The sequence below is a fragment of the Flavobacterium sp. MDT1-60 genome (genome assembly GCF_014844035.1).
GTDB lineage: Bacteria > Bacteroidota > Bacteroidia > Flavobacteriales > Flavobacteriaceae > Flavobacterium.
This window is the reverse complement of record NZ_CP062159.1, coordinates 1,729,782-1,787,452: the sequence shown is the minus strand read 5'-3', so window position 1 is coordinate 1,787,452 and position 57,671 is coordinate 1,729,782. Positions and strand designations below refer to the sequence as shown.

48 protein-coding genes, 3 tRNA genes, 3 rRNA genes and 2 pseudogenes (1 of these 56 only partly in view) are annotated in these 57,671 nt (G+C 34.2%); 28 read left to right on the top strand and 28 right to left on the bottom strand.

Annotated features, from left to right (window positions below):
• Nucleotides 1-106: 106 nt before the first annotated feature.
• Nucleotides 107-628 (top strand): hypothetical protein, encoded by a 522-nt coding sequence (locus tag IHE43_RS07700; protein ID WP_192187386.1) that lies wholly within the window; start codon nt 107-109, stop codon nt 626-628.
• A 107-nt stretch (nt 629-735) separates the two neighbouring features.
• On the opposite strand, the gene IHE43_RS07695 is transcribed toward IHE43_RS07700, so the two are convergent.
• The 11 genes and pseudogenes from IHE43_RS07695 to hisS form a co-directional block, all read right to left on the bottom strand.
• Complete coding sequence (locus IHE43_RS07695) at nt 736-1,263, bottom strand: GNAT family N-acetyltransferase (protein WP_192187385.1); 528 nt, start codon at nt 1,261-1,263, stop codon at nt 736-738.
• Nucleotides 1,247-2,074 (bottom strand): Cof-type HAD-IIB family hydrolase, encoded by an 828-nt coding sequence (locus IHE43_RS07690; RefSeq protein WP_192187384.1) that lies wholly within the window; start codon nt 2,072-2,074, stop codon nt 1,247-1,249. The genes IHE43_RS07695 and IHE43_RS07690 overlap by 17 nt, the downstream gene beginning before the upstream one ends.
• 83 nt (nt 2,075-2,157) lie before the next feature.
• Nucleotides 2,158-2,376, bottom strand: a complete 219-nt coding sequence (locus IHE43_RS07685) for a putative signal transducing protein (protein ID WP_026727963.1) — start codon at nt 2,374-2,376, stop codon at nt 2,158-2,160.
• Nucleotides 2,377-2,451: 75 nt separating this feature from the next.
• Nucleotides 2,452-3,117, bottom strand: coding sequence for a DEAD/DEAH box helicase (locus tag IHE43_RS07680; protein ID WP_192187383.1), 666 nt, complete (start codon nt 3,115-3,117; stop codon nt 2,452-2,454).
• Nucleotides 3,118-3,218: 101 nt separating this feature from the next.
• Nucleotides 3,219-4,382 (bottom strand): sigma-54 dependent transcriptional regulator, encoded by a 1,164-nt coding sequence (locus tag IHE43_RS07675; protein ID WP_192187382.1) that lies wholly within the window; start codon nt 4,380-4,382, stop codon nt 3,219-3,221.
• An 82-nt stretch (nt 4,383-4,464) separates the two neighbouring features.
• The gene (locus IHE43_RS07670; RefSeq protein ID WP_192187381.1) at nt 4,465-5,781 is read right to left on the bottom strand and encodes an ABC transporter permease; all 1,317 of its coding nucleotides are present in this window, start codon (nt 5,779-5,781) and stop codon (nt 4,465-4,467) included.
• Nucleotides 5,782-5,860: 79 nt separating this feature from the next.
• A pseudogene (locus IHE43_RS07665) lies at nt 5,861-6,789 on the bottom strand (ABC transporter ATP-binding protein).
• A gap of 162 nt (nt 6,790-6,951) precedes the next feature.
• Complete coding sequence (gene dnaJ, locus IHE43_RS07660; protein WP_192187380.1) at nt 6,952-8,061, bottom strand: molecular chaperone DnaJ; 1,110 nt, start codon at nt 8,059-8,061, stop codon at nt 6,952-6,954.
• A gap of 76 nt (nt 8,062-8,137) precedes the next feature.
• Nucleotides 8,138-8,716: a nucleotide exchange factor GrpE gene (locus tag IHE43_RS07655; protein ID WP_192187379.1), complete on the bottom strand. Its 579-nt coding sequence runs from the start codon at nt 8,714-8,716 to the stop codon at nt 8,138-8,140.
• A 460-nt stretch (nt 8,717-9,176) separates the two neighbouring features.
• Nucleotides 9,177-9,247, bottom strand: a tRNA-Trp gene (locus tag IHE43_RS07650).
• 120 nt (nt 9,248-9,367) lie between these two features.
• Nucleotides 9,368-10,795, bottom strand: coding sequence for a histidine--tRNA ligase (gene hisS / locus IHE43_RS07645; RefSeq protein WP_192187378.1), 1,428 nt, complete (start codon nt 10,793-10,795; stop codon nt 9,368-9,370).
• 199 nt (nt 10,796-10,994) lie between these two features.
• On the opposite strand from hisS, the gene IHE43_RS07640 reads away from it, so the two are divergent.
• Nucleotides 10,995-12,239, top strand: coding sequence for an ABC transporter permease (locus IHE43_RS07640; protein ID WP_192187377.1), 1,245 nt, complete (start codon nt 10,995-10,997; stop codon nt 12,237-12,239).
• Nucleotides 12,240-12,453: 214 nt separating this feature from the next.
• Here the strand turns inward: IHE43_RS07640 and prmC are convergent, their stop codons facing one another.
• Nucleotides 12,454-13,320, bottom strand: coding sequence for a peptide chain release factor N(5)-glutamine methyltransferase (gene prmC, locus IHE43_RS07635; RefSeq protein ID WP_192187376.1), 867 nt, complete (start codon nt 13,318-13,320; stop codon nt 12,454-12,456).
• 85 nt (nt 13,321-13,405) lie between these two features.
• Entirely contained in the window at nt 13,406-13,891 is a 486-nt protein-coding gene (locus IHE43_RS07630; RefSeq protein ID WP_192187375.1) for a GNAT family N-acetyltransferase, read from the bottom strand.
• A gap of 109 nt (nt 13,892-14,000) precedes the next feature.
• Here IHE43_RS07630 and ribD point away from each other — a divergent pair, with 109 nt between their 5' ends.
• The 3 genes from ribD to IHE43_RS07615 all read left to right on the top strand — a co-directional run bounded on the left by ribD (nt 14,001) and on the right by IHE43_RS07615 (nt 16,499).
• Nucleotides 14,001-15,050: a bifunctional diaminohydroxyphosphoribosylaminopyrimidine deaminase/5-amino-6-(5-phosphoribosylamino)uracil reductase RibD gene (gene ribD / locus IHE43_RS07625; RefSeq protein ID WP_192187374.1), complete on the top strand. Its 1,050-nt coding sequence runs from the start codon at nt 14,001-14,003 to the stop codon at nt 15,048-15,050.
• On the top strand, nt 15,043-15,645 hold the full coding sequence (locus tag IHE43_RS07620) for an HAD family phosphatase (protein WP_192187373.1): 603 nt from the start codon (nt 15,043-15,045) through the stop codon (nt 15,643-15,645). Before ribD ends, IHE43_RS07620 begins: the two co-directional genes overlap by 8 nt.
• Before the next feature lie 221 nt (nt 15,646-15,866).
• A complete protein-coding gene (locus tag IHE43_RS07615; protein WP_192187372.1) occupies nt 15,867-16,499 on the top strand; it encodes a YigZ family protein in 633 nt (210 codons plus the stop codon).
• A 31-nt stretch (nt 16,500-16,530) separates the two neighbouring features.
• Here IHE43_RS07615 and IHE43_RS07610 read toward each other — a convergent pair whose 3' ends face one another.
• Nucleotides 16,531-16,935 (bottom strand): thioesterase family protein, encoded by a 405-nt coding sequence (locus IHE43_RS07610; protein WP_192187371.1) that lies wholly within the window; start codon nt 16,933-16,935, stop codon nt 16,531-16,533.
• A gap of 186 nt (nt 16,936-17,121) precedes the next feature.
• Here IHE43_RS07610 and dnaA point away from each other — a divergent pair, with 186 nt between their 5' ends.
• From dnaA to scpA, 10 genes are all read left to right on the top strand, one after another.
• The gene (gene dnaA / locus IHE43_RS07605; protein ID WP_192187370.1) at nt 17,122-18,549 is read left to right on the top strand and encodes a chromosomal replication initiator protein DnaA; all 1,428 of its coding nucleotides are present in this window, start codon (nt 17,122-17,124) and stop codon (nt 18,547-18,549) included.
• Between the two features lie 9 nt (nt 18,550-18,558).
• On the top strand, nt 18,559-19,026 hold the full coding sequence (locus tag IHE43_RS07600; RefSeq protein WP_192187369.1) for a low molecular weight protein-tyrosine-phosphatase: 468 nt from the start codon (nt 18,559-18,561) through the stop codon (nt 19,024-19,026).
• A 72-nt stretch (nt 19,027-19,098) separates the two neighbouring features.
• On the top strand, nt 19,099-19,812 hold the full coding sequence (locus IHE43_RS07595; protein ID WP_192187368.1) for an SAM-dependent methyltransferase: 714 nt from the start codon (nt 19,099-19,101) through the stop codon (nt 19,810-19,812).
• 22 nt (nt 19,813-19,834) lie between these two features.
• Complete coding sequence (locus IHE43_RS07590; RefSeq protein WP_192187367.1) at nt 19,835-20,278, top strand: energy transducer TonB; 444 nt, start codon at nt 19,835-19,837, stop codon at nt 20,276-20,278.
• Between the two features lie 64 nt (nt 20,279-20,342).
• On the top strand, nt 20,343-21,470 hold the full coding sequence (locus tag IHE43_RS07585) for a methionine aminotransferase (protein ID WP_192187366.1): 1,128 nt from the start codon (nt 20,343-20,345) through the stop codon (nt 21,468-21,470).
• A 77-nt stretch (nt 21,471-21,547) separates the two neighbouring features.
• Complete coding sequence (locus IHE43_RS07580; RefSeq protein ID WP_192187365.1) at nt 21,548-22,429, top strand: SDR family oxidoreductase; 882 nt, start codon at nt 21,548-21,550, stop codon at nt 22,427-22,429.
• A 254-nt stretch (nt 22,430-22,683) separates the two neighbouring features.
• Nucleotides 22,684-23,292: a uridine kinase gene (udk, locus tag IHE43_RS07575; protein ID WP_192187364.1), complete on the top strand. Its 609-nt coding sequence runs from the start codon at nt 22,684-22,686 to the stop codon at nt 23,290-23,292.
• A gap of 202 nt (nt 23,293-23,494) precedes the next feature.
• Nucleotides 23,495-23,821 carry a septum formation initiator family protein gene (locus IHE43_RS07570; protein WP_192187363.1) on the top strand — a complete coding sequence of 109 codons (327 nt, stop codon included), beginning with the start codon at nt 23,495-23,497 and terminating at the stop codon, nt 23,819-23,821.
• A gap of 16 nt (nt 23,822-23,837) precedes the next feature.
• The gene (locus IHE43_RS07565) at nt 23,838-25,202 is read left to right on the top strand and encodes a methylmalonyl-CoA mutase subunit beta (protein WP_192187362.1); all 1,365 of its coding nucleotides are present in this window, start codon (nt 23,838-23,840) and stop codon (nt 25,200-25,202) included.
• A 44-nt stretch (nt 25,203-25,246) separates the two neighbouring features.
• Nucleotides 25,247-27,388: a methylmalonyl-CoA mutase gene (scpA, locus tag IHE43_RS07560; protein ID WP_192187361.1), complete on the top strand. Its 2,142-nt coding sequence runs from the start codon at nt 25,247-25,249 to the stop codon at nt 27,386-27,388.
• Nucleotides 27,389-27,440: 52 nt separating this feature from the next.
• Here scpA and IHE43_RS07555 read toward each other — a convergent pair whose 3' ends face one another.
• The 4 genes from IHE43_RS07555 to dapF form a co-directional block, all read right to left on the bottom strand.
• Nucleotides 27,441-28,088 (bottom strand): peptidoglycan-binding protein LysM, encoded by a 648-nt coding sequence (locus IHE43_RS07555; protein ID WP_192187360.1) that lies wholly within the window; start codon nt 28,086-28,088, stop codon nt 27,441-27,443.
• A 452-nt stretch (nt 28,089-28,540) separates the two neighbouring features.
• Nucleotides 28,541-29,581, bottom strand: a complete 1,041-nt coding sequence (gene mltG / locus IHE43_RS07550; protein ID WP_192187359.1) for an endolytic transglycosylase MltG — start codon at nt 29,579-29,581, stop codon at nt 28,541-28,543.
• A gap of 10 nt (nt 29,582-29,591) precedes the next feature.
• The gene (locus tag IHE43_RS07545) at nt 29,592-30,125 is read right to left on the bottom strand and encodes a GNAT family N-acetyltransferase (RefSeq protein ID WP_192187358.1); all 534 of its coding nucleotides are present in this window, start codon (nt 30,123-30,125) and stop codon (nt 29,592-29,594) included.
• Between the two features lie 64 nt (nt 30,126-30,189).
• Nucleotides 30,190-30,972 carry a diaminopimelate epimerase gene (dapF, locus tag IHE43_RS07540; RefSeq protein WP_192187357.1) on the bottom strand — a complete coding sequence of 261 codons (783 nt, stop codon included), beginning with the start codon at nt 30,970-30,972 and terminating at the stop codon, nt 30,190-30,192.
• 137 nt (nt 30,973-31,109) lie between these two features.
• Here dapF and IHE43_RS07535 point away from each other — a divergent pair, with 137 nt between their 5' ends.
• Nucleotides 31,110-32,510 (top strand): S1C family serine protease, encoded by a 1,401-nt coding sequence (locus IHE43_RS07535; protein WP_192187356.1) that lies wholly within the window; start codon nt 31,110-31,112, stop codon nt 32,508-32,510.
• A 172-nt stretch (nt 32,511-32,682) separates the two neighbouring features.
• On the top strand, nt 32,683-34,131 hold the full coding sequence (locus IHE43_RS07530; RefSeq protein WP_192187355.1) for a glyceraldehyde-3-phosphate dehydrogenase: 1,449 nt from the start codon (nt 32,683-32,685) through the stop codon (nt 34,129-34,131).
• A gap of 60 nt (nt 34,132-34,191) precedes the next feature.
• On the opposite strand, the gene IHE43_RS07525 is transcribed toward IHE43_RS07530, so the two are convergent.
• The gene (locus IHE43_RS07525; RefSeq protein WP_041516998.1) at nt 34,192-34,650 is read right to left on the bottom strand and encodes an Lrp/AsnC family transcriptional regulator; all 459 of its coding nucleotides are present in this window, start codon (nt 34,648-34,650) and stop codon (nt 34,192-34,194) included.
• Between the two features lie 202 nt (nt 34,651-34,852).
• Between IHE43_RS07525 and ald the strand changes: the two are divergent.
• A pseudogene (gene ald, locus IHE43_RS07520) lies at nt 34,853-35,972 on the top strand (alanine dehydrogenase).
• Nucleotides 35,973-36,099: 127 nt separating this feature from the next.
• On the opposite strand, the gene pafA reads toward ald, so the two are convergent.
• The 6 genes from pafA to IHE43_RS07490 all read right to left on the bottom strand — a co-directional run bounded on the left by pafA (nt 36,100) and on the right by IHE43_RS07490 (nt 43,374).
• The gene (gene pafA, locus IHE43_RS07515) at nt 36,100-37,716 is read right to left on the bottom strand and encodes an alkaline phosphatase PafA (RefSeq protein ID WP_192187354.1); all 1,617 of its coding nucleotides are present in this window, start codon (nt 37,714-37,716) and stop codon (nt 36,100-36,102) included.
• A 414-nt stretch (nt 37,717-38,130) separates the two neighbouring features.
• Nucleotides 38,131-38,240, bottom strand: a 5S ribosomal RNA gene (gene rrf / locus IHE43_RS07510).
• 181 nt (nt 38,241-38,421) lie between these two features.
• Nucleotides 38,422-41,305, bottom strand: a 23S ribosomal RNA gene (locus tag IHE43_RS07505).
• 191 nt (nt 41,306-41,496) lie between these two features.
• Nucleotides 41,497-41,570: transfer RNA gene (locus IHE43_RS07500), tRNA-Ala, on the bottom strand.
• Between the two features lie 92 nt (nt 41,571-41,662).
• Nucleotides 41,663-41,736: transfer RNA gene (locus tag IHE43_RS07495), tRNA-Ile, on the bottom strand.
• Between the two features lie 123 nt (nt 41,737-41,859).
• Nucleotides 41,860-43,374, bottom strand: a 16S ribosomal RNA gene (locus IHE43_RS07490).
• The 16S, 23S and 5S rRNA genes sit together here with 2 tRNA genes alongside, the layout of an rRNA operon.
• Nucleotides 43,375-44,536: 1,162 nt before the next feature.
• On the opposite strand from IHE43_RS07490, the gene thrS reads away from it, so the two are divergent.
• The 10 genes from thrS (at nt 44,537) to IHE43_RS07440 (ending at nt 54,781) form a co-directional block, all read left to right on the top strand.
• On the top strand, nt 44,537-46,483 hold the full coding sequence (gene thrS / locus IHE43_RS07485) for a threonine--tRNA ligase (RefSeq protein ID WP_192187353.1): 1,947 nt from the start codon (nt 44,537-44,539) through the stop codon (nt 46,481-46,483).
• A 22-nt stretch (nt 46,484-46,505) separates the two neighbouring features.
• Nucleotides 46,506-47,057 (top strand): translation initiation factor IF-3, encoded by a 552-nt coding sequence (gene infC, locus IHE43_RS07480; RefSeq protein WP_072974136.1) that lies wholly within the window; start codon nt 46,506-46,508, stop codon nt 47,055-47,057.
• 134 nt (nt 47,058-47,191) lie between these two features.
• Nucleotides 47,192-47,389, top strand: a complete 198-nt coding sequence (rpmI, locus tag IHE43_RS07475) for a 50S ribosomal protein L35 (RefSeq protein ID WP_007810722.1) — start codon at nt 47,192-47,194, stop codon at nt 47,387-47,389.
• Nucleotides 47,390-47,490: 101 nt separating this feature from the next.
• Nucleotides 47,491-47,835, top strand: a complete 345-nt coding sequence (rplT, locus tag IHE43_RS07470; protein WP_007810721.1) for a 50S ribosomal protein L20 — start codon at nt 47,491-47,493, stop codon at nt 47,833-47,835.
• A gap of 147 nt (nt 47,836-47,982) precedes the next feature.
• The gene (locus IHE43_RS07465) at nt 47,983-48,555 is read left to right on the top strand and encodes a Crp/Fnr family transcriptional regulator (RefSeq protein WP_192187352.1); all 573 of its coding nucleotides are present in this window, start codon (nt 47,983-47,985) and stop codon (nt 48,553-48,555) included.
• A gap of 78 nt (nt 48,556-48,633) precedes the next feature.
• Nucleotides 48,634-49,068: a carboxymuconolactone decarboxylase family protein gene (locus tag IHE43_RS07460; RefSeq protein WP_192187351.1), complete on the top strand. Its 435-nt coding sequence runs from the start codon at nt 48,634-48,636 to the stop codon at nt 49,066-49,068.
• Between the two features lie 168 nt (nt 49,069-49,236).
• Nucleotides 49,237-50,961 (top strand): tetratricopeptide repeat-containing sensor histidine kinase, encoded by a 1,725-nt coding sequence (locus IHE43_RS07455; RefSeq protein WP_192187350.1) that lies wholly within the window; start codon nt 49,237-49,239, stop codon nt 50,959-50,961.
• Entirely contained in the window at nt 50,961-52,730 is a 1,770-nt protein-coding gene (locus IHE43_RS07450) for a tetratricopeptide repeat-containing sensor histidine kinase (RefSeq protein ID WP_192187349.1), read from the top strand. The genes IHE43_RS07455 and IHE43_RS07450 overlap by 1 nt, the downstream gene beginning before the upstream one ends.
• An 8-nt stretch (nt 52,731-52,738) precedes the next feature.
• On the top strand, nt 52,739-53,407 hold the full coding sequence (locus IHE43_RS07445) for a response regulator (protein ID WP_192187348.1): 669 nt from the start codon (nt 52,739-52,741) through the stop codon (nt 53,405-53,407).
• Between the two features lie 570 nt (nt 53,408-53,977).
• Nucleotides 53,978-54,781, top strand: a complete 804-nt coding sequence (locus tag IHE43_RS07440; RefSeq protein WP_192187347.1) for an endonuclease/exonuclease/phosphatase family protein — start codon at nt 53,978-53,980, stop codon at nt 54,779-54,781.
• Nucleotide 54,782: 1 nt separating this feature from the next.
• On the opposite strand, the gene IHE43_RS07435 is transcribed toward IHE43_RS07440, so the two are convergent.
• The 3 genes from IHE43_RS07435 to IHE43_RS07425 all read right to left on the bottom strand — a co-directional run.
• On the bottom strand, nt 54,783-56,042 hold the full coding sequence (locus IHE43_RS07435) for an asparagine synthetase B (RefSeq protein WP_192187346.1): 1,260 nt from the start codon (nt 56,040-56,042) through the stop codon (nt 54,783-54,785).
• A 341-nt stretch (nt 56,043-56,383) separates the two neighbouring features.
• Complete coding sequence (locus tag IHE43_RS07430) at nt 56,384-57,049, bottom strand: response regulator transcription factor (RefSeq protein ID WP_192187345.1); 666 nt, start codon at nt 57,047-57,049, stop codon at nt 56,384-56,386.
• A gap of 113 nt (nt 57,050-57,162) precedes the next feature.
• Nucleotides 57,163-57,671, bottom strand: partial view of a sensor histidine kinase gene (locus IHE43_RS07425; RefSeq protein WP_192187344.1) — the 3' portion only. 283 nt of this gene lie beyond the right edge of the window; the window shows 509 of its 792 coding nt (coding positions 284-792); the start codon falls outside the window, past its right edge; the stop codon is at nt 57,163-57,165.

Sequence of the window (57,671 nt, the reverse complement as noted above, 5' to 3'; positions counted from 1 at the left end):
TATAACAATTTTGTTTTTTACTCGTTATGTTGTTGTTTTGTTATAATAAAAAATGGGCAGGCCGAAAACCAGAAAGAGTAGGCGAAAATTATAAATTAAATTCTATATGAAAGCATTTTTACCCACGATCTGCTTGATGTTCTTAACCGTTTTTAGTTCGCAAGCGCAAACTAATACTCCGGCTGCTGCAAATCCATTTCCTTCTATTAGCACTTTAACAAATTGGGCGAGTTTAAATTCTCAATCACAATTTGATATTGCTATTCGTGCGGTTGGATTTAAATTTGAAGTAAAAGAGCCAGGTGAAGGTTCAACTGCTTATACTTATATTCGTAAAGTGACTGTAAATGAAGTAAATTATACTGATAGAATTGTTTATAGAATTACAAACAATAATTCAGCAAGTATTATTTCGCTAGTTACTGCTTCTACAGACTTAGTTAGCTTGTACACACCACAATTGGCAACTTTCAAAAACAATAACTGTAAAACTGAAATGTCTAAAGACAAAAACACGACTTGCAGCTGTTACGAAAGTGTGAATTTTGCAATCGATCTTTGCGATGAGCGTGTAAAATTAACTATGGGTGATGGAAATAAGTATTTTGTTTCTGTAGCTAAAAAATAATACCAAATCATTTAGAGAATTAAGACTTACGGGTTGTTTTCCAAATCTTTGCAAATCTTAAAAGAGATAAGTTTACAAAGATTTGGGATGCATTTCTCTGAATATTTTTATAGGTTTGGATTTTTCAATTCGTACCAAACTTCTAATTCTTCTTCGTATTCAAACGAATTAATGTATTTCAAACCGAGTTTTTCGAGAATTTTTCTTGAATTTTCATTTCCTGCATCTGCGTAAGCATAAAGGGCATCAGCTTTCAATTCGTTAAAAGCATAGTCCACAAAAGCTTTCCCTCCTTCGGTAGCGTATCCTTTTCCCCAGTATTTTTCTATAAAACGATATCCAATTTCATAAAAATTTTTATGATTATTGATTTCATTGGTAATGAATTTTATTCCAGACCAACCTAAAAATTCATTGGTCTCTTTAAGAATTACAGCCCAGCGGCCAATTCCAAAAGCTTCATATTGTTTTTGAATATTCTTAATTTGATCAATACTTTCATCAATATGTTTTACAGGTTTATTTCCAAGAAATAAATGCACATTCGGATTCGAATCCAATTCAAACATCCCTTCTGCATCAGAAAGTTCCAATTCTCTTAAAAGCAGACGATCCGTTTCAATTGATTTCTTCATAAACAAAATCATTTAAGATATATCGCTGAACAACCTCAGCAACACCGTCATCGTTATTTGATGCTACAATTACATTAGCCCTGTCACGCAATTCAGGCATTACATTATCAACCCAAACCCCTAAACCGGCATATTCGATCATAGTTAAATCGTTTCCTGCGTTTCCAACGGCTATAATTTCACTTTGATGAATATTGAGTTTCTCTGCTAAGATTTTTATACTTGCTGCTTTATCGATTCCGTTTTGTGCTGCTTCCAGGAAAAATGGTTTTGACATTGCTATACTTAAATGAGGCATTGCTAATTTCAAATCCTGTTCCAGTTCTTTTAAATAAGACGGTTCTGCCAATAAAATACATTTTACCGCAGGTTTAGAAACAGCATCTTTAAAACTACGAACTTTGATATGGGCTAGCCCTGTTATTTCTTTTTCGATTTCGATATACTCAGAATTCGTTTCACTGATAATTTCATTATCTAAATACGTTATAATATGTGTTTTCATTTTCACACTATAATCGTATAATTCATGAATTTGCTCTACAGTTAATTTCTGTTCAAATAAAACAAGATCGTCTTTAACAGTACTAATTACAGCGCCATTAAAGGAAATAATATAAGAATCATTCAAATCTAATTCCAGTTCTTTAGCATAAGGTGTCATGGCAGATGTTGGACGGCCCGAAGCCAAAACCACATAAACCCCTTTTGCCTGAGCTTCAATAAGAACTTTTTTATTTAATTCCGAAATTTTATGATCGTCTGTCAACAAGGTATCATCCATGTCGAGTACCAACATTTTATATTGCATATTTTTTTGGGTTTTCAGTCGCAGTCACAGTTTTCAGTGTTATAACTGCGAACTGTGACTGAATACTGAGACTGATTACTTATCTAAATGCTCATTCTAAAATCTTCAATAACCGGATTTGCTTTTGCAAAATCGGTTTCCTGAATGAAAACTTCGACAGCCAAATCTGTTCCGCCAAAGCCTCCCAAACGAGCTGATTGGATATTATCTTTTTTTACGGTTTCTACTCCCGCTTCTTCTAATCTTTCCTGTAAAGCAATTGCTAAAACTTCACTTCCTGAAAACACCTTCATTAATCCCATGACATTTTATTTTTTATAATTATTTTATTTTTAGATAACCGTTTTCAGTCCAATATTGTAAACTTTGACTACAACTTATTCCTCCTCTTCAATTCCATCCTCTTCTTCGTCCAGCTCCTCTTCTCCTTCTTCATCCATATCAAAGAAATAAGGTTCTAACAGGAATTTATCTGCCAGAATTTCGATGCGTTCTGTCAATATTTCAGCAAAAATAATACGTTGTGTTTTGGCAATACTGTTTGAAATACGCATGATTTTAGTTTCATTACGCAATCTCAAAATAGGATCTGCATCATCTAAAATCAACATTTTTAAACGGTTTACATTGTAACCTGCAGTGGTAAACATATCACTCAGTTTGTTTGGTGTGCCAATTAAAACATCAACTCCGGTTGAAATATAGTTTTTATCGTAGTCCATATCTCCTTTGTCGTGAACACCGTAAACTTCAAGATTGGTATATTTTCCGTATTTCTCAAAAAGAGCTTCCATAGCCAGCACTTTCTCCTTGTCTTCCACAATAATCAAAGCACGTGGCGATTCTTCTGTATGTCCAGCCAATTGCTGAATTACATTCAATACAATTGTTGTCGATTTTCCGGTTCCTTTTGGAGAGATAATCATACAATCTGCGCCACTTTTAATGGTTGAAAAAGTTTCCATCTGCAAGACATTTGCTTCTGTCAAACCGTTTTCAATTAAGGCATCTTGTAACTTCTCGTTTATTTTTTTTAATTTCATTTTTTTAATGCTTTAGGCTTTAAGCTTTACGCTGTAAGCAAAAATTATTTATATCATTTAAAGCCTAAAGCCTAAAGCTTATAGCCTATTGTGTGAAGCATCTACTTGCTTGCAAACATTTTCACATCAGTTTCAGAAATTTCTGTTCCTCCCAAAATAATCAATCTTTCGACTACATTTCGAAGTTCGCGGATATTTCCTGTCCAATCGTATTCCTGCAATAATTTTATGGCTTGCTGAGAAAATACTTTGACCACATTTCCTTGTTCAGAAGCAATTTTCTCCGCAAAGTGTCTTACTAAAGCCGGAATATCATCTCGTCGCTCATTCAATGGCGGAACTTTAATCAAAATTACAGCCAAGCGATGATATAAATCTTCACGGAAACGACCCTCGGCAATTTCTGTTTTTAAATCTTTATTAGTCGCCGCAACTACTCGAACATCAACTTTAATATCTTTCTCTGCTCCAACTCTTGTAATCATACTTTCCTGTAAAGCACGTAACACTTTGGCTTGCGCCGAAAGACTCATATCACCAATTTCATCTAAGAAAATAGTTCCTTTATCTGCAGCTTCAAATTTTCCGGCGCGATCTTTCACTGCTGATGTAAAGGCCCCTTTTACGTGACCAAACAATTCGCTTTCAATCAATTCACTAGGAATCGCAGCACAGTTTACTTCAATTAAAGGAAAATTAGCTCGCTCGCTTTTTTCATGTAATTGATGTGCTACTAATTCTTTTCCGGTTCCGTTTGGTCCGGTAATTAAAACTCTGGCTTCGGTTTGTGCCACTTTATCAATCATTAATTTAATATGACTGATAGCTTCACTCTCGCCTACCATTTCGTAATTTTTGCTAACTTTTTTCTTTAAGATTTTATTTTCAACAACAAGTTGTTTTTTATCTAAGGCATTACGAACCGTATTCAATAAACGGTTTAAATCCGGTGGTTTTGAAATATAATCAAAAGCGCCCAAACGCATGGTATGAATCGCTGTTTCCATGTCGCCATGACCCGAAATCATAACCATCGGAATTTCAGGTTTGATTTTTTTTACTTCTTCTAAGACCTCAACGCCGTCCATTTTTGGCATTTTGATATCACACAAAACCAAATCGTAATCGTTGTTTTTTATTTTGTCAAGTCCTACAGCACCATCTTCAGCTTCATCTACCTGATAGGTATCACTTTCTTCTGACAAAATCTTTACCAAAACGCGTCTGATCGCTGCTTCGTCTTCAATAATTAGTATCCTACTCATTCTTCGTAATTTTCAATTTTAAAAAATCCAAAACCCAACTATTGGAATTTGGGATTTATTCCCATTCTTTTTGAATTGGAATTTAATACTTTAGCCATCTATACAATTCTTTCCATGTTGGTTTTTTGCCGTACATTAAAATACCAACGCGGTAAATTTTTGCAGCGAACCAAACGACAAGGAAAAAGGTTGCAAACAATAATGATACCGAAATCGCAATTTGCCACCACGGCACTCCAAACGGAATACGCATTAACATGACAATTGGAGACGTTAACGGAATCATCGAAAATACTACCGCAACAGTTCCGTGTGGATCATTTACTACTGTAAAGAATCCTATGTAAACGCTTAGAATTAATGGCATAATTATCGGCAAAAGGAATTGTTGAGAATCCGTTTGATTGTCAACTGCTGCTCCAATTGCTGCATAAAAAGAACTGTACAAAAAGTAGCCTCCCACAAAATAAACTACAAAGCCAATTATGATGCTTGCAATTGGCAAATTCCATAATTCACTAATATACATTTGTGCCGTTCCAGACATTTCATGTTGTGCTGACTGCATTAATTCAGGTGAAATTCTGGCAGTTGGTCCAATATTTACCCCAAAAAATGCCGAAGCTGCAAACATCAATCCCAAACCAATTATCGCCCAAATCAAAAATTGCAATAATCCGGCAAGCGAAGTACCAACAATTTTACCAACCATTAATTGAAATGGTTTTACTGAAGAAATAATGATTTCGACAATACGATTTGTTTTTTCTTCGATTACACTTCGCATCACCATGTTTCCATAAATGATAATGAACATCATGATCAAATATCCGAAAGCACCACCAATACCGATTTTTATTTCATTTAATCCTTTCAAACTTTCTTCTCCGGACGCTTTTGCCAAATGAATATTAACTTCAGCCTGAGCTTTCTGAATCGCAAGCGTGTCTAATTTAGCTTTTTCCAGGTTTAATTTTGTGATTTTTCCGGCAATAACATCCTGTGTGTTTTCAATAAAAGAAATACTTGGGCTGTTATTCGAAATAAATTCTACTTTGCTTTCTAAATCTTTTAAATTGTCTGTTTTCGGAATCACAATCAGACCACTAAAATCTTCTTTGGCAATACTGTCTTTCAAAGATTTCGTATCGATTTCAGACAAATTCAGATACTTATATTCGGCATCTTTTTTATTCTGTTTTACAAAATCATCGGCAAATAAACCCGTTTCATCGTGAATTGCTATTCGTTTAGTATCTGCTTTCATTGAACTCAAATACCCAATAAAAACAGCAATTGCCACAAACAAAACCGGACTCAAAAAAGTCATGACAACAAAAGACTTATTGCGGACTTTTGCAATAAATTCTCTTTTTATAATCAATGAAATGATGCTCATAAATATTTTAATTTTCAAATTCCAAATTCCAATTTTACACGATCTAACATTGGAATTTTGAATTTATTTTTTTGGATTTCTAATTTTTATTTTCAGTAACCGTTTGAATAAAAATATCATTTACACTCGGAATTTTTTCTACAAAATGTGTCACTTGTCCGCGTTGCGTTAAAATATGTAATAACTCATTTGGACTTGAATTTCCAATTTGAATATTCAATTTTAAATCATCGTTTAGCGTTTTAAAATTTGCCGGCGAAACAGTAAACTTTTGTGTGATGTCATACATCAAACCTTCAACGTTACTAGTCAAAATTCCAACTTCAAAACTATTCGTTTTAAATTGGCGTTTTACATCACTTAGTTTTCCTTCAATTAATTTATTCGATTTGTGAATTAATGCAATATGATCGCAAAGCTCTTCTACACTTTCCATTCGGTGTGTCGAAAAATAATAGTTGCACCTTGTTCTTTCAATGCTAAAATTTCGTCTTTAATAACATTTGCATTTACGGGATCAAACCCAGAAAACGGTTCGTCAAAAATCAATAATTTCGGTTTATGCAAAACACAAACCACAAACTGAATTTTCTGCGCCATTCCTTTAGAAAGCTCCTGAATTTTTTTGTTCCACCAACCCTGAATTTCCAGGCGGTCAAACCAATATTCTAATTGCACTTTTGCCTCAGCTTTAGAAAGTCCTTTCATCTGTGCCAGATACAAACATTGTTCTCCCACTTTCATAGAAGTATACAAACCTCTTTCTTCCGGAAGATAGCCAATAGTCTGCACATGTTTAGGCTGCAATTTTTCTCCATCTAAAATTATTTCTCCGCTATCTGGCAAAGTAATTTGATTGATAATTCGGATAAGGGAAGTTTTTCCAGCTCCATTCGGACCTAGTAATCCGTAAATACTGCCTTTTGGCACATTTAATGAAACTTCGTTAAGCGCTACATAATCACCGTATTGTTTTACGACTTTATGTACTTCGAGTAAGTTGCTCATGCGATTTTTTAGATTTTCTGCGTCAATTTGACCATTGTGGCTTTGCGCCTGTAAAAGTAAATAATTCACAGCGAATCTGAGTACTAATACGCAAAAAACCCATTCTAAATTTATGTTAGAATGGGTTTTATATTTATTTAAACATTTCTAAAAAAGTTCAGCCTATGAAAACATATCTTTTACTTTTTCGAAAAATGATTTTTCTGATTTTTCAGGACTCGGAACAAAATGTTCGTCGTTTAAAGCATTTTCAAAAAATTGTTTTTGCTCTTTATTCAACGTTTTTGGTGTCCAGACATTTATGTGAACCAGTAAATCTCCACTTCCGTAACCGTTGATACTTGGAATACCTTTTCCTTTTAATCTTAGTATTTTTCCAGATTGAATTCCTTCTTCCAGTTTAATACGAACTTTTCCGTTGATTGCTTCGATATCTTTAGAAACACCTAAAACAGCTTCGGGAAAACTAATATATAAATCAAAATGAATGTTTTCACCTTCACGTTTCAAAAATTCATGCTCTAATTCTTCAATGGCAACAATTAAATCGCCTGGAACGCTGTTTCCTGGTGCATCGTTTCCTTTATTAGAAACTTTCAACTGCATTCCGTCAACTACTCCAGCTGGAATTTTGATAGAAACAGTTTCATCTTCCAAAACCATTCCCTGAGCATCAGCTTCAGAAGGTCTTTTATCTAAAATTTGTCCAGAACCACCACAAGTAGGACAAGTAGATGCAGATTGCATTCTTCCTAAAATTGTGTTTGTTACACGCATTACCTGTCCCTGACCGTTACAAGTAGAACACGTTTTATACGTTACACCTTTAGCCTGAACTTTACGCTTTACTTTTACTTTTTTCTCAACACCATTAGCAATTTCTTCTAAAGTTAATTTCACTTTAATTCGAAGATTGCTTCCTTTAGCGCGACGAGGACCGCCTCCGCCTCCGCCGAAACCGCCAAATCCACCACCAAAAATATCACCAAACTGGCTGAAAATGTCATCCATATTCATCCCACCGTGGCCACCGCCAAATCCGCCAGAACCATCAAATGCCTGATGTCCGTATTGATCGTATTTTGCTTTTTTGTTAGGATCGCTTAAAACTTCATAAGCTTCTGCCGCAAGTTTAAAGTTTTCTTCTGCCTCTTTGTCGCCTGGATTTTTATCCGGGTGATATTTTAGCGCACTTTTTCGGTAAGCTTTCTTAATTTCAGCAGCGTCAGCATTTTTTGAAATGCCTAGTATTTCGTAAAAATCTTTTTTCATAATAAGGTTAAATTACAAATCTGAAATTCCAAAATCCAATTTTTAAATTGTCATTTAAAATTTCTGTTTGCTTTTATTAGTTTCCAATAACCACTTTAGGGAAACGAATAATTTTGTCTCCTAATTTGTATCCTTTTTCAATAACATCAACAATTTTACCTTTCAATTTATCTGAAGGTGCAGGAATTTGAGTAATTGCTTCAGCAAAGTCAGCGTTAAAAGCATCACCTGCTCTTACTTCAACTTGCTCTAAACCTTTAGCTACCAAAGTGCTTTTTAGTTTTTCGTGAATTAACTCTACTCCTTTTTTCAAATTTTCATCGTCAGACTTGTTGATCTCTACAGTCGCTCTGTCAAAATCATCCAAAACAGGAAGCATTGCTAACAAAACTTCCTGATTTGCTGTTTTAAACAAATCAATACGTTCTTTTGAAGTTCTTTTTTTGTAATTTTCAAATTCGGCAAATAATCTCAAAAATTTATCTTTTTCTTTTGCCAAGTCTTGAGCCAATTGCTCTTCAACACTTAATTCTTCAACAATTAATTGCTCACCGTTGGCATTGTTTTCTAACGTTACATCATCTAATTCCTGATCGAACTCTGTATTTTCCGTAGTCATATTACTTTTATTTTTAAAAATATCTTTAAACTTCATTTTTTATTCTTTTTGTTGGATTGCAAAAGTACTGCCAAATCTTTTAAAATGTCAAATTGTCACTTTATTAAAAATGAGTCTTTTAAAACGACAAATTTAGGTTAAAAAATTTAGTATAATTTTAAGACTATTACGATATAGTTTATAGTATATTTGAAATCCATAATGAAAACTAAATTATTACCTATCAAAATTGAATTTAAGGGTTAGCCTCGGCTTTATAAATAATTATTAATTCAAGTTTACCTTATATTAAAAAAAGCTTCGTCTGCAATTTAGACGAAGCTTTTTTTTTATGTTTTTGAGAAAAAAAATTACCGCAAAGAACACTAAGTTATTTTTAGCTTTTATAAAAAAGGCAAAAGTTCGCAAAGCTTTGTATCGATTTAGCTTTGCGAACTTTACCTTTTTAAAGTATCTTAAATAAAAATCTTTGCGTTCTTTGCGGTAAAAAATATTGCACGGGCGGAGGGATTCGAACCCCCATCAACGGTTTTGGAGACCGCTATTCTACCCTTGAACTACGCCCGTAACTTAAGGTCGGCAAATTAAAAGTTTTTTTTCTTCTCCAGCAACTATTTCAAGAAGATATTTAAGAAGAAATCCCTTTAAATCTGGGCTATCTGCGACAAAAACCTACACTTCAAACAGTTAACCCAACAAAGTATTTTTCAACCCTTCAAAATCAACAGAAACCTGTTCACCTGTCACTAAATTTTTAAGCGAATAAGAATTTGAAGCAATCTCCTGTTCCCCTGCAATGACTGCAAACGGAATCAATCTTTTATCTGCATATTGAAACTGTTTCCCAACTTTTACATTGTCCGGATACAATTCCACTTTTATATTTTCTTTTCTCAATTTCTGAATTGCCTGCGAAGCATATAACGCTTCTGCATCTCCATAATTAATAAATAACGCTTTTGATGTTGCTGCAACGGTTTCCGGGAACAATTGCAATTCTTCCAAAACCAGATAAATTCTGTCTAAACCAAAAGAAATTCCAACCCCACTCATATTTTTCAAACCGAAAATACCAGTCAAATCGTCGTATCTTCCACCGCCACCAATAGAACCCATTGAAACGGTTTTTGGCGCCGCTACTTCAAAAATAGCTCCTGTATAATAATTCAATCCGCGAGCAAGTGTTACATCCAAATCTAATGTCGCAGTCGACAAACCTAAAGTAGTCACATTGTCACAAATAAATTTCAATTCCTGCACTCCTTTCATCCCTTCTTCTGACGACGCTAACAGATTCGAAAGCTGTTTTATTTTATCTGAAAAAGTTCCTGTAAAACTAAAAAGTGGCTGCACTTTAACCAAAGCCTCTTCAGCAATCCCTTTTTCGATCATCTCTTTTTTTACTCCGTCTTCACCAATTTTATCTAGTTTATCAAGAGCAACCGTAAAGTCAATCAATTTATCTGAAGCACCAATAACTTCGGCAATTCCGGATAATATTTTTCTATTATTGATTTTGATAGTAACACCTTCTAAACCTAAAGAGGTGAAAACCGTATCATACAACTGAACCAATTCTACTTCCTGCCACAATGATTTTGACCCAACAACATCGGCATCACATTGATAAAATTCTCTGTAACGCCCTCTTTGTGGACGATCAGCTCTCCAAACGGGTTGAATCTGATATCTTTTAAAAGGAAATTCAATTTCGTTTTGGTGTTGTACAACGTACCTTGCAAACGGAACTGTTAAATCGTAACGCAACGCTTTCTCTGAAATTTTTCCTGTAAACTTATTCAAATCAATTCTTTGATTCAAATCAATTGTTTCGGCCGAATTAACTTGCAACGATTCGATAGATTCCGGCAATTCAATTTTATTTTTATTGAAGAAAAAATTACCTGAATTCAATATTTTAAAAATCAAACGATCGCCTTCTTCTCCGTATTTCCCCATTAAGGTATCTGAATTTTCAAACGACGGAGTTTCAATCGGTTGAAAACCAAATTTCTCAAAATTGTTTTTTATCGTCTGAATAATATATTGACGTTTTGACACCTCTGCAGGCGAAAAATCTCTTGTTCCTTGTGGTATACTTGGTTTTGAAGCCATCTTTGTTATTTTAGATTGTAGATTTTAGATTTTAGATTCTTTGGAAACTTAAAATTCAAAACCTTTTTAGATTAATGGATTTTAGAAATCAAAATATTGAATTCTTAAATCGTCTGCAAATATCTTATTTTTTAAAATAAATATTGGCAGTTCGAAAACAAACTTGTAACAAAAAACGTATTTTCGTGACAAATTGGTCATGATGCTAAAATTATTTAAAGAAAATATCCGAATTGCTTTTGGTTCCATCAAAACACAATTGCTGCGAACGATTCTGACCGTATTAATCATTGCGATTGGTATTACAGCACTTGTTGGAATCCTGACAGTTGTAACGGCTCTCGAAAATACCGTTTCTACCAATTTTGCTTCTATGGGAGCTAACACTTTCAACATCAATCAATACGAAAACAACGTAAAAAATCGTGGCGGGAATAAACGCGAAATCGTAAATCCAATTATTTCATATCCGGAAGCAGTTGCTTTCAAAAACAAATACAAATATCCTTTTACCGAAACTTCTCTTTCTTTTACCGCAACCTCTACAGCAGAAGTGAAATTTCTAGATCAAAAAACAGATCCTGAAATTAAAGTTCTTGGGGTTGATGAACATTTTATAAGCAACTCAGGCTTAGAAATAAGTTTAGGCCGTTCTTTCAATCAGTTTGATATTGAAAACAATACTTATTCTTGTGTTGTAGGTTCTGATTTTGAAAAAGGCTTACTAAAAGATGTCAACCCAATTGACAAAATAATTTCGATTCGAGGCGCCCGTTTTAAAGTCATTGGAGTCCTGAAAGAAAAAGGATCAACATTTGGAAATAGCCAGGATTTAAGAGTTTTAATTCCAATTCAGGTGGCGCGTTCCTTATTTACAGCTCCAAACATTAATTATACAATGAGCGTAATGGTTTCTAAAAAAGAACTTTTAGATGAAGCTGTTGATAATGCCACAAGCACCATGCGAAGAGTTCGTAAATTAAGTCCGGTTCGTGATAATAATTTTGGTATTGGCCGAAGCGACGATTTAATTAACCGAATTCTTGGAATCACTAAATATTTAGGGTGGGCTTCGTGGATTATTAGTATTATCACTATTCTTGGATCGTCAATTGCGTTGATGAATATTATGATTGTTTCGGTTACAGAGCGCACCCGCGAAATTGGTGTACGTAAAGCTTTAGGCGCAACAAAAGTCACCATCTCTGTTCAGTTTTTTATCGAAACTTTATTGATCGGGCAAATTGGAGGTATGGTGGGTATTGTATTAGGAATTTTAATCGGTTTTGCATTTGCAGCTGCAATGAGTTTTGCATTTGTTATTCCGTGGATGGCGATTTTTGCAGCTTTTGCGACCAGTTTTATGGTTGCCATCGTTTCCGGCTTATATCCCGCTATAAAAGCTTCTCAACTAGATCCTATTGAGGCTTTGCGTTATGAATAATTTTTTAATTTGAAGCAGAAGCAAGTCGTTTTATAAGATGTTTTGTCCCGCTATTCGTTTCAATCTTTTTTGCTGAACCCCAGCAAAAAAGGATTTCCACTACTATCGGGGCTAGATTAGAAGTTTTAAACTTTTAAGATGTTCTCCTGCAATCCCGAAGCTTCGGAACAAAACCTTGTAGGTGTTTATTTTATCAGCTTATAAAAATTCAAACCTACAAGGTTTTGGAAACCTTGCAGGAAATCATGCGGTCATTATCGTAAATATCTTTTTTCAATTCAATATTTTTATAATTCATTGTTTCCATCAAATCCATCATTTCTTTCCCTAAATACTGATTGATTTCAAAAAACAATTGACCATTTTCCAAAAGACTGTTTTTCGCCAAAACAGCTATTTTTCTGTAAAAGATCAAAGCGTCGTTATCCTCTACAAAAAGAGCCAAATGTGGCTCGTAATCCAAAACATTCTTTTTGATTTCTTCTTTTTCTAAATTCCGAACATAGGGTGGATTCGAAACAATTATATCAAAATTGGAGGTAATCAGATCGGTTTCTAAAATATCCAAAAGGACAAAAGTCACATCAACTTTATTATTTATAGCGTTTCTTTTGGCCGTTTCTATAGCTTTTTTCGAAACATCAAAACCATAAACTTCAGCATTTGGAAGGTTTTTAGCCAATGAAATAGCAATACAGCCACTTCCTGTTCCGATATCTAAAATTCTAAGTTTTTTAGTTTTATCCGTTTTTGAATTCTCATTTATAATCCATTCAACCAATTCTTCCGTTTCTGGTCTCGGAATCAAAACATTTTCATTTACTTCAAAATCCAAACCATAAAAACTTGTTTTCCCAAGTAAATACTGTATCGGAACTTCTTTTTTTAATTGACTCAACAATGTATTCCAAACCACGAAATCACTTTCAGAAAAATTCAAATCATGATTTAAGGCCAAATCAATTTGCCTTAATTTATGTTTGTCTTCTAAAATTAAATAGAAAAAACTTTCCGCTTCATACGCATCGTAAAAAGGTGATAATTCTTTTATAAACTGAGTCCGGTATTGTTTGATTTTCATTTCGGGTCTTTGAGTATTATCTTTTCGGCGAAAGCCAATTTTCTTTCAAAATAAGTATTGCAAAAACTAATTTGTTACAATTGTTTTACAAATCTTTCAACATCCAAATCGGACAAGAACTATGCCCGGTACATCCCATCGGCGCATCTAAATATTCAAAACCTGATTTTTTATATAATTTTTGAGCTGCATGCATAAAAGGCATCGTCTCTATGTAACATTTTTCAAAACCAAAAACTTTAGCCTGCTCCAAACATTTCTCCATCATTTTACTGCCAATTCCTAAACCTCGCGTTTCAGGCAAAAAATACATTTTTTGTAGTTCACAAATTGCAGGATCGCCATTTTCTAAAGGTGCAATTCCGCAACAGCCCACTATTTTACCTTCATTTTCAACCACAAAATAAACGGATCGCGGTTTATTATACTCCTCAAACATCAAATCTAAATAAGGATCCTCATAGGCTGTACCTACTTTCGGAATTTCCATTTCATCAAAAACGGATCTTATTAATTTTGCAACTGTCTGATTGTCTTCTTTTTTAATCTTTCTAATAAGCCAATTTTCCATATTTTGTTTATTCTTGTAATATCTACAAAAGTAAAAATAGTTTTTTGATAGTTTCTTATCATATATCAATTACTATCGCACTAAACTCAAAAATAATTACTTTTGTATCGTGAATACACATGAAAAATATATAAAACGCTGCATTGAACTTGCCAAAAATGGTTTTGGGACAACTTACCCAAATCCAATGGTAGGAAGCGTAATTGTTTATAACGACCAAATTATAGGTGAAGGCTGGCATAAAAAGGCTGGTGAACCACATGCAGAAGTTAATGCGGTTCGATCTGTAAAAGATAAATCGTTACTAAAAAAGGCCACTATTTATGTGAGTTTAGAACCTTGCAGTCATTTTGGAAAAACGCCGCCTTGTTGTGATTTAATTATTGCAAATGAAATTCCGAATGTCGTTGTTGGAACCGTAGATCCAAATGAAAAAGTAGCCGGAAACGGAATTAAAAAACTAATTGCAGCCGGAATAAATGTTACCGTAGGTGTTTTAGAAAAAGAATGCTACGAGCTTAATAAACGTTTTTTTACTTTTCATAATAAGAAGAGACCTTATATTATATTAAAATGGGCCGAAAGCCAGGACGGATTTCTAGCGCCTGAAAAACAAACTAATAAGGAACGAAAACCCGTTTGGATTACCAATCAATATTCAAGACAATTGGTTCATAAATGGCGAAGTGAAGAACAGGCTATTTTAGTTGGTACTCAAACTGTCGTTGATGATAATCCGAAATTAAATACCAGAGATTGGTCTGGAGATAATCCTGTAAGAATTGTTTTAGATCAAAATAATCGCATTTCAAAAGAGAGTTTTATTTTTGATGACAGTGTAAAAACTATCGTATTTACGAAATCTCAAATTAACTTTTCATCAGAAAACACTACCTTTGAAGTAATCGATTTTAATCAAAATATAATCCCGCAGATTTTAGCCGTTTTATATCAAACCCAAATTCAGTCTATTATTATTGAAGGCGGTTTACAGACTTTACAAGCTTTTATCGACCAGGACATTTGGGATGAAGCTCGTATTTTTATTGGAGAGAATACTTTTAATATAGGAACAAAGGCCCCGGTTCTTCAAAAGAAAACTACAACAAAAACTCATATTCAAAACGATGAATTAATATACGTTAGAAATCATGATTGATACTATAATTTTTGACTTTGGGGATATCTTTATCAATTTAGACAAACAGGCTACTATTTCAGGATTGCAGAAGTTAGGCATGACGGAATGGAATTCAGAATTGGATCGCTTGAATGTTTTGTTTGAAACCGGAGATATTTCGCATGATGATTTTCTGGCAGGTTTTCAAAAACAACTTCCAAATGCTTCGATTGAAGAAATTCTGGAAGCCTGGAATGCCGTTCTGGCTGATTTCCCTTTATACAGATTAGAGTTTCTGCAAATGCTTTCAAAAAAATACCGTTTATTTTTATTGAGCAATACAGATTCCATTCATATTGAAACTTTCGAAACCAAAAGTGGCATTTCATTTTACAGCGATTTCTATCAATGTTTTGAAAAAGTTTATTTCTCTTTTGAAATTGGAAAGCGAAAACCAAATGCTGATGTTTTTCAATATTTAATCAACAAACATGAATTATTGCCAAAGCGCACTTTGTTTGTTGACGATAAAAAAGAAAACACAGATTCGGCCGCTGCTTTAGGTTTCCACGTTTGGAATTTACAAGTGGGCCAGGAAGATGTCGTGGATTTATTTGATAAAAAAATATTATAGCAGCAAAAATTATTTTACCACATATTAAAGATTAAAGTAATTTTATAATTAGCGACATACTTTAACCGCAAAGTTCGCAAAGGGTTTACGCAAAATTCACCAAAACAGCTTTGCGAACTTAATAAAGCCAATTGTAAACACACCAAAAAATAAACTTTGCGTTCTTTGCGGTAAAATCAACTCTCTGGCAAAAAAAACAAACATAATTTAGAAATTTACTTTTGGAATATAACGATACCTACCAAACCATTGCTTTTAAATCTGAAGAAGTGCTTTTTAAGGAAAAAGGAAGTAAATTCTTTGGTTATGCTTTTCCCATTGAAAATGAAGACGAAGTAAAACCAATTATCGAAAACTTAAAAAAACAGCATCCTCATGCCGTTCATTATTGTTATGCATATCAATTGGGAACAGCTCCAAAAATATCCTATCGGGCTAATGACGACGGCGAACCGAGCAATACAGCCGGCGCTCCGATTTATGGTCAAATTCAGTCTTTTGGATTAACTAATCTTTTAGTAGTTGTAGTCCGAATTTTTGGTGGAGTTAAATTGGGTGTTGGCGGATTGATAGCAGCTTACAAAACAACCGCACAAATGACGCTTGAAGTTTGTGAAATCATCGAAAAAACAATTGACGTTCATTTTTTAATCTCTTTTGATTATAAAAATATGAACAAAGTAATGCGGGTCATCAAAGAAAAAAAACTGGAAATTACTTCTCAGGAAATGGAAATTGATGAAGAATCCGGACTTCCAATTGGTAAAATAATCACAAAAACACGAAAAAAAAATGCCGAATTAGTATTCGACATTTTTGATTTAATGTTTGAAATCGATATAAAAATTATATAATTTAATATAAAAATACACATCATTTTAACAATTACACCAGTGTTTTAAATAATTCTAAAATATAATCCGGAGGTGCTGTTGGACGACCTGATTTTAACGAAATAAATACTAAAATAAATACCGCAGTTGTTAATAACTCATTCGCTTCGTTAAAGATCGCACAGTCGAATTCAATCTTAACAGAAGATTGACTTTTGAAAGTAGTATGAATCGTAAGAAGCTCATCATAGCGCGCTGATTTTTTATAATTTATTTGCATTGAAACAATTGGCAGTCCAATTCCGCTTTCTTCCATACTTTTATACGAAATCCCTTTGTCTCTAAGCCATTCCACGCGTCCGATCTCAAAATATGGAATATAATTTCCGTGATAAACAACCCCCATTTGGTCTGTTTCAGAGTAACGAACACGCACTTGCGTTTGATGATTTTTCATTATTTATTGATTAAAAAAAATTAACTTCCAAAAGTTTACTTACAACATTTTTTTATAAAATTAGACTCCAAAATATTTTTTTTTACAGAAATTTGTTCACATATTTGTTATCCCGAAATACGGAATAAAATTGCTCCCTTTTTATTAGGAGAATCTTTATCAATAATTAAAAATTTATCTGAATCTATGACTAAAACTGCTCAATCGGTATGGGAAAACTGTTTGTCTTTTATAAAGGACAATATTCAAGATCAAGCCTATAAAACTTGGTTTGAACCAATCAAATCAGTTGAGCTAACCGACAACGCGTTATATATTCAAGTACCAAGTAAATTTTTCTACGAATGGTTAGAAGAACATTACGTTAAATTATTAAAAGTTGCGCTTACCAAAGAACTGGGAAAAAACGCAAAGTTACTCTATAAAATTAAAATGGAGAACACTTACGGAAATAAACAACCGTTTACTGAGCAGCTACCAAGTTCGAACAGAGTACCAATGAAACCTCAAGAGGTTGATGCTCCGTTTAAAAACTTAAATCCTGAACTTAAAAATCCGTTTGTAATTCCCGGAATTAGAAATTTAAAAATTGAGTCGCAATTAAATGCTAACTACAGTTTTGATAATTTCCTTGAAGGAGATTCTAACCGTTTGGCGCGTTCTGCAGGTATGGCTGTTGCCAATAAACCTGGAGGGACGTCATTTAATCCGTTATTAATTTTTGGAGGAGTTGGTTTAGGAAAAACACACTTAGCACACGCTATTGGTGTTGAAGTAAAAGACAAATATCCTGAAAAAACGGTTTTATATATTTCTGCCGAAATTTTCACACAACAATATATTGATTCGGTTAAAAAGAATAATCGTAATGATTTCATTCACTTTTACCAATTAATTGACGTTTTGATTATTGATGATGTTCAGTTTTTATCTGGAAAATCAGGAACTCAGGACGTATTTTTCCATATTTTTAATTACCTGCACCAAAATGGAAAACAGGTAATTTTAACTTCGGATAAAGCTCCTGTTGATATGCAGGATATTGAGCAACGTTTATTATCTCGTTTCAAATGGGGATTATCTGCTGAGTTACATCAGCCAGATTACGAAACTCGTATTTCAATCTTGAAAAATATTCTTTACCGCGATGGTGTCGAAATGCCGGAAGACATTATTGAATATGTTGCCCGTAACATCAAAAGCAATGTTCGTGAACTTGAAGGCGCCATTATTTCGTTAATTGCCCAATCTTCTTTCAACAAAAAAGAAGTTACTATCGAGTTGGCTAAAAGTGTTGTAGAGAAATTTGTTAAAAACGTGAAGAGAGAGATCTCTATCGATTATATTCAAAAAATTGTGTCTGATTATTTTCAGTTGGATATTGAAACACTTCAATCTAAAACCAGGAAAAGGCACGTTGTTCAGGCGAGACAATTAGCTATGTTTTTTGCAAAGAAATTTACTAAAGCTTCTTTGGCAAACATTGGCTCACAAATTGGAGATCGCGATCACGCTACCGTATTACACGCTTGTAAAACCGTTGACAATTTAGTTTCTACAGACAAACAATTCAAAAAATTTGTCGAAGACATCAACAAAAAATTAACGCTATAAACGCGAATCATGCCTGTAAAAATTTTAATGGTTTGTTTGGGAAATATTTGCAGATCGCCTTTAGCAGAAGGAATTTTGGCATCTAAACTTCCAAAAGACAAATTCACAGTTGATTCAGCTGGAACAGGATCCTGGCATGTGGGTCACGCACCTGACAAACGTTCTATTGCGATTGCCCAAAAAAACGGCTTATGCATTGACAATCAAAAAGGGAGACAATTTAAAATTGCTGACTTTGATGAATTCGATTATATCTATGTAATGGATAATTCGAATTATCGCGATGTCCTTCATCTTGCAAAAACTCCAGAACATAAAAATAAAGTTCATCTTATTTTAAACGAATTATTTCCCGGTGAAAATGTAGATGTTCCAGATCCTTATTTTGGAGCTGTAAATGGTTTTGACAATGTTTACCAAATGTTAGACGAAGTTGCTGACATCATTTCTAAAAAACTTATCGAAAAACATTCTTAACTTATCTGTTTTCAATTATTTAGCAACTTATAATTGAAAATATTTCATTTTATAATCTATAAAATAAATCACATGAAACTTCCAGGAAAGCTATATTTAATTCCAACAACAATGGGCGAAAGCGATCCGATGGATGTTTTGCCTCAAACCGTAAAAAGAAGCATCGATTTTATAGATCATTATATTGTTGAAAACGAAAAAACAGCACGAAAATCAATAAAAGCAGTTTCTCCTGAGAAAAAACAATCAGAACTTATACTTTTCACACTCAACAAACGCACTGAACCAAGCGAACATTTAGATTTCATAAAACCTTTATTAGAAGGAAAAAATGTAGGTTTAATGAGCGAAGCTGGCTGTCCAGGCGTTGCAGATCCAGGTGCGGTAATTGTAAAATTAGCGCACGAAAAAGGAATTCAGGTTGTACCGTTAGTTGGACCTTCTTCTATTTTATTAGCGATGATGGCTTCGGGAATGAACGGACAAAGTTTTACTTTCAACGGTTATTTACCAATTGATAAAGACGAGAAAAAATCGGCATTAAAACATTTTGAAAAATTATCTCAGGATAAAAATCAATCGCAAATTTTCATCGAAACACCTTATAGAAACAATAAATTAGTTGAAGATCTTTTACAGATCCTAAACCCTTCAACTCACCTTTGTATTGCAACTGATATAACATTACCAACCGAGTTTATTAAAACAATGCGTGTTGCTGATTGGAAAAAACTGAAAGTTGATTTACATAATCGACCTACGATTTTTATTATTCATAAAATGTAAAACTACATAAAAATCCAACTATATGAAAAAGTTTCTATTTCTGATTTTTATTTGTTTTGCACAAAATATATCTTCTCAAACTGAAGATGTAAAAATAACTCCCGAGAATGTAAACAATTACAAAGGAGTTGTTATAAATGAAGAAAACCAAGTCTACAATACGGCTGGACTAGAAGTAAAACCAGAATTTCCGGGAGGAAAAGAAGCATTTGATCGCTATATAAAAGACAATTATAAAAATCCAGAAAACCCACAAATAAAAGGAAGAGTTTATATGACTTTTATAATAGAAAAAGACGGTTCACTAAGTGATATTAAAGTCTTAAGAGATATTGGCCATGGAACTGGTGCTGAAGCGATCCGTGTTCTAAAGATGTCTCCTAAATGGATTCCTGGAAAACAAAACAATAATGTGGTTAGAACATTTTTTTCAATACCCATTTCTGTAAATAATTTCGTAAAGTAATTATTCAACAAAATAAAAATTACCTTATATTGTACTCACAAGTTTTCCCCAATCAAACTTTCTCATGAGTAAACTTCCAAACATAACCACAAGCATCTTTACGGTAATGTCTAAAATGGCAACCGAATACAATGCAATTAATCTGTCTCAGGGATTTCCTAATTTTCCTGTTGATGAAAGATTAACAGATATTCTGGCAAAATTATCTAAAGAAAACGTACATCAATATACACCAATGGCAGGTTATCCGCCTTTGATGAATCAGATTACTAAACTAATTCAGAGTTCTTATAACCGAATTATAAATCCTGATTTAGAACTTTTGGTTACGGCCGGGGCTACGCAGGGAATTTTTACTACTATTTTAGCACTAGTTAAAACTGGAGATGAAGTTGTTATTCTGGATCCGAGCTATGATTCTTATGAATCACCTGTTTTACTTTGTAATGCAAAACCGGTTCGGGTAGCTTTAAATAATGATTACACACCAAATTGGGAAACAATCGAAACGGCTTGTTCGGCAAAAACTAAGATGATAATCATCAACAATCCGCATAATCCGACGGGAAAAATTTTGACAGAAAATGATTTTTTAGAACTTGAAAAACTACTTTCGAAATATCCTGATATTCTTGTTTTATCTGACGAAGTTTACGAATACATCACTTTCGAAGAAAAACATATTTCGACTCATACTAAAGAATTTCTTTTGAATCGCTGTATTATGGTTTCTTCTTTCGGGAAATCATTTCATATTACAGGCTGGAAAATTGGCTATACGGTGGCACCGGAATATTTAATGAAAGAAATCAAAAAAGTACATCAGTTTTTGGTTTTTAGTGTCAATAGTATTTCCCAGGTTGCCATTAGTCAATATTTAGATGTTGTAGATGTAAATTTACTTGGAAAATTCTATCAGGAAAAACGTGATTATTTTCAAAAACTTCTTCAAAACAGTCGCTTCGAATTAAAACCTTGTGAAGGAACTTATTTTCAAGTCGCTTCTTACGCCAATATTTCAAACAATGATGATGTAACCTTTTGTAAAAAACTAATTACAGATCATGGTGTTGCTGCAATTCCAATTTCAACTTTTTATTCAGATCATAAAGATCAAAAATTAATACGTTTTTGTTTCGCTAAAGACAATTTCACTCTGGAGTCGGCAGCAAAAAAATTGTGCGATATATAAAATTTATCAAAATTTTATAACATTATTATGCATGCATCCTATTTATTTAATTAATATTGCAATAAAAAGAAAAAAGTATGAGCTATACAGATAAAATGTTGCGCGATGACGCCTTAAAAGGAAAAGTCATTGTAGTTACTGGAGGCGGAAGTGGTTTAGGAAAAGCAATGACTAAATATTTCTTAGAATTAGGCGCTCAGGTAGCGATTACTTCAAGAGATTTAGACAAACTAAAAGCAACTGCTACAGAACTTGAAACCGAAACTGGCGGAAAATGTTTACCACTTCAATGTGATGTTCGTCATTATGAAGAAGTAGAAAACATGCTTCAGGAAGTTTTAAAAGCTTTCGGGAAAGTAGATGTTCTTTTGAATAATGCTGCCGGAAATTTCATTTCTCCAACGGAACGTTTATCCGCTAATGCGTTTGACACTGTTATCGATATTGTATTGAAAGGTTCTAAAAACTGTACACTAGCCTTTGGAAAACATTGGATAGACAGTAAACAAACATCAGCAACAATTTTAAATATTGTTACGACTTATGCCTGGACCGGTTCTGCTTATGTGGTTCCAAGTGCTACTGCAAAAGCGGGAGTTTTAGCAATGACAAGAAGTCTTGCCGTAGAATGGGCTAAGTACGGAATCCGTTCTAATGCTATTGCTCCTGGACCATTCCCGACAAAAGGTGCCTGGGATAGATTATTACCCGGAGATCTCGCAGAAAAGTTTGATATGGCGAAAAAAGTGCCATTAAAACGTGTAGGTGATCATCAGGAGTTAGCCAATTTAGCAGCTTATTTAGTTTCTGATTTCTCAGCATACATAAATGGAGATGTAATTACAATTGACGGAGGAGAATGGTTAAAAGGCGCCGGACAATTCAATTTATTAGAAGCAATTCCGGAAGAACTTTGGGATCAGCTTGAAATGATGATAAAAGCAAAAAAGAATAAATAATTACAAGTGCTTACTAAATTCAGAATATTTTATTAAAACTATACTGATTGCACGAAATCCCGATGGCTTTGCTGTCGGGATTTTTTTTACTGTTTTTACCATATAAGTGATATAAGTTCAGTTAAATAATACTTTGTTTAAACATCTGTTTACTTAAATTTACTTACGTTACTTATATGGTTTAAATGAATAATATGCTTAGACAATTCACTTAAATTATTATTTTTGCCGAATAAATATATAATATCAAATTTATGCTCATTATAGGAATTGCAGGGGGAACAGGAAGTGGAAAAACAACAGTAGTACACCAAATCATGAACGAATTACCAGATACGGAAGTTGGGGTAATTTCTCAAGATTCGTACTATAAAGAAACCAGCAATTTGTCATTTGACGAAAGAGCATTAATTAATTTTGATCACCCAAGAGCGATCGATTTTGAATTATTGGTAAAACATCTTAAAGCTTTAAAAGCTGGCGAAACCATTGACCAGCCGGTATATTCTTTTATTCAGCATAACAGAACCGACGATACTGTATCAACACATCCGCGAAAAGTAATGATTATTGAAGGAATTTTAATTCTAACTAATCCTGAATTACGTGAATTATTTGATATTAAAATTTACGTTCATGCTGATTCTGACGAAAGATTAATTCGTCGTTTAAAAAGAGATATTTCAGAACGTGGACGCGATATTGACGAGGTTTTAAACCGTTACCAAACCACTTTAAAGCCTATGCATGAGCAATTTATCGAGCCATCAAAAGCTTTTGCTGATATCATTATTCCAAATGACAAATACAATACTGTAGCAATTGATGTGGTTCGTGCCGTAATTAATCAGCGAATTTTATAATTTTTATTGTAAATTTAGTCCATAAAAATTAGGAGCTATTCCCGCTATTCGTTTCAAACGAAGTTCACTGAACTCCGATTGAAATAAAAGTTAAGTGAAGTAATCTTTTGTGCCGAACACCGGCACAAAAGGATTTTTACTTCTATCGGGGCTAGAAAGACGAATCAAAACCCTAAGACACAATCGGTTAATTAAAAATAAAATGAAAAATCCATATAAAGACAAATCATGGTTCAAATTCCTGGGCAATAAATATGTTTGGGTGTTGCTGTTTTTTGTTATTTGGATGTTATTTTTAGACAATTACTCTTATTTTGATCATCGCTTTTTAGATGGGCAAATCAATGAATTACAAGACAATAAAAAATATTATCAGGAAGAAATAAAGAAAGATCAGGAACAGATCAAGCAACTTAAAAATCCTGAACAAATAGAAAAATATGCTCGCGAAAAGTACTTTATGAAAAAAGACAGCGAAGATATTTACATCATCCAATTTGAAGGAGATACTATTCAAGAAAAAGAATAATCAGAAAAAACACCCAATGACCAGTACCCTATTCGACGATTTTAATCCGATTTCATCCAAGCAATGGAAACAAAAAATTCAGTTTGAATTAGATGGAGCCGAATACAATCAAACTGTAATTTGGAATTCTCCCGAAGATATTCAGGTAAAGCCTTTTTATCACAGAGATGAATTTTCAAAAGCAGCAACTGTAAAAACTGAGGCTTCGAATTTTAAAATCTGTCAAAATATTTTTGTTTATGATATCGAGAAATCGATTCAAAGAGCTATTAATACTATTGAAAGAGGAGCAGAAAGTTTGCGTTTTACGATTGAAAACGAAAAAATAGATATTCAAAAATTATTAGAAAATCTTCCTTTAGAAAACCGAATCGTTTACTTTAATTTAAATTTTATTTCAATCGATTTCGTAAAAAAACTAGACACAATTTCGATTCAGAAAAAAGCTGTCTTTTACTGTAATATTGATCCAATTGGTCATTTTGCACGAGAAGGAAATTGGTTTCCAACATCAGATAAAAATAATTTTGAAACGATCGAAAATATTGCAAAAGCAACTACAAATCTTTCTTTAGTAAGTATCGATTTAGGTTTATATCAAAATGCCGGTGCGAATATTATACAGCAAATTGCATACAGTTTAGCACATGCAAATGAATACTTAAATCGGTTACTAAATATTACCAAGCCATTCGTTTTTCAGGTTTCTGTGGGAACAAACTATTTCTTTGAAATTGCAAAACTTCGTGCATTACGAATGCTTTTCAAATTAATTGCCGAAGAATATAATCCTGAAATTGAATGTCATTTATTGGTTACGCCAACAAAACGTAATAAAACGATTTACGATTACAATGTCAATATGCTTCGTACAACAACCGAATGTATGTCAGCTATTTTAGGAGGTGCTGATGCTGTCGCAAATTTACCTTACGATGCTTTATATCATAAAGACAATGAATTTGGAGACCGAATAGCCAGAAATCAATTGCTGGTTTTAAAACACGAAAGTTATTTCGACAAAGTAGATAATCCTGCCGATGGAAGTTATTATATTGAAAGTTTAACGATGCAACTGGCTGAAAAAAGTTTGGCTTTATTTAAAGATATTGAAGCAAATGGAGGTTTTCTGAAACTTTTGAACGATGGAACCATCAAAAAGAAAATTCAGGAAAGTGCGACAAAAGAACAGGAGTTGTTCGATTCAAAAAAAGAAGTTTTACTAGGGACGAATAAATATCCAAACAAAGAAGACAAAATGAAACATGATTTAGAGTTGTTTCCTTTTGTAAAAATAAAACCAAGAAAAACATTAATTACACCCATAATAGAAAAAAGATTAGCTGAAAAATTAGAGCAGGAACGATTAGAACTTGAATAATCTTTTTCAAAGTAATTAATAACCAAACAAAACGAAGTGTCTCCATGATAAGAAAAGACCTTAAACATATAACGTTAGATTTTAAAAGTGAGAAGTTAGACGAACTGACGCATAACTCAGAACCTACAACTCAAAACTTCGTCACAGCCGAAGGAATCGAACTTAAAAAAAACTATTCCGAAAAAGATATAGAAGATTTAGAGTTCTTGGATTTTGGAGCCGGTTTTGCGCCGAATTTAAGGGGACCATATGCCACAATGTACGTTCGTCGTCCGTGGACCATTAGACAATACGCAGGATTTTCGACTGCAGAAGAAAGTAATGCCTTTTACAGAAGAAATTTAGCTGCAGGACAAAAAGGATTATCAATTGCTTTTGATTTACCAACACATCGCGGTTATGATTCAGATCATGAAAGAGTTGTCGGAGATGTTGGAAAAGCTGGTGTTGCAATTGATTCTGTCGAAGACATGAAAGTACTTTTCGACCAGATTCCGTTAGATGAAATGTCAGTTTCAATGACTATGAATGGTGCTGTTTTGCCCATTATGGCATTTTATATAGTAGCGGCTGAAGAACAAGGTGTTGCCATCGGGAAATTATCCGGAACTATTCAGAATGATATTTTGAAAGAGTTTATGGTGCGAAACACCTATATCTATCCTCCTAGTCCTTCGATGAAAATTATTGCTGATATTTTTGAATTTACGAGTAAAAAAATGCCTAAATTCAATTCTATTTCCATTTCCGGATATCATATGCAGGAAGCTGGTGCGACTGCCGACATTGAATTGGCCTATACTTTAGCTGATGGTTTAGAATACATTAGAACCGGACTATCAACCGGGATGACTATTGATGACTTTGCCCCCCGCCTTTCTTTCTTTTGGGCTATCGGCATGAATCATTTTATGGAAATAGCCAAAATGAGAGCCGGAAGAATGATTTGGGCAAAATTAGTACAGCAGTTTAATCCAAAAAGTGATAAATCTTTGGCACTAAGAACACATTGCCAAACAAGTGGATGGAGTTTGACAGAGCAGGATCCTTTTAATAATGTAGCCCGAACTTGTATTGAAGCAACTGCTGCTGCCTTTGGGGGGACACAATCTTTACATACCAATGCACTTGATGAAGCGATTGCTTTGCCAACCGATTTCTCTGCAAGAATTGCACGTAATACACAAATCTTTTTACAAGAAGAAACGAAAATCACCAAAACAGTTGATCCCTGGGCCGGAAGTTATTATGTTGAAAGCCTGACGAATGAGATCTTAGAAAGTACATGGAAACTTATCGAAGAAGTTGAAGAATTAGGCGGAATGACAAAAGCTATCGAAGCCGGAATTCCAAAACTTAGGATTGAAGAAGCTGCAGCAAGAAAGCAAGCACGAATTGACAGCGGACAAGATATTATTGTTGGTGTAAATCAATTTAGATTAGAAAAAGAAGATCCGTTGCATATTTTGGATGTTGACAACCAAATGGTTCGTAAACAACAAATTGAACGTCTTGAAGAAATAAAAGCAAAAAGAGATACTGAAAAAGTAAATCAATCACTGGAAAAATTAATTCATTGTGCTAAAACCGGACAAGGAAACTTATTGGAAATCGCAACCGAAGCGGCTCGAGAAAGAGCAACATTAGGGGAAATTAGCGATGCTCTGGAAAGTGTTTTTGGCAGATACAAAGCACAAATTAAATCCTTTAGCGGTGTGTATAGTGCAGCAATAAAAAATGACGAAAATTTTGAAAAGGCAAAACAATTAGCAGATGCCTTTGCAAAACAAGAAGGAAGACGTCCCAGAATTATGATTGCCAAAATGGGACAAGACGGACACGATCGCGGTGCAAAAGTAGTTGCAACCGGTTATGCTGATGTAGGCTTTGATGTTGATATTGGCCCTCTTTTTCAAACTCCTGCTGAAGCCGCTAAACAAGCTGTTGAAAATGATGTCCATATATTAGGAGTTTCTTCTTTAGCTGCCGGACATAAAACGTTGGTTCCGCAAGTTATTGAAGAACTAAAAAAACACGGCCGAGAAGACATTATGGTAATTGTAGGCGGTGTTATACCGGCACAAGACTATCAATATCTCTTTGATGCAGGTGCAGTTGCCATTTTTGGACCAGGGACAAAGATTAGTGAAGCAGCAATTAAAATTTTAGAAATATTAATTGATTAAATATATTCCATAAAAAAATCCCGATTAACTCGGGATTTTTCAGTTTTACTTTTTAGTCGTTTATCGTAGCGTTACTATCTGCTTCAATATAAGAGAGATCGTAACCGCCAAAGGCTTTCATATAACTTCTTAATGAAGTTCCGTAAGCATCTCTAAAATACCTGTTTCCCTTATTTTTAAAGAAGTTTTTTACTGATCCTGCACCACCAAGGTGTGCTGCGGCTAAAATTCCGGATTCGGTAATTGCAACACCGTTAATGATTTTCCCTTCATACCTTTCAATTTCGTTACGCAAAATCCATTTATTTTTGGATAATAGCGCAACAAATGCTTTTTCTTGTAAGGCGGGATCTTTTAAAAAAGCTTTGCCACTACGAACACCAATCGATCTCAATGCCTGAGGACCAAACTGGTATTTCCCCATATAGCCAAGTGAATTTACCAAACGGTATTTTCCCTGAGACTCTTTAAAAGCAACTGCTTCTTTAAAACCGATTAGATGATTTCCCGTGTATGGGACGTTTAATTTGTTTGATTCAGGATAATCATCCTTATCTATCGATGGAAATAAGTACTCTGATCCATCTGTTTTTTCTATTAAAAACCAAGGTTTGGTTTCCAGATTAAAGGGTTTAAAACCCAAAGTTAAAAATGTAATAATAACGACTAAACTCGCATAAAAATACCATTTCTTTATCATAAATTGTTTTTCTTCAAAACGCTGTCACCCTCTTGAAATTTCTACGGTGCAAAGGTAAGCAAAAACAAACAATACTGATATTCAACTATTTACACATTTACAGAGATTACAAATATCCTTTCAATCCCTTTATTGGTGCAGTTTTCAAGTGTTAATAAGAGTCGCTTATTTTTCGTAAAAACGTCAAAAAAATAAATCTCTAAAATATCATTTTTAGCAAATTTTTAGGAAATGTGTTAAAATAATAATATTTACCTTACATAGTTTTCATTTTTTTTACACATAAATGAATGTCATTTTCTTGATTTTTTATTGAATCAAATAAAAAATCGAGAATGCAAATGTATTTTCTGCACCATAATTTTTCAAATTCATAACATTTAAAAAATTACCATAAAAAAAACCGAAGCTTTAAACTTCGGTTTGTATTTTATGGAAAAATTTCAAAAAAACTATCTCGTTACTCCTTGGCTAGCGATCCAGTCTGAATATTTTTTTGCATTTACATTGTGCTCTGCTAACGTTGAAGCAAACTCATGATATCCAAAACGCTCTACACTAGCACAAAAATAGATATAATCATTTTTTTCAGGATTCAAAACAGCTTCAAGAGCCGTAATATCAGGCATTGCAATTGGTCCTGGAGGAAGTCCTATATTCACATAAGTATTGTAGGGAGACTTCATAACCAAATCATTATAAAAAACTCTTTTGATAACCTGATCAAAATTATTGTCTCTTAATTTTAAGGCATAAATCACAGTTGGATCTGCTTGCAACGGCATTGCTAAACGCAAACGGTTTAAATATACACCTGCAATTCTAGGTCTCTCGTCTTTTTTTACTGATTCTTTATGAACTATTGAAGCTAAGATTGTTGCCTGAACAGGTGTTAAACCTTGTTCTTTAGCCTCTGCAATTCTTTTATCTGTCCAAAAATTGTGGTATTCCTTGATCATTTTATCACGGAATTTCTCTGCAGAAGTATTCCAATATACTTCGTAAGTATTTGGAATAAACATGGCGAATACATTGTCTTCATTAAAACCATTAGCAGCCATGAAAGTCGAATCTTTAATCGCTTTCATTAAAGATAAACTATCGGCTTCGATTTCAGAACCCACTCTTCCGGCAAAATTCTCTAAACGTTCCTGATTATTGAAAGCTAATTTAACTGGCACATTAGAACGCATTGCACGAACCAAATCGATATTATTCATGTCTTTTTTAAGCAAAAAACGACCTGGTTTTACATTTTCAGGATAGCTTCTCTTATTGGCTACCATCTCGAAGTTTTCGAAATTCTTGATATAAGGTTCTAATATCTTTTTAACATCGGTATAATTTGCACCGGTTGGAACATAAACATAAAGTTCTTTTTCCTCAAATTTTGTGTTGGCGCTAAAAATTCTGCTGATCAAAATAAATCCGTAAATCATTAAAACTGAAATTACGGCTACAGCAGTTATCGTGATAATTTTTTTTAAGCTCAAAGTCTAAATTTTAAATTTGTTTGTTAATTAACTGGTACATTGCTTCGTCTTGATAGTGGTTATTCAGCAAAATCCAATCTTTTTTAATTCCTATTTTCTCAAAACCAAATTTAGTAAAAAGAGCTATACTTGCTACATTTTCGACACTAATATTTGCGTAGAGCTGATGTAAATTTAAATTAAAAAACGCATATTTAATTAAAAGTTCTAATGCTTCAGAACCAATATTTTGTCTTTTATTTTCATCCTTTTGGATAACGATTCCAACACCTGCTTTATTATTCTTCGGATCAAATTCAAATAAATCAATCAATCCAATAGCAGGAAAATCTTCATCCTGACAAATCGCCAATCGTAGTTGCTTTGCTTCATAAATATCCTGATGTGCATTTTCTAGATATTGACGAACCAGAAAACGGCTATATGGAGTATAAGTATTGCTAACTTCCCAAATGTTTTGATCATTTTCCATCGCGTACACAAACTCTAAATCATTAGGCTCTAATGCACGCAGATAGATATTTTCTCCTTTGAGTGTGATCATTGTAATTTTAGATTGTTGATTTTAGATTCTAAATTTTAAAATATTGGTTTTTGGCAATTGAATATTATATTTCTATTGTTCCTTTAAAAACAAATTTTGCTGGTCCCGTCAAGAAAACATTAGTGAAATGATCTCCAACTTTATCAAAAGAAACAACCAATTTTCCTCCTTCAACATTTAAATTAATTGAAGTTTTATCAGTTTCACCAATCGCATTCATTGCAATTGCAACAGCTGTTGCTCCGGTTCCACAAGCCAAAGTTTCATCTTCAACACCTCTTTCGTAGGTACGGAGTGAAAAAGTATCATCGTCAATTTTCTTTACAAAATTGACATTGCTTCCTTTTTCTCCATATAATTCTCCGTAACGAATTGCAGCACCATTTTCTTTTACATTGTATTGTCTCAAATCGTCAACAATTTGGACATGATGTGGCGAACCAGTATTTAAAAAAGTGTAAGAGTCTTTCTTTTGTATTTCATCAACATCAATCATTTGCAAAGAAACAATGGCATCATCTCCAACAGAAGCGTGATGCAACCCATCTGTTGCCATAAAAATTGCCTGATTATTAATCACTCCTAATTGATTTGCAAAAGCTACCAGACAACGGCCGCCATTTCCACACATCGAACTTTGGTTCCCGTCGGAATTATAATAAACCATTCTGAAATCAGTATCTGAATCATTCTCAAGTAAGATAAGTCCGTCTGCTCCAATACCAAATCGTCTTTCGCATAAACGTTCTATTAGTTGAATATCTTCTTTTGGAAAAAAATTAGTACGATTGTCAATCATTACAAAATCATTCCCTGTACCCTGATATTTATAAAATTCTATTTGCATTTTTTGTCTATTAATAAGTACAAAAGTACGAACTATTAATTAATGAAATGTTAATGATTGTTAAAGAGCGTTAAACCATTTTTTGAAATAATTTTTTCTATTAATTTTACATTATAACTTAAACATTAAGCCTAATTATGAAAAGATTTTCAACCTTATTTTTAGTGTCATTACTAAGTGGTGCTACTACACTTAGTGCTTACAAATTATTATTTGATGGCAACAATTCTTTTTTTGGAAGAGAAAATTCTGTTGTTACGCTCGCTCCCAATTCATTTGGCAGAAATGTTGCATTATCTGCTGAAACAGTTGATTTTACTGCTGCTGCAGATAAAACAATCCATACGGTTGTTCACGTAAAGAATGTTTCGAGAAGAACAATCAGTAATCCGATGATGGAATTTTTCTATGGATATGGTGGCCAACAACAGCAGGAACAAGTAGGAACTGGTTCTGGTGTTATTATTTCTGAAGATGGATATATAGTGACAAATAATCACGTAATTAAAGATGCTTCTGAAATTGAAATCACCTTAAACAACAAGAAATCATATACGGCAAAATTGATTGGTACCGATTCAAAAATGGACATTGCCTTACTGAAAATCAATGCTGATGAAAAACTACCTTATACCGCTTTTGCAAATTCTGACAATGTAAAAATTGGCGAATGGGTTTTAGCTGTCGGAAATCCATATAACCTAACATCAACTGTAACTGCCGGAATCGTTTCGGCGAAAGCCAGAAATTTAGATACAAGCGGAATCCAGTCTTTCATTCAGACTGATGCAGCGGTGAATCCAGGAAATAGTGGTGGTGCGTTAGTAAACACCCGAGGAGAATTAATTGGAATCAACACTATGATTTCTTCAATGACTGGTTCTTACGTTGGATATTCATTTGCCGTTCCGTCTAATATTGCAAGAAAAATCATTGAAGACATCATGGAATTCGGTAATGTTCAAAGAGGAATTTTAGGTGTCGAAGGAGGTGAATTAAACAGCACAGCCTCAAAAGAATTAGGCGTAACTCAAACGCAAGGGTTTTATATTAGCAAAGTTTCTAAAAATTCCGGAGCCGAAAAAGCGGGTCTTACAAAAGGTGACATTATCGTAAAACTGGATGATCAAAACATTGCAACTTATGCTGATCTTTCAGGTTATATTAACACGAAACGACCAAATGATGTTGTGAAAGTTACTTATATGAAAAATGGACAAACCAGAACTGTTCCGGTCACTTTAAGTAAAAATGAATTTTTCAGTACGGAGTTTAAAGGAATAGAACTAGAAAATATTGATGCAGCTGATAAAAAGAAATTCAGAATTGATTATGGTGTAAAAATTAAAAACATAACCAATGACAATTTAATGCAATATCAAAATGAATTGCAAGGAAATATTATTTTAAGCATTGATAATATAAAAGCAACAAATGTTGAAACCGTTTCGAAACTTTTAAGTAAAAAAGACGAAGGACAAAGTGTCCGTATCGAAATGATAAACAAAAATGGAGAAATCTTTAGAATAATTATTTAGTCGCAACTGAACACTGAGACTGAAAACTCAAATAAAGCCATCTTAAGAAATTAAGATGGCTTTATTATTTTCAAAAATAAATCACAAAATAGTTTACGAAATCGATTGAAATGGATACTTTTGCGCCAAATTTAAAAATAGTCGTCTATTTATTTTTTCAATTTGATCAATTATGAGTAAAAAATCTTTGTACCAAAAAGAGGTATCATTACAAGTCGACCGAAGAAGAGCTGGTGTCGAATTAATAAAAGTCATAAGCGATTTATGGTATGACAAATCCATCGAAATGGTTTTATTCAAAAACCAATTATTAGATAAAAATGTCAGTGACATAATCAATTTACATCAATATGCAGCTGAATTCGTGGGTAAACCTATTAGTGTTTTTGATTCTGTTGAAATTGCAAAAGTAATTTTGTCTTTAGATTTTCCACCTGCAAAATTAGATTTAGGAAAACTTACATACGAATATCTTTTAGAAGAAGAAAAATATCCGGATGCAAGATATTTTGTGATGGACAAGTTAAAAAAAGCGAAATCAACAAAAGAAATCCAACCAAAAGATGTTGTATTATATGGCTTTGGAAGAATTGGACGTTTGTTAGCCAGAGAATTAATGTCAAAAACCGGAAAAGGAAACCAATTGCGTTTGAGAGCAATTGTAACCCGTGACAAAAATGATGCGTCAATTTTAGAGAAACGAGCTTCTCTATTGCGTTACGACTCAATTCATGGAGATTTTCAAGGATCTGTAATTGCTGATCCAAAAAATAATGCTTTAATCATAAACGGAACTACTGTTCACATTATAAATGCCAATACTCCGGAAGAAATAGACTATACACAGTACGGAATTAATGATGCATTAGTTATTGACAATACCGGCGCCTTTACAACTGAGGAAACGCTAAAAAGGCACCTAACTTCAAATGGTGCTAGTAAAGTTTTATTGACTGCGCCTGGAAAAGGAATTCCAAATATTGTTCACGGTGTTAATCACAACGAATATAATCCGGACGAAACCAATATTTTTTCTGCAGCTTCATGCACTACAAATGCTATAACGCCAATTTTAAAAGTTATTGAAGATACCTTAGGAGTTGCAAAAGGTCATTTAGAAACTATTCATGCGTATACAAATGATCAGAATCTGGTTGATAACATGCATAAAAAATATCGTCGCGGAAGAGCTGCTGCCTTAAATATGGTTATTACAGAAACTGGTGCCGGAACAGCAGTTGCAAAAGCAATTCCATCTCTTGAAGGAAAATTAACCTCAAATGCTATTAGAGTTCCCGTTCCAAACGGATCGTTAGTGGTATTAAACTTAGAAGTTAAAAAAGCTACCTCTATAGCAGCAATCAATAAAATAATGAAAAAATACGCTTTAGAAGGAGAACTTGTAGAGCAAATCAAATATTCTTTAAATAATGAGTTAGTTTCTTCTGATATAGTAGGAACTTCTGCTCCATCGATTTATGATAGCAACGCAACAATTGTTTCTAAAGATGGTAAAAACATTGTTTTATATATTTGGTATGATAACGAATACGGATACAGTCACCAGGTAATTCGCTTAGCAAAATACATCGCTAAAGTTAGACGTTTTACTTATTATTAATATAAAACCAAACCAACCATTCTTAAGACCATCAATTTTTATTGATGGTTTTTTGTTATTCTAAATTGGAAGAACTGTAGTACTTTTTACTTCAGAAATTACAAAAACGGTATTAATCAGGGAAACTTCAGGCAAGATCGATAATTTTTTTTGATGAAAATGGTGATAGCTTTCCATATCCGGAATAATGATTTTAAGCATATAGTCGAAATTTCCAGAAACATAATTACATTCAACTACTTCAGGCAAATTAAGAATCGATTGATTAAACCCTTCCGAAGTATCGTACGTCTGTTTCGTTAAGGTAACCTGACAGTAAACTGTTAGATTATTTCCGAGTTTTTTCTTGTTTAAAATCGAAACATACTTCTCTATAACTCCCTCTTTCTCAAGACGTTTAACCCTGTCATGAACCGGCGTGAGGGACAGATTAATTTTATTTGCAATGTCCTTTAAAGTATAATGGGCATTTTCCTGTAAAAGTCGTAGGATTTTTTTGTCAATTTCATCTAAAGCCATAACGAAAACGTTTTCTTTAATTAGTAAAATTTAGTCTTTTTTTCTTTTTTGAGAAGTCTAAACCTATTTAAAAAGAATATTTTTCTGTAAAAGTATAAAATAAAATAATATTTTCTTATTTATAAGTCCAATATCAATAATATATTCTCTATCAGTAGCTTTGTAAAACAAATTCAAGAAAAAAACAAAAAAATATAACAAGATGATAATAGGTGTTCCAAAAGAAATAAAAAAACAACGAAAATCGTGTAGCATTAACTCCGGCTGGTGTTTCTGAAATGAAAAAACACGGTCATACAGTCTATGTACAAGCAACTGCAGGTGTAGGAAGCGGATTTAATGATGATGAATATGCAAATGCAGGAGCAGTAGTTTTAGGAACTATTGAAGAAGTTTATGCTATTGCAGAAATGATTATTAAAGTAAAAGAACCAATTGCTTCTGAATATCCTTTAATCAAAAAGGATCAATTGCTTTTTACTTATTTTCACTTTGCTTCATCAGAGCCATTAACCCATGCAATGCTTGAAAAAGGAGCGGTTTGTTTAGCATACGAAACAGTTGAAAAAGCAGATCGTAGTTTGCCATTATTAGTTCCAATGTCTGAGGTTGCAGGTCGTATGGCAATTCAACAAGGAGCAAAATATCTTGAAAAACCATTAAAAGGAAGAGGAATCCTTTTAGGAGGTGTTCCAGGTGTACCACCAGCAAAAGTATTGGTTTTAGGTGGAGGTATCGTAGGAACTCAGGCTGCAAAAATGGCTGCTGGTTTAGGTGCTCAGGTAACTATTATGGATTTAAGTTTACCACGTTTACGTCAACTTGACGACATCATGCCGGCAAACGTAAATACAGAAATGTCTAACCACTACAATATCACAAGAGCAATTGCTGATGCAGATTTAATTGTTGGTGCTGTTTTAATTCCAGGAGCAAAAGCGCCTCACTTAATCACTCGTGATATGCTTAAATTAATGCGCCCGGGAACTGTAGTAGTAGACGTTGCTGTTGATCAGGGAGGTTGTATTGAAACTTGTACTCCTACAACACACGAAAACCCAACTTTTATTATTGATGATATTGTTCACTACTGTGTGGCTAATATGCCAGGAGCTGTTCCTTATACATCAACACTAGCTTTAACTAACGCAACTTTACCATATGCTGTACAATTAGCAAACAAAGGATGGGAAAAAGCTTGTAACGAAAACGAAGAATTGAAAAAAGGATTAAACATTGCTAACGGAAAAATTCTTTACAAAGGAGTTGCAGAGGCTTGGAACCTTCCTTTTAACGAAGAATTAGTGTTAGCAAACGCATAGAGCTAACATTATAATAAGTGCTTACTAAATAAACACTATTCAAAAGGCTTTTCTTAATTGAAAAGCCTTTTTTTATGGCATAAAAAAGCCTGTCCAAACGACAGCTTTCAATTTATTTTAAGCAGAATTATTTAGCATCCAAAACTTCCTGCATTACCTTTGCTTCTGTTCCATTAGGGAAAGCAACTTTAATTTTTTGAGCGATTGTTGGGGCAATTTCAGTAATCGCTTTTTTATCATACGATTCACCTTTTTTAATGTGCCATCCGTAAAAAATAGCTGGTACATGAGTATCATAGCTATATGGTGTTCCATGAGATGTTCCGGTAACCGAATATTCCATATCTCCAGGTTTATTAATGATCACCATATCACCATCCTGAGTTACATCATATCCTTTTGCAACAAAATCTAAATAGTAATCATTCCCTGAATTAGATAAAATTTCTTCTTCTGTATACACTTTTTTTATCTGTGGCAGTGAAATCAAATACGCTTTAAAAGCTTGTTTCACTTTTGTCAACTCCAAACCTTTATCTTTAATTATTTGTTTATTAAAGAAAATATTAAAATTAGAATAATTTAAAAGCAAATCAACACCAAAAGTTTTTGTAGAGAAATCCTGTAGATTTTTTCTAAAGTCCTTTGACGGAAAATTGTCAACATTGTATTTACGATCTTTCAAATAGATAACATTTTCAGCACCTGCATGATCAGCCGTTAAGAAAAGTAAATAATTCCCTTTTCCAACTGTTTTATCCAAATAAGTTAAAAAGTCAGCTATAGTCTGATCTAATCTTAAATAAGTATCCTGAAGTTCCATCGACCGTGGCCCTAATAAATGTCCAACATAATCTGTTGATGAAAAACTAACCGTTAAAAAATCGGTGATATTATCCTTTCCTAATCCTTCTTTTTCGATAGCTTTTTTAGCAAACTCAGCTAATAAATCATTCCCATAAGGAGTAGCTCTCAAAATTCCGGCATCATTCTTCTCATACATTGTTTTCAAATCATATGGAAAAACTGGCTCAGCACTGCCATACAATTTACCTTCATAAGGATTATTATCTGACAAACTTTCATTGTAAGTTGAAGCAGGCTTGTACAAATCCCACCCTTTGTTAATATATGACATGTAATGTTTCTCATTATTAAATTGAGTAACCCAATCCGGCAATTTTTCACCGTAAAAACTGCTTGAAATAAAAGAACCTGTTTTACTGTACCAAAAAGCCCAATTAGCAAAATGACCCGCTGGCAAAATTGCACCACGGTCTTTAAGACTCATTCCAATAACTTTACCTTCAAAATTGGTTGCCATTCTTACTTCATCCGTAATAGTAGTGGTTTGAAGATTTTTAGGAGACATTGCACCTTCTTCAGCTGTTCCGTCTCCAACTATTTTTACACCAGCATCATCAGTACAGTATGTTTCTTTCCCAGTTGTTCTACTAAACCATTCGTTACCAACAATGCCGTGTGTCGCTGGTGTCGTTCCTGTATAGATTGAAGCATGTCCAGGAGCCGTATAAGTTGGCATATAATTATAATGCATATTCTGAAAAGTATATCCACTATTCATTAATCTCTTAAATCCATTTGGTGAAAAATCATCTGAAAACCGATATAAATATTCCATTTTCATCTGATCCACTACAATACCTACAACCAACTTAGGGCGTTGCTGAGCACTTAAATTTGAGATAACAAACAATGTCAACAATACAATACTTTTTTTCATACTTAAATTATAATATTTACACAAAAATACAGATTCACATTTAAAAATTAGAGCTGACTATAATTTAAAAACCAAAATTGACTTTAATTTAACAGAAATGAAATCATACATTATTGAAAGAATAATAATTTGGGCGTTTCCAGCCGCAACGGGTCGGCTGTCGGCTGTATTCCCATTCCTAACGCAGTTCAGGATAAACCAGAAGTCTAGGTTCCAGAAGAAATTCCAACTCTTAAATCCCAAATTCCAATTCTACTCTTATACAGGTTTTATTTTTAAAGAGCTGGCTTTGCGAACCTTATACACACAGTAATAAACACACCGGATAAAATACTTTGCGCTCTTTGCGGTAAAAAACACAAAGTATTGCAAACAAAAAAATCCCCATCAAGTAAATGATGAGGATCTTTAAAAGAAAGGCGACGACATACTCTCCCACATAACTGCAGTACCATCTGCGCAGGCGGGCTTAACTACTCTGTTCGGGATGGGAAGAGGTGAGCCCCGCCGCAATAACCACCTTAAGGTTGTTAGTCTAAAGTCCAAAGTCATAAAGTTGTAAAGTCTTTCGACTTTGGACTTTAATCTTTCGACTTAAAGACTGCTCTGCGTCGAGCAAATATCTTAACATACTGAGATAAAGAAAGTTTTTTATTTATTAGAAAGTTTCTTCTCCCCCGTCTTTTGGACGGGAGAGAAAAGGGTGTACATAAGCTTACGGATTATTAGTACTACTCGACTATGACATTACTGCCTTTACATCTATAGCCTATCAACGTGGTCATCTTCCACGATCCTTAAAAGAAATCTCATCTTGTGGTGGGTTTCGCGCTTATATGCTTTCAGCGCTTATCCCTTCCAAACGTAGCTACTCTGCGGTGCCCCTGGCGGGACAACAGATACACTAGAGGTTTGTCCAATTCGGTCCTCTCGTACTAGAATCAGATCCACTCAAATTTCTAACGCCCACAGTAGATAGAGACCGAACTGTCTCACGACGTTCTGAACCCAGCTCGCGTGCCACTTTAATGGGCGAACAGCCCAACCCTTGGGACCTTCTCCAGCCCCAGGATGTGACGAGCCGACATCGAGGTGCCAAACCCCCCCGTCGATATGAGCTCTTGGGGGAGATCAGCCTGTTATCCCCGGCGTACCTTTTATCCTTTGAGCGATGGCCCTTCCATGCGGAACCACCGGATCACTATGCTCTACTTTCGTACCTGATCGACCTGTATGTCTCTCAGTCAAGCTCCCTTATGCCATTGCACTCTACGCACGGTTACCAAGCGTACTGAGGGAACCTTTAGAAGCCTCCGTTACTCTTTTGGAGGCGACCACCCCAGTCAAACTACCCACCAAGCAATGTCCCCCGCAAAACGGGGTTAGGCCTCAGATAAACAAAGGGTTGTATTTCAACAATGACTCCACAACGCCTGGCGACGCCACTTCACAGTCTCCAACCTATCCTACACATCATTTATCCAAGGTCAATACTAAGCTATAGTAAAGGTGCACAGGGTCTTTTCGTCCCACTGCGGGTAAACGGCATCTTCACCGTTACTACAATTTCACCGAGCTCATGGCTGAGACAGTGTCCAGATCGTTACACCATTCGTGCAGGTCGGAACTTACCCGACAAGGAATTTCGCTACCTTAGGACCGTTATAGTTACGGCCGCCGTTTACTGGGGCTTCAATTCAATGCTTCTCCGAAGATAACATCTCCTCTTAACCTTCCAGCACCGGGCAGGTGTCAGGCCCTATACTTCATCTTACGATTTTGCAGAGCCCTGTGTTTTTGATAAACAGTCGCCTGGACCTCTTCACTGCGGCCCTGTATTGCTACAGGGCGACCCTTCTCCCGAAGTTACGGGTCTATTTTGCCTAATTCCTTAGCCATGAATCTCTCGAGCACCTTAGGATTCTCTCCTCAACTACCTGTGTCGGTTTACGGTACTGGTACTAATTACCTGAAGTTTAGAGGTTTTTCTTGGAAGCCCTTAGGCGCACTATCTCTTTGTCCGAAGACTCCGAGTACTATCGTATTTCCCCAAGACGCGTGGATTTGCCTGCGCATCTTATAGGTAGGTACTTCAACGAACTATTCCGTCAGTTCGCGGCGCTTTCATCACTCCGTCACCCCATCACAGTAATTAGTAGTACGGGAATATTAACCCGTTAGCCATCGACTGTCCCTTTCGGGTTCGCCTTAGGACCAGACTAACCCACAGCTGATTAGCATAGCTGTGGAAACCTTAGTTTTTCGGTGTGCGGGTTTCTCGCCCGCATTATCGTTACTTATGCCTACATTTTCTTTTCTAACCAGTCCAGCATACCTTACGATACACCTTCAACCCTGTTAGAATGCTCCCCTACCACTTACAGTTACCTGTAAATCCATAGCTTCGGTAATACGCTTATGCCCGATTATTATCCATGCTCGTCCGCTCGACTAGTGAGCTGTTACGCACTCTTTAAATGAATGGCTGCTTCCAAGCCAACATCCTAGCTGTCTGGGCAGACAAACCTCGTTCTTTCAACTTAGCGTATATTTGGGGACCTTAGCTGATGGTCTGGGTTCTTTCCCTCTCGGACTTGGACCTTAGCACCCAAGCCCTCACTGCTGAGAAACATTATATAGCATTCGGAGTTTGTCAGGAATTGGTAGGCGGTGAAGCCCCCGCATCCAATCAGTAGCTCTACCTCTATATAACTTAATTCAGCGCTGCACCTAAATGCATTTCGGGGAGTACGAGCTATTTCCGAGTTTGATTGGCCTTTCACCCCTACCCACAGGTCATCCGAAGACTTTTCAACGTCAACCGGTTCGGACCTCCACTGTGTGTTACCACAGCTTCATCCTGCCCATGGGTAGATCACACGGTTTCGCGTCTAACACTACTGACTAAAGCGCCCTATTCAGACTCGCTTTCGCTACGGATCCGTGGCTTAACCACTTAACCTTGCCAGCAACGTTAACTCGTAGGCTCATTATGCAAAAGGCACGCCGTCACCCCACGAAAGGGCTCCGACCGCTTGTAAGCGTATGGTTTCAGGATCTATTTCACTCCGTTATTCACGGTTCTTTTCACCTTTCCCTCACGGTACTGGTTCACTATCGGTCTCTCAGGAGTATTTAGCCTTAGCGGATGGTCCCGCCAAATTCAGACAGGGTTTCACGTGCCCCGCCCTACTCAGGATACCACTATCTATTACACTTGTTACCCATACGGGACTATCACCCTCTTTGGTGTCACTTTCCAGTAACTTCCGGTTCCTTGTGCATAAAATGTCGTGGTCCTACAACCCCAGCATTGCCGTAACAACACTGGTTTGGGCTAATCCGCGTTCGCTCGCCACTACTTACGGAATCACTTTTGTTTTCTTCTCCTCCGCCTACTTAGATGTTTCAGTTCAGCGGGTTTGCCCACCTATCGGTGTACTATGTCTTCAACATAGTGGGTTGCCCCATTCAGGTATCTACGGATCAATCGGTGTGTGCCCGTCCCCGTAGCTTTTCGCAGCTTATCACGCCTTTCATCGCCTCTGAGAGCCTAGGCATCCCCCATACGCCCTTATTTTGCTTATTGTACCAATCATAAAATAAATTACGACCGTTTTTTTTTGTTTTCTACAATAAATTGTAAAAAACGCTTTCTACTTTTTATTATTTTCTTATCTCAATATGTCAATGAACTTTATTTAGTCGAAGGTCAAAAGTCGAAAGTCGTCAAGTGAATCACTTTGGACTTTATAACTTTAGACTTTAGGACTAAAATCGTGGAGAATAACGGAGTCGAACCGTTGACCTCCTGCGTGCAAGGCAGGCGCTCTAGCCAGCTGAGCTAATCCCCCATTTTTTAGTTGTCAGTTAACAGTTTTCAGTTAACAGTACTTAAAACGGTTACTCAACCTCTAAAATTTCCTTTTTTTTAAGACTAAAATAGTTGTCTCGGACAGACTCGAACTGTCGACCCCTACATTATCAGTGTAGTACTCTAACCAGCTGAGCTACGAGACACTCTTATTCTTAAAATTTATTATTTGAACTAACAGCAAGAGTAAAATAGTCTTAAAATTATAATCCTATAGAGCTTCTTCTTTTTTCCCCATCGTGTGCAAGCACTAACAATTGGGGCTCTAGAAAGGAGGTGTTCCAGCCGCACCTTCCGGTACGGCTACCTTGTTACGACTTAGCCCTAGTTACCAGTTTTACCCTAGGCAGCTCCTTGCGGTCACCGACTTCAGGCACCCCCAGCTTCCATGGCTTGACGGGCGGTGTGTACAAGGCCCGGGAACGTATTCACCGGATCATGGCTGATATCCGATTACTAGCGATTCCAGCTTCACGGAGTCGAGTTGCAGACTCCGATCCGAACTGTGACCGGTTTTATAGATTCGCTCCTGGTCGCCCAGTGGCTGCTCTCTGTACCGGCCATTGTAGCACGTGTGTAGCCCAAGGCGTAAGGGCCGTGATGATTTGACGTCATCCCCACCTTCCTCACAGTTTGCACTGGCAGTCTTGTTAGAGTTCCCGACATGACTCGCTGGCAACTAACAACAGGGGTTGCGCTCGTTATAGGACTTAACCTGACACCTCACGGCACGAGCTGACGACAACCATGCAGCACCTTGTAAATTGTCTTGCGAAAGATCTGTTTCCAAACCGGTCAATCTACATTTAAGCCTTGGTAAGGTTCCTCGCGTATCATCGAATTAAACCACATGCTCCACCGCTTGTGCGGGCCCCCGTCAATTCCTTTGAGTTTCATTCTTGCGAACGTACTCCCCAGGTGGGATACTTATCACTTTCGCTTAGCCACTGAGATTGCTCCCAACAGCTAGTATCCATCGTTTACGGCGTGGACTACCAGGGTATCTAATCCTGTTCGCTACCCACGCTTTCGTCCATCAGCGTCAATCCATTAGTAGTAACCTGCCTTCGCAATTGGTATTCCATGTAATCTCTAAGCATTTCACCGCTACACTACATATTCTAGTTACTTCCTAATAATTCAAGTTTAACAGTATCAATGGCCGTTCCACCGTTGAGCGATGGGCTTTCACCACTGACTTATTAAACCGCCTACGGACCCTTTAAACCCCAATGATTCCGGATAACGCTTGGATCCTCCGTATTACCGCGGCTGCTGGCACGGAGTTAGCCGATCCTTATTCTTACGATACCGTCAAGCTGCTTCACGAAGCAGTGTTTCTTCTCGTATAAAAGCAGTTTACAATCCATAGGACCGTCATCCTGCACGCGGCATGGCTGGATCAGGCTTGCGCCCATTGTCCAATATTCCTCACTGCTGCCTCCCGTAGGAGTCTGGTCCGTGTCTCAGTACCAGTGTGGGGGATCTCCCTCTCAGGACCCCTACCCATCGTAGCCTTGGTAAGCCGTTACCTTACCAACTAGCTAATGGGACGCATGCTCATCTTTTACCGTTGTGACTTTAATAGTAGAATCATGCGATTCAGCTATACTATGAGGTATTAATCCAAATTTCTCTGGGCTATCCCTCTGTAAAAGGTAGATTGCATACGCGTTACGCACCCGTGCGCCGGTCTCTCTATCCGAAGATAAATACCCCTCGACTTGCATGTGTTAAGCCTGCCGCTAGCGTTCATCCTGAGCCAGGATCAAACTCTTCATCGTATATTGTTTGCTCTAATCAATTAAAGCTAATTATTATGCGAATCAGTCTCTATCGGTTCATTTAATTAATCTCTCGATTATCTTACTCTTTATTCTTTTGCTCTAACATCTCTGTTAAAGCGGCTGTCAATTCAATATGTCTACGAACGTGTCTTCTTTTTAATTTCGCTTGTCTCTCAAAGCGGGTGCAAAAGTAGAAAACTTATTTCTAACTGGCAAATGTTTTTTGAAGTTTTTTTTAAGAAAATTTAATCCCCTTTTTACTTCTCAACTCTACCAATCTATCAATGAACTTTCCCTGTTTTACCTCACTTAACTCTTATCTAAAAAAGTGTTCGGTGAACTTCGTTTGCGGGGTGCAAATGTAACATCCGTTTTCAAATCTCACAAGCTTTTTGGAATCTTTTTTTGAAAAAATTTTTCAATCTTTATTCCTATGCCTGTCAGTATTTCAGTGAACGTCTATCGCTGTTGCGGGTGCAAAAGTAACACCTTTATTTACATTTACAAGGGTTTTTATTATATAATTTTAATCTTTTTTAAAACTTTTTCTTAACACTCTGATAACGCAAAACTTAGCTTTTCAAGTTTTTTATCATTTATAAGAATATTCCGTAGTGTTTGTGTTTGTCTCAATTCTTTTATTTCAGAATATGCCATTTTTATGGACTTCACACTACAATACATTCTTTCCTGAGAACTTTACAACATATCATACTACGCTCTTTTTTGCCTTTTTCCGCCTTTGCCAAGAGGACACCAAGGCACAAAGTCTTCTTTTCATGCTTTAAGACATGTATCCTTATATATAAATAGGACTTCTTTTGAAAACAACTCCCCTAGCCCCGATAGAAGTGGAAATCCTTTTGTGCCGGGGTTCGGCACAAAAGATTGGAACGGATAGCGGGAAATAGCTCCTGATTAAACAAATTCCAAATCTTGAAAATCCAAATTCCAATTGAAATGAACTTCGCATTCGCTCAGCCTCTCGCATATATTCTGTACTATATATTATAGTACAATTTCCCTCCTTATATATATGTAGAAAACAGCATCAGATTAAAGATTACATTTATTCCTAATACATATAGTATAAACATGCATATATATATTGTATGTATTTTAGTAATGCGCTATATTTGCATTCACAAAATTATAAACAATGATTAAGATTACTTTACCCGATGGGTCGATTAGAGAGTTTGCTTCTGGCGTAACTCCGATGGAGGTTGCTAAAAGCATTAGTGAAGGATTTGCAAGAAACGTGATTTCGGCATCTTTTAATGGTACAACAATAGAAACCGAAACTCCATTGACGACCGACGGTAGTCTTATATTATATACCTGGAATGATGCAGAAGGCAAAAAAGCTTTCTGGCATTCAACTTCGCACGTAATGGCGCAGGCCCTTGAAGAATTGTACCCTGGAATTAAATTAACTCTTGGGCCTGCAATTTCTAACGGATTTTATTATGATGTGGATTTTGAAGATCAAAAGATTGTAGAAGCTGACTTTAAAAAAATCGAAGATCGTGTTCTTGAGATTTCAAGAGAAAAGCATGAGTTCAAAATGCGCCCGGTTAGCAAAACTGATGCATTAGAAATGTATAAAGACAACGTTTACAAGACTGAATTGATTTCGAATCTTGAAGACGGAACTATTACTTTTTGTGATCATTCGACTTTTACTGATTTATGTCGCGGTGGACATATTCCGAATACTGGAATTATCAAAGCTTTTAAAATCATGAGCGTTGCCGGTGCTTACTGGAGAGGCGACGAGAAAAACAAACAGTTGACTCGTGTTTATGGAACATCTTTTCCGAAACAAAAAGATTTGACTGAATATCTTGAACTTCTTGAGGAAGCAAAACGTCGTGATCACCGTAAATTAGGTAAAGAACTTGAATTGTTTGCTTTCTCTCAGAAAGTTGGGCAAGGTTTACCATTATGGTTACCAAAAGGTGCTGCACTTAGAGATCGTTTAGAACAATTTTTAAAGAAAGCTCAAAAGAAAGCCGGATACGAGCAAGTAGTTACTCCACATATTGGTCAGAAAGAACTTTATGTTACTTCTGGACACTATGCAAAGTACGGTGCCGACAGTTTTCAGCCAATCAATACTCCAGCTGAAGGCGAAGAGTTTTTATTAAAACCTATGAATTGTCCTCATCACTGTGAGATCTATAATGTAAGACCTTGGTCGTATAAAGATTTACCTAAGCGTTATGCTGAATTTGGTACTGTATATAGATATGAACAATCCGGAGAATTGCACGGCTTAACTCGTGTAAGAGGGTTTACTCAGGATGATGCACATATTTTCTGTACTCCTGAACAATTGGATGAAGAATTTAAAAAAGTAATTGACCTTGTACTTTATGTATTTGGTTCATTAGGTTTTGAAAATTTTACTGCTCAAATTTCATTAAGAGATCAGGAAAACAGAGAGAAATACATTGGTTCTGATGAAAATTGGGAGAAAGCTGAAAATGCGATTATCAATGCTGCAGCTGACAAAGGATTGAATACTGTAGTGGAATATGGTGAGGCTGCTTTTTACGGTCCAAAGCTTGACTTTATGGTAAAAGATGCTTTAGGAAGACAATGGCAATTAGGAACTATTCAGGTGGATTACAACTTACCTGAACGTTTTGAATTGACATACAAAGGTGCTGATAATGAATTACATCGCCCTGTTATGATCCACAGAGCTCCTTTTGGGTCGATGGAACGATTTATCGCAATTTTACTAGAACACACTGCAGGAAATTTCCCACTTTGGCTAATGCCTGAACAGGCTATAATCTTGTCTTTGAGCGAGAAATACGAAATTTATGCTAAAAAAGTTTTAGATTTGCTAGAAAATCACGAAATTCGCGCCCTAATTGACAACAGAAGTGAGACAATTGGTAAGAAAATTAGAGATGCAGAAATGCAAAAAATACCATTTATGCTGATTGTTGGTGAGGAAGAAGAGAAAAACGGAACTATTTCTATTCGTCGTCATGGTCAAGAAGGAAAAGGGAATATTACAGTTACAATTAATGAATTTGTCGCAATTGTAGACGAAGAAATAAAAAAGACATTAAAAGTTTTTACAGTTTAACTTAAATTATAAAGTCATAGCAATAAGAAGCAACAGAGGTTATCAACCTCGAGTAGAAAAAAAGGATGCACACAGAATAAACAATAATATTCGTGGTGTACAAGAAGTAAGATTAGTAGGTGAAAACATCGAACCGGGTGTATTTAAGCTTGCTGAAGCTTTACGTTTAGCAGATCAATTCGAATTGGATTTGGTTGAAATCTCACCAAATGCTGAGCCGCCGGTTTGCAAAATCATGGATTACAAGAAATTTGTTTACGAACAAAAGAAACGTGATAAGGTTTTAAAAGCTAAGTCTACGCAAGTTGTAGTAAAAGAAATTCGTTTTGGTCCTCAAACAGATGAGCATGATTATGAATTTAAAAGAAAGAATGCTGAAAAATTCTTAAAAGAGGGTGCTAAATTAAAAGCATTCGTATTCTTTAAAGGACGTTCTATCATCTATAAAGATCAGGGACAGATTTTATTACTACGTTTGGCTACAGATTTAGAAGAACATGGTAAAGTGGAAGCTATGCCAGTTTTAGAAGGTAAGAGAATGATTATGTTCATTGCTCCGAAGAAAAAGAAATAAATTATTTGCTCTAAGCAATAAGCAATAAGCTTTAAGCAAATAGTTGATTTAAACTTTTGCCTAAAGCTTAAAGCCTAAAGCCTAAAGCTTTTGAAGATATAAGTAAGTAAGAATAAATTAAAACACTAGGAAAAATGCCTAAAATGAAAACAAAATCTAGCGCCAAGAAACGTTTCAAAGTTACTGGTTCTGGAAAGATTAAAAGAAAGCATGCTTTTAAAAGTCACATCTTGACTAAAAAATCTAAAAAACGTAAATTAGCTTTGACACACTCAGCGCTAGTTCACTCTACAGATATGAAAAGCATCAAACAACAATTAAGAATTATCTAATAATTCTTTAGGTTAAAAAATTATTTATATAACCTTGGAGTATGGCTTTTAAGTTCCTTTGATTCAATTCAGGACGCCTGCTACAAAAACACATTAAAATTATGCCAAGATCGGTAAATTCAGTTGCTAAAAGAGCAAGAAGAAAAAAAATAATGAAGCAAGCCAAAGGTTTCTTTGGTAGACGTAAAAACGTTTGGACAGTTGCTAAGAATGCAGTAGAGAAAGCAATGTGCTACGCTTACCGCGATAGAAAACAAAACAAAAGAAATTTCCGTGCATTATGGATTCAACGTATCAACGCTGGAGCTAGATTAGAAGGAATGTCTTATTCTCAATTCATGGGTAAAGTTAAAGCTAACGGAATCGAATTGAACCGTAAAGTTCTTGCAGATTTAGCTATGAACCACCCTGAAGCTTTCAAAGCAATACTTAATAAAGTAAAATAAACGTTTTATAAACTCAATTTAGATTACTTACTTATCATAGAAAAACCATTCGCAATGCGAATGGTTTTTTGTTTTAAACCAGTTTCATTTTTTTTACATCTTTTAGAAATTGAATTTTAAAAGTAAATTTGTACTAAATCAAAAAATATGCACGACGCACTTTTTCGACATATCGAAAAATTCATCACTTTAGACCCTTCGGAGATCGATACTTTAGAATCATGCCTACAACTTTCTAAAATAAAAAAGAAAGAACATACCCTAAAGGAAGGACAGGTTTGCAATACGATGTACTTTATTGTTAAAGGCTGTATGAGACAATATATCATAAATATCAAGGGAAGTGAACAGACTCTTCAATTTGGTATTGAGAACTGGTGGATTACTGATTTATTAAGTTATCACAACCACACACCTTCTCACTTCTACATTCAGGCTGTGGAGAACTCAGAAGTCATTGCTATTGAAAAACCTACACTTGAAGCTCTGCTAATTCAAATTCCGAAATTGGAACGTTACTTTAGAATTGTATCTCAAAAATCTTTTGGTGCTATGCAAATGCGAATTAAATTCTTATTTACTATGTCAGCTGAAGAACGATACCATCATTTCAATAATCATTTTCCTGAATTTGTACAGCGCGTTCCACAATATATGATTGCTTCTTATTTAGACTTTTCGGCTGAATTTATGAGTAAAATCAGAGCTGGAAAAGTATGATCCTAATTTCTTGAAGTAGTTCAAGTTTTTTAAAGCAGATATCCCTCAACTTTGTATCAAACTTTAAAAACACACAAAATGACACCAAGAATCGTTATCCCAACAGTTGCCCCACAAGCCTACCAAGCCATGATGAATTTAGAAAAATATATTTCTACTACTTCATTAACATCTGTACATAAAGAATTAATTAAAATTCGTGCTTCACAAATAAATGGCTGTGCCTATTGTATTAATATGCATACAGCCGATGCCCGAAAATATGGGGTATCTGAACAATGGATCTATTTATTAAGTGCCTGGCGCGAAGCTGATGTATATACTGAAGAAGAAAAAGCTATTCTAGCTTTAACTGAACAGGTAACTATGATCAGTAATCATGTTTCTGATGAAGTATATCAAAATGCGGCTCGATTATTTGACGAAAAATACCTTGCAGAAATCATTATGATGATTATTACCATAAATGCATGGAATCGAATTGGTGTTACCACAGGAATGAGAGCTTCATAATTTTATAAAGATAAATTTTACAACATTCAAGCAAACACAAGCCCTCATGCCAGAGGGCTTGTTTGTATGTACTTGTAAATGAGAATAAAAAAATTATAATTTTTGCAATAATTTAAAATACCGTATTTATACGTGTACGTAAGAATTAAAATTTTTTATTTTTGGCTCATGATTACAAAAAGGCCCCAAGCAATTCTTTACATTACAATACTATTTTTTATCCTGTTTTCTTGTCAAAAAAAGAAACATACTACTATTGTCGTAACAAAAAATACTAAAGCACAGGTCGATAAGTTAATCATTATTGCTGATAAGTTTTATGATAAAAAAAACTTTGATAGCGCATTTTATCATTACAATGAAGCTAAATCAATTTGTAATCCGATGACTGATTCGGAAAATTTTGTCAGTACACTAGACCGAATGGCAGACATTCAACAAAATAGAGGTGATTTTTCCGGAAGTGAATCTACAGTTACAGAAGCAATTCCTTATTTAAAATATATAAAAAATCCTAAACACGCCTGGAACACGTACGTTATATTAGGAATCAATTTTTTAAATACATACGATTATAATGCAGCTTTAAACTATTTTAACAAAGCCCTTGCTTTAAAAACCACAAAATGGAGAAAGGCTGCTGCCTTCAACAATATAGCTAATACTTATATTCAGCAAAAAAAATATACAAAAGCCATACTTATTTTTGAGAACTTATTAAAAACGGATGGCATAAAAAAATTTGATGAAGATTATGCCAGAGCACTTGACAATATAGGTTTTTGCTATTTAAAAATAAAAGATCAGAAAGCTCTCTCGTATCTAAACAAAGCTTTTAAAATAAGGACCGAAATTAATGATAATGTTGGCCTTGCTTCAAGCTATCATAATTTGGCGCAATTCCATCTGGAAAATAATTTACCATTAGCTAAAAAATATATGCTTCATAGTTATGAGAAATATACCAGAACAAATCAAATAGATGGCAGAATGTCTTCTTTAAATTTATTAATAAATCATAGTACTAACAGTGAATTAAAAAAATACTCGCTCTTATATATTCATTTAAACGATAGCATTACAGAAGTAAGACAAAAAGCAAAAAATCAGTTTGCAAAAATTAAGTATGACACTAAAAAAGAAAAAGACGAGAATTTAAAATTAAAAACCTATAAAGCTGAAAATGAGTTACAATTGGAAAGACAAAAGAATCAAAATATCATTTCGTATATTCTAATTGCCTTAAGTTTAAGTTTGATTGTAGTTTTATATTTCTATTTAACTTCAAGAGGGAACAGAGAAAAAATTGAAGCCACATATAAAAGCGAAACGAGAATCGCAAAGAAGCTGCATGACGAACTTGCCAATGACATCTATCATACTATGGCTTTCGCGGAGAATAAAAATCTTGCACTATCTGAAAACAAAGAGCAGTTACTAACTAATTTAGATGCTATATATTTAAGAACACGGGATATTTCAAAGGAAAACAGCCCTATAATTACCTCTGAAAAATATACTTTTTATTTAAAAGAAATGATTTCCCGTTTTAATACTGCGAATACTAATCTTTTATTAAATGATATAGAATCTATTCCGTGGAGTGAAATCGAAAAAAATAAAAAAATTACGGTTTATAGAGTTTTACAAGAATTGCTTGTAAATATGAAAAAGCACAGTAATGCTACTTTGGTCGGGATTAATTTTAAAAAAACAGATAAAAGCGTTATTATAAACTATACCGACAATGGAAAGGGTATTGATGTATATAATATAATTTTCAAAAATGGCTTACATAATGTAGAAAATCGCATCCTTAGTATAAAAGGAGAAATTGATATTGATACTGCACCTGAAAAAGGTTTCAAGGTTTTCATTAAATTTCCATTGTAATGAAAAAACATCTTTATTATTTTTCAAAAAAGACACTTCTCAAATATTTGCTAATAATACTGACTTTATTATTAATAGCTATATTGTTTGTAAACTTTTATCAAAGGAAAACAGTAGTAAAACAAAAACCAGATCATACAGAAGAAATAAAAAGACTTACAGATATTGCTGATATCTATTTTGAAACCGATAAAAAAGATAGTGCGATATATACTTACAATAAAGTCAAATCTTTATGCGACCCTAAGACAAATACTACAGATTATGTGTATGCTTTATCATGTATAGCAGAAATCTATCAAAAACAATCTAATTATATTGCGAGTGAAGCAAGTGCAACTGAAGCACTCCCCTATCTAAAGGACCTAAATAATCCTCGATATTCCTGGATCGTATATAATTTACTCGGTATAAATTACACGCAGAGTTTTGATAACAAGAATGCTATTCTCTATTTCAAAAAAGCAATTCATTTAAATACAAGTGTCTGGAGGAAAAGTCTCGCCATAAATAACTTAGTCGCTGTTTATATGGAACAATATAAATATAAGGAAGCAGCAATGCTACTTAATATATTAGCCTCTCAAAAAAACATTTCAAGCTATGATGCAGCAAATAATAACGACTACGCTTATATAATAGACAATTTGGGATACTGCTACTATAAACTTAATGAACCTAAAAAGGCATTAGCTTGCTATTACGAAGGGTTAAAAATACGTTTACAGCCTCAAAATAATGATGGATTATCAACTTCATATAAACATCTTTCTTCATTTTTTCAAAAAAGTAATCGGATCCTGGCAAACGAATATGCTAAAAAGGCTTATGATTATGCTTCGGAAACAAATAATAACATGGAAAAAGTTCGCAGTTTAGCATTATTGGTCAAAAGTAGCGAAGGAACTGATTTAAAAAAATATTCATTAAAATACATCCATCTCGTTGACAGTTTAAATCTTGCCAACAACAAAATAAAAAACCAATTCTCTAATATCAAATATAACTTTAATAAAGACAGAGCCGAAAACTTACAGCTTAAAGCTATAAAAATAGAAAATAATTTACAATTGGAAAGGCAGAAGAACAGAATTATAGTTTCGTATGTAATAATAGCTTTTGTTTTGGGAGTCATTTTATTCCTTTATTTTCATTTAACTTCAAAAAGTAAAAAGGAAAAAAATGACGCCATTTTTAGCAGTGAAATACGAATTTCTAAAAAATTACATGATGAGCTGGCCGATGATGTTTATCAAACTATAGCTTTTGCCGAAACTAAAGATCTTGAAAAAGAAGATAATAAAGAAAAATTATTAAATAATTTAGATACTATTTATTTCAGAACAAGGAATATTTCTAAGGAAAACAGTAATATCTCAACAGATAAAAATTATCCCCTGGCAGTAAAAGAAATGATTTCAGGACACAAATCTCCAGAAACAAATATCTTAATAAATGGCTTTGATACAATTCGTTGGAATGAAATAGAAAGAAATAAAAAAATAATTCTTTACAGGATTCTTCAAGAGTTATTTGTTAACATGAAAAAACACAGCGAAGCAAGTCTGGCAAGCATTTCATTCAATATAAAGAATAAAAATTTACAGGTTATTTACATTGATAATGGCGTGGGAATTAAAAATAACACATTAATTTTAAAAAATGGTCTCCAAAATGTGGAAAGCCGTATTAAAACTATCAACGGAACTATTATTTTTGGCAATAATTCACAAAAGGGTTTTAAAATAAGTTTCACTTTTCCTTTATAAAATATAATATGTTTAAAAAAGTTTTAGTAGCCGAAGATTTAGATAGTATAAGTATAGCTGTTATACAAGTACTTGAAGATTTAAAAATACCAACAATACATCATGTAAAATATTGCGATGATGGTTTATTAAAGATAAAGAAAGGCCTCAATGACAACGAGCCTTATGATTTATTAATTAGTGATTTATCATTCAAATCAGACCATCGCAAAACAGAACTTTCTGGTGGTGAAGAACTTATTGAGGCAATCAATGAAGTACAACCTTCACTAAAAAAGATTGTATTTTCAATTGAAGACAAAACATACCGAATTAAATCGCTTTTTAATGATTTAGGAATAAATGCATATGTTTCAAAGGGACGAAACAGTATAAATGAACTAAGAAAAGCTGTTGAAGGTACTTTTAGAGGAGAAGAAAAAATTTTATCGTCTGACTTATCGTTTAGTTTTAACGATAAAGCTTTGATTGAAATTGAATCCTATGATATTTCAATTCTGAAATTACTAGCGCAGGGATATATATTAGAAAGCATTTCAAGTGAATTTAAATCTTCTTCGATTACTCCTAATGGAACAAGTAGCATAGAAAAAAGAATCAATAAATTAAAGATATACTTTAAAGCCAACAATAATGTACACTTAATTGCTATTGCTAAAGATTTCGGCTTAGTATAAATTTCATCTTCTTTACGGATTCCCGTAAGGAAATGGTTTTTTATCCTTATAAATTTGTTTGAATCTATTAACCAACCAATGAAACCTAAATTCCAAATTAATTTTATCTCAAAAATTAATACAACCAAAAACAAAATCATTATGAAAACTATGCTACTATGTATCTTTCTTTCAGTAAGTTTTGCTTTCGTCTCTGAAAAATCGGGTTGGCTTGAAGTTGACTGGAAGATTATTTTTATTCCGGCACTTCTTGTTTTACAAATTATTATTATTTCAACCGCGTTAAAAAATAGATACAAGAAACATTAACAAGTTATTTTCAATCAACTTTCATTAGATATGAAAAAATGCTTTTTAATTATATTATTATGCATTATTCTTATGTTGCATTGGTATAGTTCCAAAACAGAAATAATGATTCCAAAGAGTCATCAAGGAAAAATTAAAAACTACACAACAGAAAAAGCATTCTCTCAAATAGATTTTTCACTTTAAACAACATGTAAAAATTAGAGTAATTAAAATATGACCCATTTTTAATTTACTTATATTTGATTTTTTAAATTCTGCATGAAAAACATCTTAAGTTTTGTTCTCCTACTTTTTAGCATCCTCTCTTTTTCACAAACTAAAATCCTTTCCTGGAATTTAGAAAATTTTGGAAAATCAAAATCTAGTGATGAATTAAATTTTATCGCCAACACTATTCTTAATTATGATATAATTGCAATTCAAGAGGTTGTTGCAGGTTACGGTGGTACACAGGCTATTGCAGAACTAAATAGAATATTGAATGAAAAAGGCTCAAAATGGGATTATATAGTTAGTAATCCAACTACTGGTAATAGTTACAAAAAGGAACGTTACGCTTTTATTTGGAAAGTCAAAAAGATAAAATTAAAAGGTAATCCGTGGCTTGAAAAAAAATATCATTTAGAAATTGACCGAGAACCTTACTTTGCTACTTTCGAAATTGACCAAAAAACAATTACTTTAGTTAACTTTCATGCCATTACAAAAAACAAACAGCCAGAAACAGAAATTAAATACTTTAAATTTCTACCTGCTGAATATCCCAGTTTGAATTTAGTTTTTATAGGAGATTTTAACTGCCCTCAATCGCATTCGGTTTTTAATCCACTAAAAAAAACAGGATATGCCTCTATTTTACAAAATCAAAAAACGTCGTTAAAACATAAATGCAAAAATAACAATTGCCTGGCATCAGAGTTTGACAATATTTTTTATAAGTTAAATTCTCTAGAATATAAAAATTCAGGTGTAATACCTTTCTATAAAACTTTTAATTCTTTACAAGAAGCCCGAAAAATATCAGATCATATTCCGATTTGGTTTGAGTTTTCGTTAAAGTAAACTATGTTTTAAGTTTTTTCTTCTTTGCCGCAGGGAATAAAACATTATTTAAAATTAATCGGTATCCTGGAGAATTTGGATGTAAATCTAAAACTGTTGGCGGATCTCCAACCTGGTGCTGAAAATCTTCAGGATCATGTCCTCCAAAAAAGGTAAACATTCCCTTCCCTTTTTCGCCGTGAATATATCTGGCTTCGCCATTAAGTTCGCAACTACCCATTATTAATATATTCGATTTTACAAATGCAGAATCAAATGATGTTGTTTGTCCCATAAATCCCTTTACTAATTGTGTATGGTTCTGACACAACATACTAGGAATTGGATCCCATTTTGCAGAAAATTCCATTAGCGAAAAATAATCTTTTTGTACAGGAATTTTACGCTTTAATGTCATATCAATATCTGAAAATTCATATTGTTCGGGTCTTCTCTCTAGTGTAAAATCTTTAAAAGCAAACGAATTTCCGTAATTCAATTTTGCCTGATAATTGGAGTCACTGGCATCACCATCAAACATTGCTTCGCAAATATCCACTCCATCAGCTGCAAGTGCAATATCAAAACTATCAGTAGCAGAACACATTGCAAACATGAATCCTCCGCCAATAACAAAATCTCTAATTTTTTTTGCAACAGCACCTTTTTCCTGAGAAACTTTAGCATAACCTAATTTTGTTGCCAATGCTTCTGCATCTTTTTTCTGATCAATGTACCAGGGTGTGTTTTTATAAGCAGCATAAAATTTCCCATACTGCCCTGTAAAATCTTCATGATGTAAGTGTAACCAATCATAAAGTAATAATTGATCACTTAAAACCTCTTCATCATAAATTGGCGTAAAAGGGATTTCGGCATAAGTCAGCACAAGTGTTACGGCGTCATCCCAAGGCTGCTTTCCTTTTGGAGTATATACAGCAATTTTTGGTGCTTTTTCAAGAATTACGGATTCCATGTTTTGTGATGGACTTGAAATTTCATTTAAAATAGAAGCTTCTTCACTATCTGAAAGTATTTCAAAACTTACGCCCCGAATCTGACACTCTTTACGAATCTCTTCTGCATCTGGTAATAAAAATGAACCTCCCCGATAATTGAGTAACCAACTAGCCTTATAATCTTTACTTAAGCACCAATATGTAATTCCGTACGCTTTCAGGTGATTTTGTTGCGTCGTTTCATCCATTGGAAGTAAAATGAATGAAGCTTTTGCCGTAAAAGAAAGCAACAGAATGAAAATATAGATTGAACTCTTATACATTAGAAAATTATTTTAGTAAAGATATAAAGGAAGCATTAAAAAACACAATAGGCTTAAGTGTTTTTAAAGGAGAAATACTGAATAAAGAAATGATCATTTGCTTTAGATTTTTTTAATGTAAAAACACGTAAAAACACCTATTTCACAAAACGAAATTCTACTTACATTTGGTCACTCAAATCATTCAAATATTAATCGATGAAAAGCGAATACATGAAGTTTAATGAAAGTAATAACCAGCCTAAAGGGCTTAATCTTTTACAAAAAATAGGTATCTGTATACTTGTGATTACTATAATTTTGTACTACGTATTATCCATTCAATTTTTGACCAGTTAATTTTAAATAGTTAAAAAAGCAATTTCGTTCTGAATAGCGTATACGACAAGACCTGCAATATTTCTAGATTCCGTTTTAAGTAACAAATTGTTACGATGTCCTTCTACTGTTCTTGGGCTTAAAAAAAGGCGATCAGCAATTTCAGAAGTTGTTTTTTGCTGACAAATGAGCTGAAGAATTTCTATTTCACGGGGTGAAAGAAAACTAGTTTCTAAATTTCCTTTTGAGTTCTTCGATGAAATAATCGTCTCCTGAATTGTTTTTAACACATTTTCATTGTAATAAAATCCTTTAATAGCGACTTCATTAATAGTATGAATCAAATCTTTTGGAGTTGTGTTTTTTATAAGATAAGCAACTGCTCCTACCTGGATCATATTTGCAATAAACGATTTAGTATCATAACTAGTTAAAGCAATTATTTTAATATCAGGGAAAGATTTTCGAATAATTTTTGTTGCCTCAACTCCATTTAAAACAGGCATTTTTAAATCCATGATAATTATATCAGGCTTAACTTCATTCTCTTCTAATTTCAAGAGAAGTTCTTCTCCGTTTGGGGCCTCAAAAATAATTTCGATATTTTCTTCTCTTTGCAATAAAAAAGCAATCCCTTTTCGAAATAAAACTTCGTCATCAACTAAAGCAATTTTAATATCTGCACTCATTATTAATTCGGTTTTTGGTCATTTGGTTTGCCGAAATTACAAAATATGGATTAAAAAACAGCTCAATTACCTGACATAATGCGTAAAAAGCTGATTTATTTTTAAATATTAACTTAAAAAGTAAAAACTACCGAAATACCTTTATTAATTTGGGAATCTATTTTGATGTTACCATTCAAAAAAGAAATTCTGCTATCAATATTTTTCATTCCTAAACCTTTTTGATTTTCGGCATTTTTACTATTAAATCCAATACCATTATCTTCATAATTGCAAGTGCCCACAGATTCAATATTTTTAAAAGAAATCCAAATTTCAGTGGCTTTTCCGTGTCGCAGTGAATTATTCATTAATTCTTGTAAAATTCGAAAAATGTGCAAATGACGGTCGATATCGCTTTCATCAAAATCAATTTCATTTTTATAATGAACTTTTACAGCTTTACTACTTTCAAACTCTTCGCATAATTCTTCAACGCCTGCATTAAGTCCAAATTTTTCAAAAACAGGAGGCAATAAATTATGAGCAATTTTTCTTGAATTCTCTAATGCTTTGGTCGTTAAGTTAATTATATTCTCTGTGATTTCAAGCGTTTCTGCTTCTGTTAAATTTGGCGCAGATA

Excerpts from the sequence above, each read along its gene's own strand:
- rplT (WP_007810721.1), top strand. The coding sequence starts at position 47,491 with ATGCCAAGATCGGTAAATTCAGTTGCTAAAAGAGCAAGAAGAAAAAAA.
- dnaJ (WP_192187380.1), bottom strand. The coding sequence starts at position 8,061 with ATGAAAAAAGATTTTTACGAAATACTAGGCATTTCAAAAAATGCTGAC.
- IHE43_RS07630 (WP_192187375.1), bottom strand. The coding sequence starts at position 13,891 with ATGGAAAATTGGCTTATTAGAAAGATTAAAAAAGAAGACAATCAGACA.
- IHE43_RS07570 (WP_192187363.1), top strand. The coding sequence starts at position 23,495 with ATGAAAAATCCATATAAAGACAAATCATGGTTCAAATTCCTGGGCAAT.
- IHE43_RS07580 (WP_192187365.1), top strand. The coding sequence starts at position 21,548 with ATGAGCTATACAGATAAAATGTTGCGCGATGACGCCTTAAAAGGAAAA.
- IHE43_RS07535 (WP_192187356.1), top strand. The coding sequence starts at position 31,110 with ATGAAAAGATTTTCAACCTTATTTTTAGTGTCATTACTAAGTGGTGCT.
- IHE43_RS07680 (WP_192187383.1), bottom strand. The coding sequence starts at position 3,117 with ATGAAATTAAAAAAAATAAACGAGAAGTTACAAGATGCCTTAATTGAA.
- IHE43_RS07435 (WP_192187346.1), bottom strand. The coding sequence starts at position 56,042 with ATGTATAAGAGTTCAATCTATATTTTCATTCTGTTGCTTTCTTTTACG.
- IHE43_RS07430 (WP_192187345.1), bottom strand. The coding sequence starts at position 57,049 with ATGAGTGCAGATATTAAAATTGCTTTAGTTGATGACGAAGTTTTATTT.
- IHE43_RS07450 (WP_192187349.1), top strand. The coding sequence starts at position 50,961 with ATGAAAAAACATCTTTATTATTTTTCAAAAAAGACACTTCTCAAATAT.
- IHE43_RS07545 (WP_192187358.1), bottom strand. The coding sequence starts at position 30,125 with ATGATCACACTCAAAGGAGAAAATATCTATCTGCGTGCATTAGAGCCT.
- prmC (WP_192187376.1), bottom strand. The coding sequence starts at position 13,320 with ATGAAAATCAAACAATACCGGACTCAGTTTATAAAAGAATTATCACCT.
- dnaA (WP_192187370.1), top strand. The coding sequence starts at position 17,122 with ATGACTAAAACTGCTCAATCGGTATGGGAAAACTGTTTGTCTTTTATA.
- IHE43_RS07595 (WP_192187368.1), top strand. The coding sequence starts at position 19,099 with ATGAAACTTCCAGGAAAGCTATATTTAATTCCAACAACAATGGGCGAA.
- dapF (WP_192187357.1), bottom strand. The coding sequence starts at position 30,972 with ATGCAAATAGAATTTTATAAATATCAGGGTACAGGGAATGATTTTGTA.
- IHE43_RS07555 (WP_192187360.1), bottom strand. The coding sequence starts at position 28,088 with ATGATAAAGAAATGGTATTTTTATGCGAGTTTAGTCGTTATTATTACA.
- thrS (WP_192187353.1), top strand. The coding sequence starts at position 44,537 with ATGATTAAGATTACTTTACCCGATGGGTCGATTAGAGAGTTTGCTTCT.
- IHE43_RS07675 (WP_192187382.1), bottom strand. The coding sequence starts at position 4,382 with ATGAGTAGGATACTAATTATTGAAGACGAAGCAGCGATCAGACGCGTT.
- IHE43_RS07565 (WP_192187362.1), top strand. The coding sequence starts at position 23,838 with ATGACCAGTACCCTATTCGACGATTTTAATCCGATTTCATCCAAGCAA.
- IHE43_RS07600 (WP_192187369.1), top strand. The coding sequence starts at position 18,559 with ATGCCTGTAAAAATTTTAATGGTTTGTTTGGGAAATATTTGCAGATCG.
- IHE43_RS07440 (WP_192187347.1), top strand. The coding sequence starts at position 53,978 with ATGAAAAACATCTTAAGTTTTGTTCTCCTACTTTTTAGCATCCTCTCT.
- udk (WP_192187364.1), top strand. The coding sequence starts at position 22,684 with ATGCTCATTATAGGAATTGCAGGGGGAACAGGAAGTGGAAAAACAACA.
- IHE43_RS07640 (WP_192187377.1), top strand. The coding sequence starts at position 10,995 with ATGATGCTAAAATTATTTAAAGAAAATATCCGAATTGCTTTTGGTTCC.
- IHE43_RS07585 (WP_192187366.1), top strand. The coding sequence starts at position 20,343 with ATGAGTAAACTTCCAAACATAACCACAAGCATCTTTACGGTAATGTCT.
- IHE43_RS07610 (WP_192187371.1), bottom strand. The coding sequence starts at position 16,935 with ATGAAAAATCATCAAACGCAAGTGCGTGTTCGTTACTCTGAAACAGAC.
- IHE43_RS07690 (WP_192187384.1), bottom strand. The coding sequence starts at position 2,074 with ATGCAATATAAAATGTTGGTACTCGACATGGATGATACCTTGTTGACA.
- IHE43_RS07460 (WP_192187351.1), top strand. The coding sequence starts at position 48,634 with ATGACACCAAGAATCGTTATCCCAACAGTTGCCCCACAAGCCTACCAA.
- scpA (WP_192187361.1), top strand. The coding sequence starts at position 25,247 with ATGATAAGAAAAGACCTTAAACATATAACGTTAGATTTTAAAAGTGAG.
- IHE43_RS07685 (WP_026727963.1), bottom strand. The coding sequence starts at position 2,376 with ATGGGATTAATGAAGGTGTTTTCAGGAAGTGAAGTTTTAGCAATTGCT.
- IHE43_RS07655 (WP_192187379.1), bottom strand. The coding sequence starts at position 8,716 with ATGAAGTTTAAAGATATTTTTAAAAATAAAAGTAATATGACTACGGAA.
- pafA (WP_192187354.1), bottom strand. The coding sequence starts at position 37,716 with ATGAAAAAAAGTATTGTATTGTTGACATTGTTTGTTATCTCAAATTTA.
- IHE43_RS07530 (WP_192187355.1), top strand. The coding sequence starts at position 32,683 with ATGAGTAAAAAATCTTTGTACCAAAAAGAGGTATCATTACAAGTCGAC.
- IHE43_RS07525 (WP_041516998.1), bottom strand. The coding sequence starts at position 34,650 with ATGGCTTTAGATGAAATTGACAAAAAAATCCTACGACTTTTACAGGAA.
- hisS (WP_192187378.1), bottom strand. The coding sequence starts at position 10,795 with ATGGCTTCAAAACCAAGTATACCACAAGGAACAAGAGATTTTTCGCCT.
- IHE43_RS07670 (WP_192187381.1), bottom strand. The coding sequence starts at position 5,781 with ATGAGCATCATTTCATTGATTATAAAAAGAGAATTTATTGCAAAAGTC.
- IHE43_RS07445 (WP_192187348.1), top strand. The coding sequence starts at position 52,739 with ATGTTTAAAAAAGTTTTAGTAGCCGAAGATTTAGATAGTATAAGTATA.
- IHE43_RS07590 (WP_192187367.1), top strand. The coding sequence starts at position 19,835 with ATGAAAAAGTTTCTATTTCTGATTTTTATTTGTTTTGCACAAAATATA.
- IHE43_RS07695 (WP_192187385.1), bottom strand. The coding sequence starts at position 1,263 with ATGAAGAAATCAATTGAAACGGATCGTCTGCTTTTAAGAGAATTGGAA.
- IHE43_RS07455 (WP_192187350.1), top strand. The coding sequence starts at position 49,237 with ATGATTACAAAAAGGCCCCAAGCAATTCTTTACATTACAATACTATTT.
- IHE43_RS07700 (WP_192187386.1), top strand. The coding sequence starts at position 107 with ATGAAAGCATTTTTACCCACGATCTGCTTGATGTTCTTAACCGTTTTT.
- IHE43_RS07465 (WP_192187352.1), top strand. The coding sequence starts at position 47,983 with ATGCACGACGCACTTTTTCGACATATCGAAAAATTCATCACTTTAGAC.
- rpmI (WP_007810722.1), top strand. The coding sequence starts at position 47,192 with ATGCCTAAAATGAAAACAAAATCTAGCGCCAAGAAACGTTTCAAAGTT.
- IHE43_RS07620 (WP_192187373.1), top strand. The coding sequence starts at position 15,043 with ATGATTGATACTATAATTTTTGACTTTGGGGATATCTTTATCAATTTA.